General features: G+C 34.1%; 57 protein-coding genes and 1 pseudogene (1 of these 58 only partly in view). 44 read left to right on the top strand and 14 right to left on the bottom strand.

Annotation, left to right across the window (positions count from 1 at the left end):
• Positions 1-306 precede the first annotated feature (306 nt).
• The 3 genes from DOK78_RS10075 to holA all read left to right on the top strand — a co-directional run bounded on the left by DOK78_RS10075 (position 307) and on the right by holA (position 4151).
• Complete coding sequence (locus DOK78_RS10075; RefSeq protein ID WP_207940481.1) at positions 307-825, top strand: ComE operon protein 2; 519 nt, start codon at positions 307-309, stop codon at positions 823-825.
• Positions 826-1009: 184 nt separating this feature from the next.
• Positions 1010-3064 carry a DNA internalization-related competence protein ComEC/Rec2 gene (locus tag DOK78_RS10070; protein ID WP_243430426.1) on the top strand — a complete coding sequence of 685 codons (2055 nt, stop codon included), beginning with the start codon at positions 1010-1012 and terminating at the stop codon, positions 3062-3064.
• Between the two features lie 55 nt (positions 3065-3119).
• Positions 3120-4151 (top strand): DNA polymerase III subunit delta, encoded by a 1032-nt coding sequence (gene holA / locus DOK78_RS10065; protein ID WP_207940483.1) that lies wholly within the window; start codon positions 3120-3122, stop codon positions 4149-4151.
• Positions 4152-4191: 40 nt separating this feature from the next.
• Here holA and rpsT read toward each other — a convergent pair whose 3' ends face one another.
• Complete coding sequence (gene rpsT / locus DOK78_RS10060) at positions 4192-4446, bottom strand: 30S ribosomal protein S20 (protein ID WP_207940484.1); 255 nt, start codon at positions 4444-4446, stop codon at positions 4192-4194.
• Between the two features lie 278 nt (positions 4447-4724).
• On the opposite strand from rpsT, the gene DOK78_RS10055 reads away from it, so the two are divergent.
• Together DOK78_RS10055 and DOK78_RS10050 are read left to right on the top strand one after the other, a co-directional pair.
• Positions 4725-5741 carry an inorganic phosphate transporter gene (locus DOK78_RS10055; protein WP_422389679.1) on the top strand — a complete coding sequence of 339 codons (1017 nt, stop codon included), beginning with the start codon at positions 4725-4727 and terminating at the stop codon, positions 5739-5741.
• A gap of 12 nt (positions 5742-5753) precedes the next feature.
• Positions 5754-6377, top strand: coding sequence for a DUF47 domain-containing protein (locus tag DOK78_RS10050; protein WP_207940485.1), 624 nt, complete (start codon positions 5754-5756; stop codon positions 6375-6377).
• A gap of 39 nt (positions 6378-6416) precedes the next feature.
• Here DOK78_RS10050 and DOK78_RS10045 read toward each other — a convergent pair whose 3' ends face one another.
• From DOK78_RS10045 to DOK78_RS10035, 3 genes are all read right to left on the bottom strand, one after another.
• Positions 6417-7250 (bottom strand): undecaprenyl-diphosphate phosphatase, encoded by an 834-nt coding sequence (locus DOK78_RS10045; RefSeq protein WP_207940486.1) that lies wholly within the window; start codon positions 7248-7250, stop codon positions 6417-6419.
• 147 nt (positions 7251-7397) lie between these two features.
• Positions 7398-8102, bottom strand: coding sequence for a histidine phosphatase family protein (locus DOK78_RS10040; RefSeq protein ID WP_207940487.1), 705 nt, complete (start codon positions 8100-8102; stop codon positions 7398-7400).
• 11 nt (positions 8103-8113) lie between these two features.
• Positions 8114-8725: an MBL fold metallo-hydrolase gene (locus tag DOK78_RS10035; RefSeq protein WP_207940488.1), complete on the bottom strand. Its 612-nt coding sequence runs from the start codon at positions 8723-8725 to the stop codon at positions 8114-8116.
• Between the two features lie 240 nt (positions 8726-8965).
• On the opposite strand from DOK78_RS10035, the gene DOK78_RS10030 reads away from it, so the two are divergent.
• From DOK78_RS10030 to DOK78_RS10020, 3 genes are all read left to right on the top strand, one after another.
• A complete protein-coding gene (locus DOK78_RS10030) occupies positions 8966-9460 on the top strand; it encodes a hypothetical protein (RefSeq protein ID WP_207940489.1) in 495 nt (164 codons plus the stop codon).
• Between the two features lie 85 nt (positions 9461-9545).
• Complete coding sequence (locus tag DOK78_RS10025; RefSeq protein ID WP_207940490.1) at positions 9546-9917, top strand: phage holin family protein; 372 nt, start codon at positions 9546-9548, stop codon at positions 9915-9917.
• Positions 9918-9997: 80 nt separating this feature from the next.
• Positions 9998-12346 carry an ATP-dependent DNA helicase gene (locus DOK78_RS10020; RefSeq protein WP_207940491.1) on the top strand — a complete coding sequence of 783 codons (2349 nt, stop codon included), beginning with the start codon at positions 9998-10000 and terminating at the stop codon, positions 12344-12346.
• Here DOK78_RS10020 and DOK78_RS10015 read toward each other — a convergent pair.
• The gene (locus tag DOK78_RS10015; RefSeq protein ID WP_207940492.1) at positions 12343-12696 is read right to left on the bottom strand and encodes a winged helix-turn-helix transcriptional regulator; all 354 of its coding nucleotides are present in this window, start codon (positions 12694-12696) and stop codon (positions 12343-12345) included. The genes DOK78_RS10020 and DOK78_RS10015 overlap by 4 nt on opposite strands.
• A 101-nt stretch (positions 12697-12797) precedes the next feature.
• Between DOK78_RS10015 and DOK78_RS10010 the strand changes: the two genes are divergently transcribed.
• Positions 12798-13913, top strand: a complete 1116-nt coding sequence (locus DOK78_RS10010; RefSeq protein ID WP_207940493.1) for an S-(hydroxymethyl)glutathione dehydrogenase/class III alcohol dehydrogenase — start codon at positions 12798-12800, stop codon at positions 13911-13913.
• 4 nt (positions 13914-13917) lie between these two features.
• Complete coding sequence (gene fghA / locus DOK78_RS10005; RefSeq protein ID WP_243430429.1) at positions 13918-14754, top strand: S-formylglutathione hydrolase; 837 nt, start codon at positions 13918-13920, stop codon at positions 14752-14754.
• A 139-nt stretch (positions 14755-14893) separates the two neighbouring features.
• Here the strand turns inward: fghA and DOK78_RS10000 are convergent, their stop codons facing one another.
• From DOK78_RS10000 to DOK78_RS09990, 3 genes are all read right to left on the bottom strand, one after another.
• Positions 14894-15385 carry a YajQ family cyclic di-GMP-binding protein gene (locus DOK78_RS10000; RefSeq protein ID WP_207940494.1) on the bottom strand — a complete coding sequence of 164 codons (492 nt, stop codon included), beginning with the start codon at positions 15383-15385 and terminating at the stop codon, positions 14894-14896.
• Between the two features lie 103 nt (positions 15386-15488).
• Complete coding sequence (locus DOK78_RS09995) at positions 15489-15617, bottom strand: hypothetical protein (protein ID WP_279381635.1); 129 nt, start codon at positions 15615-15617, stop codon at positions 15489-15491.
• Positions 15617-16615 (bottom strand): DUF4950 domain-containing protein, encoded by a 999-nt coding sequence (locus DOK78_RS09990; RefSeq protein WP_243430431.1) that lies wholly within the window; start codon positions 16613-16615, stop codon positions 15617-15619. Before DOK78_RS09990 ends, DOK78_RS09995 begins: the two co-directional genes overlap by 1 nt.
• A 151-nt stretch (positions 16616-16766) precedes the next feature.
• On the opposite strand from DOK78_RS09990, the gene DOK78_RS09985 reads away from it, so the two are divergent.
• From DOK78_RS09985 to DOK78_RS09975, 3 genes are all read left to right on the top strand, one after another.
• Positions 16767-17102 carry a metal-sulfur cluster assembly factor gene (locus tag DOK78_RS09985; RefSeq protein ID WP_207940495.1) on the top strand — a complete coding sequence of 112 codons (336 nt, stop codon included), beginning with the start codon at positions 16767-16769 and terminating at the stop codon, positions 17100-17102.
• Between the two features lie 162 nt (positions 17103-17264).
• A complete protein-coding gene (locus DOK78_RS09980) occupies positions 17265-17669 on the top strand; it encodes a phage integrase N-terminal SAM-like domain-containing protein (RefSeq protein WP_207940496.1) in 405 nt (134 codons plus the stop codon).
• Positions 17670-17718: 49 nt separating this feature from the next.
• Positions 17719-18027 carry a hypothetical protein gene (locus tag DOK78_RS09975; protein WP_207940497.1) on the top strand — a complete coding sequence of 103 codons (309 nt, stop codon included), beginning with the start codon at positions 17719-17721 and terminating at the stop codon, positions 18025-18027.
• Between the two features lie 158 nt (positions 18028-18185).
• On the opposite strand, the gene DOK78_RS09970 is transcribed toward DOK78_RS09975, so the two are convergent.
• From DOK78_RS09970 to DOK78_RS09960, 3 genes are all read right to left on the bottom strand, one after another.
• Complete coding sequence (locus DOK78_RS09970) at positions 18186-18803, bottom strand: Type 1 glutamine amidotransferase-like domain-containing protein (protein WP_207940498.1); 618 nt, start codon at positions 18801-18803, stop codon at positions 18186-18188.
• Between the two features lie 66 nt (positions 18804-18869).
• Positions 18870-19331: a GNAT family N-acetyltransferase gene (locus tag DOK78_RS09965; RefSeq protein WP_207940499.1), complete on the bottom strand. Its 462-nt coding sequence runs from the start codon at positions 19329-19331 to the stop codon at positions 18870-18872.
• 357 nt (positions 19332-19688) lie between these two features.
• Positions 19689-20585 (bottom strand): hypothetical protein, encoded by an 897-nt coding sequence (locus tag DOK78_RS09960; RefSeq protein WP_207940500.1) that lies wholly within the window; start codon positions 20583-20585, stop codon positions 19689-19691.
• A gap of 814 nt (positions 20586-21399) precedes the next feature.
• Between DOK78_RS09960 and DOK78_RS09955 the strand changes: the two genes are divergently transcribed.
• The 14 genes and pseudogenes from DOK78_RS09955 (at position 21400) to DOK78_RS09890 (ending at position 34834) form a co-directional block, all read left to right on the top strand.
• Complete coding sequence (locus DOK78_RS09955; RefSeq protein ID WP_243430433.1) at positions 21400-21828, top strand: hypothetical protein; 429 nt, start codon at positions 21400-21402, stop codon at positions 21826-21828.
• Between the two features lie 127 nt (positions 21829-21955).
• Positions 21956-22891 carry a dihydroorotate oxidase gene (locus tag DOK78_RS09950; protein ID WP_207940501.1) on the top strand — a complete coding sequence of 312 codons (936 nt, stop codon included), beginning with the start codon at positions 21956-21958 and terminating at the stop codon, positions 22889-22891.
• An 11-nt stretch (positions 22892-22902) separates the two neighbouring features.
• Positions 22903-23409: a GNAT family N-acetyltransferase gene (locus tag DOK78_RS09945; protein ID WP_207940502.1), complete on the top strand. Its 507-nt coding sequence runs from the start codon at positions 22903-22905 to the stop codon at positions 23407-23409.
• A 139-nt stretch (positions 23410-23548) separates the two neighbouring features.
• Positions 23549-25864 carry a glucosaminidase domain-containing protein gene (locus DOK78_RS09940; RefSeq protein ID WP_207940503.1) on the top strand — a complete coding sequence of 772 codons (2316 nt, stop codon included), beginning with the start codon at positions 23549-23551 and terminating at the stop codon, positions 25862-25864.
• 88 nt (positions 25865-25952) lie between these two features.
• Entirely contained in the window at positions 25953-26138 is a 186-nt protein-coding gene (locus DOK78_RS09935; RefSeq protein ID WP_207940504.1) for a hypothetical protein, read from the top strand.
• A gap of 252 nt (positions 26139-26390) precedes the next feature.
• On the top strand, positions 26391-27263 hold the full coding sequence (locus tag DOK78_RS09930; protein ID WP_207940505.1) for a viral A-type inclusion protein: 873 nt from the start codon (positions 26391-26393) through the stop codon (positions 27261-27263).
• On the top strand, positions 27260-28168 hold the full coding sequence (locus DOK78_RS09925; RefSeq protein ID WP_207940506.1) for a hypothetical protein: 909 nt from the start codon (positions 27260-27262) through the stop codon (positions 28166-28168). The genes DOK78_RS09930 and DOK78_RS09925 overlap by 4 nt, the downstream gene beginning before the upstream one ends.
• 96 nt (positions 28169-28264) lie before the next feature.
• Positions 28265-28972, top strand: a complete 708-nt coding sequence (locus DOK78_RS09920; protein ID WP_207940507.1) for a class I SAM-dependent methyltransferase — start codon at positions 28265-28267, stop codon at positions 28970-28972.
• 14 nt (positions 28973-28986) lie between these two features.
• Entirely contained in the window at positions 28987-29640 is a 654-nt protein-coding gene (locus tag DOK78_RS09915; RefSeq protein ID WP_207940508.1) for a thermonuclease family protein, read from the top strand.
• Positions 29641-29655: 15 nt separating this feature from the next.
• On the top strand, positions 29656-31065 hold the full coding sequence (locus DOK78_RS09910; protein WP_243430435.1) for a helix-turn-helix domain-containing protein: 1410 nt from the start codon (positions 29656-29658) through the stop codon (positions 31063-31065).
• A gap of 23 nt (positions 31066-31088) precedes the next feature.
• Positions 31089-32438, top strand: coding sequence for an FAD-dependent oxidoreductase (locus DOK78_RS09905; RefSeq protein ID WP_339076399.1), 1350 nt, complete (start codon positions 31089-31091; stop codon positions 32436-32438).
• A 72-nt stretch (positions 32439-32510) separates the two neighbouring features.
• Positions 32511-32756: pseudogene (locus DOK78_RS09900) on the top strand (ABC transporter substrate-binding protein); the annotation flags it as partial.
• A gap of 314 nt (positions 32757-33070) precedes the next feature.
• Positions 33071-34027 (top strand): ribosome small subunit-dependent GTPase A, encoded by a 957-nt coding sequence (gene rsgA / locus DOK78_RS09895; protein WP_207940510.1) that lies wholly within the window; start codon positions 33071-33073, stop codon positions 34025-34027.
• 156 nt (positions 34028-34183) lie between these two features.
• Positions 34184-34834, top strand: a complete 651-nt coding sequence (locus DOK78_RS09890; protein WP_207940511.1) for a DNA alkylation repair protein — start codon at positions 34184-34186, stop codon at positions 34832-34834.
• A gap of 72 nt (positions 34835-34906) precedes the next feature.
• Here the strand turns inward: DOK78_RS09890 and DOK78_RS09885 are convergent, their stop codons facing one another.
• Positions 34907-35620 carry an Ltp family lipoprotein gene (locus DOK78_RS09885; protein WP_207940512.1) on the bottom strand — a complete coding sequence of 238 codons (714 nt, stop codon included), beginning with the start codon at positions 35618-35620 and terminating at the stop codon, positions 34907-34909.
• Positions 35621-35939: 319 nt separating this feature from the next.
• Between DOK78_RS09885 and DOK78_RS09880 the strand changes: the two genes are divergently transcribed.
• From DOK78_RS09880 to ahpF, 7 genes are all read left to right on the top strand, one after another.
• Positions 35940-36485: a hypothetical protein gene (locus tag DOK78_RS09880; RefSeq protein WP_207940513.1), complete on the top strand. Its 546-nt coding sequence runs from the start codon at positions 35940-35942 to the stop codon at positions 36483-36485.
• A 78-nt stretch (positions 36486-36563) separates the two neighbouring features.
• Positions 36564-37349, top strand: a complete 786-nt coding sequence (locus DOK78_RS09875; protein ID WP_243430437.1) for a serine hydrolase — start codon at positions 36564-36566, stop codon at positions 37347-37349.
• A 41-nt stretch (positions 37350-37390) separates the two neighbouring features.
• Positions 37391-37759, top strand: a complete 369-nt coding sequence (locus tag DOK78_RS09870; protein WP_207940515.1) for a type II toxin-antitoxin system PemK/MazF family toxin — start codon at positions 37391-37393, stop codon at positions 37757-37759.
• 301 nt (positions 37760-38060) lie between these two features.
• Positions 38061-38405, top strand: coding sequence for a PadR family transcriptional regulator (locus tag DOK78_RS09865; protein WP_207940516.1), 345 nt, complete (start codon positions 38061-38063; stop codon positions 38403-38405).
• Entirely contained in the window at positions 38392-39354 is a 963-nt protein-coding gene (locus DOK78_RS09860) for a permease prefix domain 1-containing protein (RefSeq protein WP_207940517.1), read from the top strand. The genes DOK78_RS09865 and DOK78_RS09860 overlap by 14 nt, the downstream gene beginning before the upstream one ends.
• Before the next feature lie 312 nt (positions 39355-39666).
• Positions 39667-40227, top strand: a complete 561-nt coding sequence (ahpC, locus tag DOK78_RS09855) for an alkyl hydroperoxide reductase subunit C (RefSeq protein WP_207940518.1) — start codon at positions 39667-39669, stop codon at positions 40225-40227.
• A gap of 10 nt (positions 40228-40237) precedes the next feature.
• The gene (gene ahpF, locus DOK78_RS09850; RefSeq protein ID WP_207940519.1) at positions 40238-41770 is read left to right on the top strand and encodes an alkyl hydroperoxide reductase subunit F; all 1533 of its coding nucleotides are present in this window, start codon (positions 40238-40240) and stop codon (positions 41768-41770) included.
• Positions 41771-41791: 21 nt separating this feature from the next.
• Here ahpF and DOK78_RS09845 read toward each other — a convergent pair whose 3' ends face one another.
• Positions 41792-43489, bottom strand: a complete 1698-nt coding sequence (locus DOK78_RS09845; RefSeq protein ID WP_207940520.1) for a hypothetical protein — start codon at positions 43487-43489, stop codon at positions 41792-41794.
• Positions 43490-43684: 195 nt separating this feature from the next.
• On the opposite strand from DOK78_RS09845, the gene DOK78_RS09840 reads away from it, so the two are divergent.
• A complete protein-coding gene (locus DOK78_RS09840; protein ID WP_207940521.1) occupies positions 43685-44710 on the top strand; it encodes a YibE/F family protein in 1026 nt (341 codons plus the stop codon).
• Positions 44707-45468: a YibE/F family protein gene (locus tag DOK78_RS09835; protein WP_207940522.1), complete on the top strand. Its 762-nt coding sequence runs from the start codon at positions 44707-44709 to the stop codon at positions 45466-45468. Before DOK78_RS09840 ends, DOK78_RS09835 begins: the two co-directional genes overlap by 4 nt.
• Before the next feature lie 15 nt (positions 45469-45483).
• On the opposite strand, the gene DOK78_RS09830 is transcribed toward DOK78_RS09835, so the two are convergent.
• On the bottom strand, positions 45484-47130 hold the full coding sequence (locus DOK78_RS09830; RefSeq protein ID WP_207940523.1) for a PucR family transcriptional regulator: 1647 nt from the start codon (positions 47128-47130) through the stop codon (positions 45484-45486).
• Positions 47131-47337: 207 nt separating this feature from the next.
• Here DOK78_RS09830 and fdrA point away from each other — a divergent pair, with 207 nt between their 5' ends.
• The 8 genes from fdrA to DOK78_RS09790 form a co-directional block, all read left to right on the top strand.
• Positions 47338-48879 (top strand): acyl-CoA synthetase FdrA, encoded by a 1542-nt coding sequence (fdrA, locus tag DOK78_RS09825; protein ID WP_207940524.1) that lies wholly within the window; start codon positions 47338-47340, stop codon positions 48877-48879.
• A 1-nt stretch (position 48880) separates the two neighbouring features.
• Positions 48881-50299: a DUF1116 domain-containing protein gene (locus tag DOK78_RS09820; protein ID WP_207940525.1), complete on the top strand. Its 1419-nt coding sequence runs from the start codon at positions 48881-48883 to the stop codon at positions 50297-50299.
• Between the two features lie 15 nt (positions 50300-50314).
• The gene (locus DOK78_RS09815) at positions 50315-51445 is read left to right on the top strand and encodes an ankyrin repeat domain-containing protein (protein ID WP_207940526.1); all 1131 of its coding nucleotides are present in this window, start codon (positions 50315-50317) and stop codon (positions 51443-51445) included.
• Positions 51446-51450: 5 nt separating this feature from the next.
• Positions 51451-52899 (top strand): cytosine permease, encoded by a 1449-nt coding sequence (locus DOK78_RS09810; RefSeq protein ID WP_243430439.1) that lies wholly within the window; start codon positions 51451-51453, stop codon positions 52897-52899.
• Between the two features lie 21 nt (positions 52900-52920).
• Positions 52921-53373 (top strand): nucleoside deaminase, encoded by a 453-nt coding sequence (locus DOK78_RS09805; protein ID WP_207940527.1) that lies wholly within the window; start codon positions 52921-52923, stop codon positions 53371-53373.
• 299 nt (positions 53374-53672) lie between these two features.
• Entirely contained in the window at positions 53673-55553 is a 1881-nt protein-coding gene (locus DOK78_RS09800) for an endonuclease MutS2 (protein WP_207940528.1), read from the top strand.
• 286 nt (positions 55554-55839) lie between these two features.
• Positions 55840-57294 (top strand): ribosomal protection-like ABC-F family protein, encoded by a 1455-nt coding sequence (gene abc-f / locus DOK78_RS09795; RefSeq protein WP_207940529.1) that lies wholly within the window; start codon positions 55840-55842, stop codon positions 57292-57294.
• Positions 57295-57380: 86 nt separating this feature from the next.
• A protein-coding gene (locus DOK78_RS09790) for a hypothetical protein (RefSeq protein ID WP_207940530.1) crosses the window boundary here: on the top strand, positions 57381-57671 show its 5' portion. 378 nt of this gene lie beyond the right edge of the window; only the first 291 of its 669 coding nucleotides appear in the window; the start codon lies at positions 57381-57383; its stop codon lies off the right edge, out of view.

The raw sequence follows: 57671 nt of genomic DNA, 5'->3' as shown, positions 1-57671 counted from the left end.
GAACTTTTTGATCAGAAAACAAAAGAAAATATAATTTGAGATAGCTCTATATGCAAAATTTTCAACAAAACTCGATGCAATTGTGGTAACATTCATTTAAGTATATAGTATCTATTATTGCAATCGCACTTTTATTTTTATAATAGTTAGCGTACACATTTCAAAAGCGGGGTTGTTTCTTTAAAAAATTTGAAACTACCTCTTAAAAGGTAAACAAAAAAGCTATTTAAAGATAAAATTAGTTTAAATTAGAAATATACAATTAAGTGACTGAGTCAATCAATCATTATTTAAAGGAGTTTATAGATGAAAGAAAAAAATAGAAATACAAATAATGATTTAAATAAATCTTACGAACGTATCCCATGGAACCAATATTTTATGGCACAATCGGTTCTGTTATCGCTACGCAGTACTTGTACGCGTTTAGAGGTAGGGGCTACGTTAGTTAAAGATCGACGGATCATTGCTGGTGGCTATAATGGTTCGGTTAGTGGCGATCATCATTGTATTGATGATGGTTGTTATATAGTAGATGGCCATTGTATTCGGACGATTCATGCAGAAATGAATGCATTGTTACAATGTGCTAAATTAGGTATTTCTACAGAAGGTGCTGAAATTTACGTGACGCATTTTCCGTGTTTGCCTTGTACAAAAGCTATTTTGCAAGCTGGGGTAAAAAAAATCTATTATTTAAATGATTATCGCAATAACGAATATGCAATGGAATTAATTAAACATGTTGGGGTCGAAGTCGAACAGGTGCAATTGGAACCGAAATATTTTGAGAAACTTTCTTTTGGTGAATTGCATGACCAATAGTCACAAGTATGTTTGGAAGAACCAATTGATATTTCCTTTAATATGTATGGTTAGCTTTCTGCATGCGTGGTTATTAGATCAACCTCTTTTTTTAATAATAGGGTGCTATTTTCTAGGTATAATTTGCTGTAAAAAACAAGTAACATTAGTGTTACTCGCTGTTTTTTGCAGCTTTTTTGTATTATTGAGAGGACAACAAACAAAATTACCTCCAGTTCCTATTGAAAAAGAGCTAGTGACAGACGTTCAGATTTTTCCAGATACGATTCAGTTAAATGGCGATTTGGTTAACTTTGAAGGGATGACTGATCAAGGGGAAATTAAAGGCCAATATAAAGTTTCTAGCGAACAAGAAAAGGAACAGTGGCAAATTCGAAAAAACTGGTCCAAAATTATGAAAGTTCGAGGGTCTTTTCGAGAAATAGAACGACAACGGAATCAACATGGATTTGATGCACAATGGTTTTATTTCTCTACTAATCAATTAGGTGTTTTCGAAATTGAAGAGATTCTTTCTGAAAAAGAAGCATCAGGTTTTTCAGTCTTGCGTCAGATTCGAGCGAGTTGTATTGATTGGTTAGAAGAAAATTTTCCTGAAAAAGTTTCCACTTATTTTTTAGCATTACTAGTGGGATACAAAAGCCGTGATTTCCATGAAATTCAGGATATTTATAGTAGCAGTGGAATTCTACACTTTTTTACTATTTCCGGTACGCATGTGTATTTATTTTATGGTTGGTTTTTACGGCTCTTACGTCGTAGTCGATTGACATTTAATGAATTTAGCTTTATTAGTTGTTTGGGTATTTTCTTTGGTATTTTTTTATTTGGGCAAGAAGTGAGTGTATTGCGAGCTTCTTTGTTGTACCTGTTGAATTTATTTTTTAAAGAGAAACAATTTTATTTGTCTAGTATGGATCGATTTAGTATGGTGTTATTTTTATTATTGGTATTGGATCCTAAAACGTTATTACAACTTTCAGGCATCTTATCGCTTGGGATGTCATGGTTTATTTTGATTCAAGATGCCAAAGATAATCGCTTCGTTACTCAACTATGGCGATCTCAAGTGATTTCTGTTTTAGCAGCCCCGATTTTTATGTATTTTTTCTTTGAGATACCTTTACTGGGTGGCGTATTAACGACAATTTGTGGGCCGTTTTTTAATTTATTTTTGCCGTTTAGTTTGTTAATTTGTGGACTGGCACTAGTGGGAATACCTGTAGAGGGATTAACGAATCTTTTGCTTATTGTTATTCAGGCATTTGAAAGTTTGTTAAGTTTAACCAAATCTATGGTTTGGGTGACTGGAGAGCCGGCGATAATAAGTGTAATTGTCACTTTATTCGGGAGTTTATTCCTTTATTATCATCGTAAAAAGTGGTTAATTTTTATCCCTATGCTTGTTTTGATAGTCATTCAGTTCGGTTCATTTAAAACGTCTATTTCATTTGTGGATGTGGGGCAAGGGGATAGTACAGTTATTCAAAGCCTATTCAATCAGGAAGTATATGTTATTGATACAGGAGGCAGACTATCCTTTGAACAAGAAGAATGGCAACAACGAACATATCGTGCAGGAGCAGAGTATACCTTATTACCTTTTTTAAAAGGAGAAGGTGTGCGTCAAATAGATGGGTTATTTCTTACACATGGCGATGCAGATCATCTTGGAGACGCTGCAAAGGTTATCGAGAAAATTCCAGTAAAATGGGTGTATATTGGTAAAGGAAGCCTCCAGCATCCCAGTATTCAGCGCTTAGCCAAGCAACTACCCAAGAGGACCAAAATTCGAGAAGTAGAGATGAATGAAGTCATCGGAAAGCGTCTGCCGTTACAAGTATTAGCTCCTAAATACGGTAAAGGTGAAAATGAAGATTCGCTCGTATTAACTACTACGATTCGAGGTATGCGTTTTTTAATGACAGGAGATTTAGGCAAAGATGGGGAACGAAAACTCTTGAAAGACTATCCAAATTTAACTGTCGATGTTATGAAATTAGGTCATCACGGCAGCAAAACATCAACAGATAATCAATTTATTAAAAAAATCCAATTGAAACAGGGGATTATTTCGAGTGGTAAAAATAACCGGTTTAATCATCCACATCCAGAAGTACTGGAGACGTTGGCTGAAAATCAGGTTCGTGTTTTTAGAACGGATCAATCGGGAATGATTCGCTATTTATGGGGAATAAAAGAACAAGAGCCAACGGTGTGGTTAGCGAAAGAATACTAGCATTTAAGATTGCTTCATGGTAGGATAACCAATGAAAGATTGGAGAGGAAAATAGATGAATACCCAACAAGCCCTACAAGAGATTCGCTCACAAAAATTCCAATCACTCTATGTTGTCCTAGGAACGGAAGATTTTTTACAACAACAAATTCGAGATGTTTTTTTAGAGAGTTTGAATGTTGACCAAGATGACTTGAACTTTGCACAATTTGACTTAGAACAAGATTCCTTAGACATGGTATTGGATGAGGCACAATCGACGCCTTTTTTTGGAGACTACCGTTTGATATTTGTTGACAATCCTTTTTTTCTAACTGCAGAAAAAAAGAGCAATGCACCTGAACATAATATTGAAGGTTTATTAGAATATCTTAAAGACCCAAACGACACATCGATTGTTGTCTTTTTTGCCGCCTATGAAAAATTAGATGAGCGTAAAAAAATTACCAAACAGCTAAAAAAAGCAGCAACAGTCATCGATGTTCAACCAATGAAAGAAGCAGAGGTTCGTCGTTATTTGCAACAGACGTTGGATAATGACGAGTTAGTGATGGCACGAGATGCGTTTGAATTGTTTATCCGTTTAACAGATATGCGTTTATCCAAAGCCATGCAAGAGTTAGAGAAACTTCGCTTATATGCAGGAGAACAAAAAAGAATTTCAAAACAAGCTGTGGAACAACTTGTCCCTAAATCCTTAGAAGATAATGTTTTTGACTTAACAAATTATGTATTACAAGGAAAAACCGAAGCGGCTTTACGTTTGTATGATGACTTATATATTCAAGGAGAAGAGACGATTAAAATCAATGCAATTTTAATTAGTCAGATTCGTTTGTTACTGCAAACGGCAATTTTAATGAAAATTGGTTATCAACAAGGAAATATTGCAGAGACCTTAAAAGTGCATCCATATCGGGTAAAACTTGCGATGCAACAAGCAAAAAAACTGAATCAAAAAGATTTAGCACATCTTTATGATGAGCTAATTGAAAATGATTACTTAATAAAAAGTGGACGCATGGAAAAAGAGTTTTTATTCCAATTGTTTGTTTTGAAAACAGCTCATCGCTTACACGGAAAATAAAAAAAGAGGAGAAGCTTTACGCTTACCCTCTTTTTTTTAATTATTTAGCGATTTTTTTGCTTAGACGAGATTTGTCACGGCCAGCTTTGTTTTTATGGATTAATCCTTTTGACTCAGCCATATCGATTGCTTTGACAGCATCTTTAAATAACGCATCTACGTTATCAGCACCGGCTTCAACAGCTTGATCAAATTTTTTGATTGCTGTACGCATTGTGCTCAATTGAGATGAATTTTTAGCGTTAGCAATTTCGCTTGTACGCACACGTTTGATTGCAGATTCAATGTTTGGCATTTGTTTCACCTCCGAATAAAAAGTTATTATACGAAAAACGTATAAATCAACACTAGTCATTATACATAAACAAAGGGAGCAATGCAATAATAAGTTGTAAAGAAATTTTACTTAACACAAAAAATAGTGAATTTTACAAATAATTTACGAAAAAAACAGCTTTTGTTTTCAAAATTTACTTTTTTTATACAAAAGAAACCTTTCTTTAAAAAATTGCTTCCATCTAATGTTAGTTTTATGCTATGATGACAACGAAAAACGAAATGGTGGTGTAAATTTTGAGCATTGCATTAGTTATTACCATTACACTTGTAATGGGTGTAATCTTTGTAAACGGATGGACAGATGCCCCGAATGCAATTGCGACTGCAGTTTCGACACGTGTCTTAAGACCGAATGTGGCGATTGGTATTGCGGTAGTAATGAACTTTTTAGGTGCGTTAGTAATGACATTCTTTAATGCACAAGTAGCAGAAACAATTAGTAATATTGTTTCATTTGACTCTCAAGGAATTCAAGCAGCCCAAGTAGCGCTCGCAGCTTCGCTATTTTCTATTGTCGTTTGGGCAGTTGCTGCGTGGTATTTTGGTATTCCAACTAGTGAATCACATGCATTAATTGCTGGGTTAACTGGTTCAGCTATGGCATTAGGCGGTTTCAATGCTGTCAATGGACAAGAATGGACAAAAGTTCTTATTGGCTTGGTTGTTTCAACTGTCCTAGGATTTGGAGGCGGTTATTTAATCACAAAATTACTTGTGTTGATTTTCCGTGATGTACCAAGAAGAAAAGCGAATAAATTTTTCACGTGGGGCCAAGCAAGTGCAGCAGCGGCAAACGCTTTTTTGCATGGCGCACAAGATGGACAAAAATTTATGGGTGTATTTATGCTAGGATTATTTTATAATAACTTAGCTGAAAAAACAGGGAATGGATTTGTTATCCCTATTTGGGTGATGGCGTTATGTTCAATCACAATGGGAATTGGAACATCAGTAGGTGGTATGCGTATCATTAAATCAGTCGGAATGGACATGGTTAAATTAGAAACATACCAAGGATTTTCTGCGGACTTAAGTGCAGCAATTTGCTTGTTCTTAGCTTCTATTTTTGGAATCCCTGTTTCAACAACACATACAAAAACAACTGCAATTATGGGTGTCGGTGCATCTCGACGTTTATCAAGTGTCGATTGGCGGATCGTCAAAGAAATGGTTTTTGCGTGGGTAATGACTTTCCCAGGATGTGGAGTTATTGCATATGTGATGGCGAAACTGTTTGTTGCAATTTTTTAAGGAGAGAAAAACATGGCAAGAAAAAAACAATACAACTATTTTAATACAATGGAACTTTTAGCAGAAAATTCACACAAAGCAGCAGAAATTTTAGAAGATATTATAAATAATTATTCTGTTAGCACATTTGAGACAAAAGCTGAAGAAATTCATCGCTTGGAAAAAGAAAACGACCGTATGATTGATGAATTAACAAACGAATTATACGATGCGTTTATTACACCGATTGACCGTGAAGATATTTTGATTATTTCTGAATGTTTAGATGACATTATCGATGGTATCAATGGTATGACGTATTTATTTGAAAATTTAGTGATTACAGAAATGCGCCCAGAGACAGAGCATTTTGCTAGCTTAGTGAATAAAGCAGCTCGTGGCGTTCATACAGCGATGTTAGAATTTCCTAAGTTTAAAAATTCTAAAACTCTAAAAAATATGATTGTCGAAGTAAATGATGTTGAATCAGAAGGCGATTTGTTGTTTAGTAATTTGAAAAAACAACTATTTAGTGAAGAGACAAATGTTTTAGAAATCATAAAATGGAAAGAGATTTATGATCGTTTTGAATCTATCTTAAATGCAAGTGAAGAAGCCGTGGATATCATCGATGGTTTGATTATTAAAAATACGTAAAAAAAAGAGATGTCTGCATAAAAGCAGCATCTCTTTTTTTTACATCACAAATGCCCAATAGCCAATTAAGATAATACCAAGAATGATTCGATACCAACCAAATGCAGTAAAATCATTTTTCTTGATGTAGTTCATTAAGAATTTAATGGCAATAATTGAGACGATAAATGATACGACTGTACCAACAAGTAAGATGATAATACCATTCATATCAAATGAATTACCACCAGCGACGAATTTAACGATTTTTAGCAAGCTTGCACCAAACATCGTTGGAATACCTAAGAAAAAGGAGAACTCAGCTGAAACGAAGCGAGAGGCGCCAATTAGGATACCTCCTAAAATGGTTGCCCCTGAACGAGAAGTTCCAGGAATTAATGCAAGAACTTGGAACATACCAATAAGTAAGGCAAATTGATACGTAATTTGTGTTAAATCAGTAATCTTTGGTGTTTTTGATTTATTGCGTTTTTCAACCACAATAAAGGCAATCCCATAAACGATTAACATAATTGCAACTGGTAAAAAGCTATGGAAGTTTTCTTCTAACCAATCATCTAAAGGCAATCCGATAATGACCGATGGAATAATCGCTACAATTACTTTAAACCACAAAGACCAAGTCTCGCGATTCTGTTCAGTTGTCTTAGACGGAGAAAATGGATTGAGTTTATTAAAATAAAGAACGACAACCGCTAAAATTGCTCCTAATTGAATGACCACATTAAACATTGTCATAAAGGCTTCAGAAGCGTTGAGCTTAATAAACTCATCCGCTAAGATTAAATGCCCCGTGCTACTAATTGGCAACCATTCGGTAATTCCTTCGATAATACCCAAAATAATTGCTTTAATAATATTTTCGAAAAACATTTTTTCATTCCTTTCATTTCATAATGACATTGATAAGTATACCGTTTCTAAAAAAGATTACCAACTTTTTTTCAAAAAAAGCAGCAAACAAAAAATGTCTGCTGTTTTTAAAGTTGATTTATCAGTATTTTAAAAAATGAAAATTTCTTAGCTTAATAAATTTTTAGAAATTTCGATGCCTTTTTCAATATACTCTGTGGAACCTATCTCTTCGCAATTAAACGCGCCATTCTCATATACTAGGCGTGTAACAGATCCGTTGTCTAAATCCATTCGAACATTGTTTTCTTCGCGGACTAAATTTAATAAGAAAGCAATGGTTAAGCCGTGAGAAACAACTAACGCTTTGCCACCACCATTTTTTTCAACACGATGCGCAATATCTTCAAAGCCATTTAAGACACGTGTACTTAATTCGTCATAAGTTTCTGCCCAGTTTGCGGTGTCGGCATTGTAGACTGCCTCGCAAATTTCTTTAAAGGTAGTATCACGATCAATCATTTCATCATAATTTTTGAAATTTAAGACACGTGGAATGACGCCCCACATTTCGGCATCATACGCACCTTCTAATGAGCCAAAACACCATTCACGAATCCGTTTATCTACTCGATAGGGCAGTACGGGACCATCAGGATGTTCACTCAAAAGAATACGCATCGTTTCAATTGCACGTCCACTATCACTTGAAACGGCCTCTGAGAAATCGATGTCGCGTAAACCCAGTCCCAAGTACTGAATCCGTTCAACACCTATTTTAGTTAACGGCGTATCGCACCAGCCTTGTACACGTTGGAGGGTATTGAACATTGTTTTTCCATGTCTAACAATATAAAGCTCTGTTTTTGTCATAATTTTCGCTCCTATCTGTTTTTAAAAAATGGATTTGTTTGTTTTTCACGTTCAATTGTTGTAGCATCGCCATGCCCAGGATAAACAGGTAATTCATCTGGTAAAGTAAAGAGTTGCGTAGTAATACTCGTTAATAATTGTTCTAGGTTACCAGTGTATAAATCTGTTCGTCCAATGCTTCCACGAAACAGCGCATCCCCAGAAACGACAAAGTCATCAAAGACAAAGCTAACACTACCAATGGAATGCCCAGGAGTTGCACGAACATTAAAGGTGATTCCACCAATTGTATACTCTTTTAATGCTAGTTCATATTCTGCTGGACGTGCAGTGATATTTTGTCCCCCCGATAAATTTAAAACAGGGTCTTGCAACCAATCTTTTTCTAAAGGATGTACATAAACAGGAATTTGATATAAATCACGTAATTGATCTACCGCACCGATATGATCGTGATGGGTGTGGGTCAATAAAATAGCTACAGGTGTTGCAGCTGTCTTTTTTATTTGCTCCACAATGATCTCTGCATCAGCACCTGGATCGATGATTAAAAGAGTATCTGCTTGCCAAACCAAGTAACAATTTTCTTCAATACGTCCTGTTATAATACGTGTAATTTTCATAAAAGACCTCCTCATCTGAGTGTTATCAGGTATAAGTATAACGTAAATTATGACTTCTAACAAAAAAATATCCTTGTTTTTAGAAGGGAATTTTCTTCAAATCTGAGAAAGCTTCTAGAATCTGATTAAAAGAAAGGAGGTAATTTAAAAATTGAATGAAAAATGATTGGTTTTGAATTTTTTTAAAACGGCTCTTTGTTATACTACATGTAGATATTAATTAAGTGAGGGGGATGACGTTTGAAGAAGCTTCTTTTACTAACATATATGGCGACGCTCTGTTTATTAGGGGCTGCCTGTCAATCATCTCCAGAAGTCATTAATTCAGCAGATACATTAGTTGTTGAAAGTTTACCTGCTTTAGATGAAGAGACACCAAAAAATGTCTTATTAATGCAAGTAGATAACAATGGTTTTCCACAAAATCAAGGAGTATACGATTTTAGTCAAGGTACGTTGACTGTAGTAAAGCAATATGTACCAACGAACGAGGGAACACCAGAAACCGTTCATCATGATTTTGAAAAAACATTTTTACTTACTAATTGGGAAGAGGATCCTTATGAAGTTTATGAGGAGACTTTTAAACAAGTAGAATTATTTGTAAACAAAAAGCAAATTCGTTTACACAATGGCGATTTTGAAAAAAATTTCTATTTTGAACAAGACGATAAAACGTGTGTTCGTGACGAAAATAATGTAATTTATACTGTTCAATATGATATGACGCAATAAATGTAAAAGAAATTTTGTTTTTCGCAAAATTTCTTTTACATTTTTTCTTCTTTTTTCGTTTGTATGATTGAAAGGAGAGAAAAATATGATAGATGAATGGATAAATCAGTTAAAAGAACAACAAATTTTGTATTTGTTATCGATTTTAGCAGGAGCTATGATTGTGGATTTTTTTAGTGGGATTATTGCAGCAAAAATTAAGCAAGAAATCACTTCAAAAATAGGAATTAACGGTATCTTGCGAAAAATAGCTAGCATGATGCTTTTAGTTTTCTTTTTACCAGTGGCATTTTTATTGCCCGGTTTTACAGGAATTGTGATGTTATACGTCCTGTATGTTGGCTATTTGTGGTTAGAATTACAGTCTATTTTAGAAAATTATAAAAAAATGGGAATTGATACGACGCCATTTCGACATTTTTTAGAGTTATTGAAAGATTTTATGAGCAAAAAATAAAAGGTCTTTTTAAAGTTCGTTTTGTTCGCTATACATTTACCAGGAAATCGCTATAATAGTAGGTTGAAGAAGGTGACAAGATGAAACGAGGAAAGATTTCTGTTCGTAAATTGGTTGAATTTATTTTACGAAAAGGAAGCATTGATAATCGTAAAACCAGTAACCATACAGCACAAGAGGGCGCACGAATCCATCGTAAATTGCAAAAAGCAGCAGGAGAGGAATATCAAAAAGAAGTCTTTTTAAAAACTGAAGCTTTAGTGAATGGGGATGAGATTAGTGTCGAAGGTCGGGCTGATGGCATCTTTTTCCAAGAAAATCGTTGGATTGTAGATGAAATCAAAACATCAGAAGTTCAATTTGAAGACTTAAGTGAAGACCAAATTGAACTATTTTTTTATCAAGGAATGGTGTATGCCTATCTCTATAGTTTGCAAGAAGAACTTGATAAGATTTCAGTACAATTAACTTATTTTCAAACAACAGAAGAACTAATTACCCGTCAAAAAAGAGAGTATACTTTTGAGTTTTTAAAAAGTTTTTTTGAAGAGCTGTTGATAGAATACCACAAATGGTTACTTTTCCAAGAAGATTGGCGTCGCTTAAGAACCTCTACGCTTCAAGCGTTAGCATTTCCGTATGATTCGTATCGAAAAGGACAGCGAGAATTAGCCGTTGCTGCATATAAAACCTTACGTAATCAGCAACGCCTGTTTGTAGAAGCACCTACTGGGACAGGAAAGACAATTTCCACTCTTTTTCCAGCATTCAAAGCTTTAGGAGAAGAACGGGCAGACCGAATTTTTTATTTAACTGCTAAAACGATTACTCGTCAAGTTGCTGAAGATGCACTTAAAGCATTAGCTGATGTTGGTGCTGAAACGAAAAGTGTCACATTAACAGCCAAAGATAAAATTTGTTTTTTAGATGAGCGCAAATGTAATCCAGATGATTGTCCGTATGCAGATGGGTATTACAATCGTATTAATGAAGGCTTATGGGATTTATTACATCACGAAAATCAATTTACCCGTCCAGTTATTGAAGAATATGCCAAAAAGCACCGGTTATGTCCCTTTGAATTGTCTTTAGATGTTAGCTTGTTTTGTGATGTGATTGTAGGGGACTATAATTATTTGTTTGATCCAACTGTTTATTTGCGACGTTTTTTTGAGGAACCAGAAGAAAAATATTATTTTTTAGTAGATGAAGCACATAATTTAGTCAGTCGTTCACGTGAGATGTATTCAGCAACGATTACTCGTTCTGCGTTTAAACAAATAAAAGAGCAATTACCAAAAGACTTTAAAAAGATTCGTCGAGTGTTAAATAAAATTGACAAAGAATTTGCCGCTATGGAACAAATTGCCAAAGAAGACAATTGGACATTTCATCATCAAGCACCTCCAGTTGAAAGCTTATTAAATCAACTATTTAAGTTTAGTGAGTTAAGCAAAGAGTGGTTAGCAGCACATTCTGAACATCCAGCACAAGAAAAACTTTTAACAGTTTATTTTGATTGTTTGCATTTTCTAAAAATCAGTGAATTTTATGATGATCATTATGAGACAACCGTTGAAATAAATGCATACGACATGCGTATTCGTCAATTTTGTATTGAACCCGCTCCATTTTTGGAAAAAATGTTAGAAAAGGGAAGTGCGAGTATTTTATTTTCAGCGAGTTTTAGTCCTCTAAACTATTATCAAGAAATGTTAGGAGGAGGAAGCGATGCTTTACGATATCGCTTAACGAGTCCTTTTCCTATTGAGAATCAGAAAATTTGTTTGACAAACTATATTCAAACCACCTATAAGCAACGCCAAAATAGTTTGCCAAACATTGTTGAAGCAATTGCTACAATGGTTCAAGAAAAAACTGGAAATTATCTGGTCTTTTTTCCGTCATATAAATATCTTGATGACACTTACCAACTATTTAAAGAACTTTTTCCAACTGTTCAAACGATGGTCCAAGATACTGAGATGAATGAAGAAGAAAGAGAACAATTTTTAGCAAAGTTTGTTGCTAATCCTGCAGAAACATTGGTTGGCTTTTGTGTTTTAGGAGGAATTTTCTCTGAAGGTATCGATCTAAAAGGAACGCGCCTAATAGGTAGTGCAATTGTTGGGGTTGGATTACCACAAATTAATCATGAGCAAGAACTAATTCGTGAATATTTTGATGAGCACACCGATTCAGGATTTGAATATGCGTATCAATTACCAGGAATGAATAAGGTTTTACAAGCAGCGGGACGTGTTATCCGTGATTTAACAGATGTAGGTGTAGTTTTGTTACTTGACCAACGCTTCAATACACTGCGTTATCGCCAATTATTTCCACCACATTGGCAACCGACTGTGTGTTATCGTCCACAGGATTTAGTAAAGGAACTACGTACATTTTGGCAAAAAACCAGCAATTAATTTTGATTGCTGGTTTTTTCATTGAGCGCTAACCAATATTTATCTCCCCATTTACAAATCTCCTGAACAATTGTTGAAAGTTCGTTCCCAATTTCTGTTAATTCGTAGTCCACTTTTGGTGGGACGACTGGATAAATTGTTCGGTGAATAATTTGATCTCTTTCTAATTCTCGTAGTTGACGAATAATCATTCGTTGATTAATATCTGGTAGGATTTTGGTTAATTCACTAAGTCGTAATGTTCCGTGTTCTAAAAAAGCCCAGACAATGGCTATTTTATATTTTCCTCCTACAGCATACATGGCTAAATCTTTCGTATTATAAAATTCTTTTTCATTATAGTGAAACATCAACGTACTCCTTTTAAGTGACAAATTTGTCAGTATTAACGTCTTGTATTATATGATGTATACTATTAATTGTAAACATTAACTTGAAAGAAGGAATGAAGATGAAAAGTAAAGCAGCTGTTGCGTTTGCACCAGGAAAACCTTTAGAAATAGTTGAAATTGACGTGGAAGAACCAAAAGCTAAGGAAGTGATGGTGAAGATTTTATATACTTCAGTTTGCCACACGGATGCTTTTACCTTATCTGGAGATGATCCAGAAGGCGTTTTTCCAGCCGTTTTAGGACATGAAGGAGCAGGCGTAGTAGTCGCTGTAGGTGATGAAGTAACTTCTGTAAAACCTGGCGATCATGTTATTCCATTATACACAGCTGAATGTGGTGAATGTAAATTCTGTAAGTCAGGTAAAACAAATCTGTGCTCTGCTGTACGTGAAACTCAAGGAAAAGGTCTGATGCCTGATGGGACGACACGTTTTTCATATAATGGCGAACCCATTTATCATTACATGGGAACAAGTACATTCAGTGAATACACTGTTGTAAATGAAATTAATGTGGTAAAAATTGATGAAGAAGCACCTTTAGATAAAGTGGCTTTATTTGGATGTGGTGTCACAACTGGATTAGGCGCTGTTAAAAATACAGCAAAAGTAGAAGAAGGTGCTGTTGCAGCAGTATTTGGATTAGGTGCAATTGGATTAGCTGTTATTCAAGGATTGAAAAAAGCCAATGCTCAACGAATCATTGCGATTGACTTGAATCCCGAAAAATGGGAACTAGCTAAAAAAATGGGCGCGACAGATTTTGTTAATCCCAAAGATTATGACCGTCCGATTCAAGATGTATTGATTGAGATGACTGATGGAGGAGTCGATTATAGCTTTGAATGTATTGGCAATGTTCATGTGATGCGTTCGGCATTGGAAGCATGTCACAAAGGCTGGGGCGAAAGTATTATTATTGGTGTTGCTGGTGCTGGACAGGAAATTAGCACACGTCCATTTCAATTAGTAACCGGTCGTGTTTGGCGTGGCTCTGCATTTGGTGGTGTAAAAGGTCGTAGCGAATTACCAACAATGGTCAAAGAATTTATGAATGGCGAAATTGATTTGGAATCATTTATTTCTGGGCATTTAGATTTCACTGAAATTAATAAAGCATTTGATTTATTACATGAAGGCGAATCAATTCGTACAATTTTAACTTATGGAGAGTGAGTCTATGACGATTCAAACAGTGGAAACACATAAGACTTTTAATGGAAATCAAACGAAATACCGCCACTTCTCAAATAGATTGAATTGCGAAATGGTCTTTAGTGTATTTTTACCTCAAGTAACTGATAATCAGCAAATTCCAATTGTTTGGTGGTTATCTGGTTTAACCTGTACCGATGATAATTTTAGTCAAAAAGGACAATTTCAACAATATGCAGATCAATACAAGATTGCAGTGGTTATTCCAGACACTTCGCCTCGAGGGGAAACTGTTGCAGACGATGATAACTGGGATTTAGGACAAGGAGCGAGTTTCTATCTCAATGCTACGCAAAAACCTTGGCAGACGCATTATCAAATGTATGACTATTTAACCAAAGAATTACCATCAATTGTTTATGACTTAGTACCGAATTTTTCTGGACGTGAAAGTATTATGGGACATTCAATGGGAGGTCATGGAGCTTTAATCCTTGGATTGAAGAATCCCCAACGCTTTGCTGCGATTTCAGCATTTGCACCGATTAGCAATCCGCTAAATACACCATGGGGTAACAAAGCTTTTACAGCGTATTTAGGTACCGATAAAAAAGAATGGGAGAATTGGGACGCAACGGCATTAATCGCTAACGGCGATGTTGTGCCACCTATTTATATTACTCAAGGAACTGCAGATAATTTTTACGAAGAACAATTAAATGAGCAAGCTTTTTTAGAAGCAACAGAAAAGAGAAAAGTGAATGTTCGTTATCAAAAAGTTGATGGATACGACCATAGTTACTTTACGATTGCGACATTTATTGGTGAGCATTTTGCTTTTCATCAAAAACACTTAAAGTAATCTAATAGCTAACACAGGTCTTTGACATAAGGCAGTATACAAGTAAAATATCCGAACTAGAAGGTGATTGCTGAAGTAGCATTTCTCACTTTCTATGGTTCGGATATTTTTGCTTTGACTGCTATCGTAGTCTAAATGTTTATCTGTAATTGGTAAATTGAAGCTCAATTGGTAAATCTAATTTGCGTAATAATTGAATAACTTCTTGCAAATCGTCACGACTTTTTCCGGTAACACGAATTTGATCGTCTTGAATTTGAGCTTTTACTTTTAATTTCGCATTTTTAATTGCTGTAGTTACTTTTTTGGCATTTTCTTTATCAATCCCACTAATTAGTTCAGCATGTTGACGTGATTTTGCTCCTAGTGCGTGTTCTGTTTCTGAAAAGTGGATATTTTTAATAGGTACGCCACGTTTGACTAACTTTCCTAACAAAACATCTTTAATTTGTTCTAGCTTAAAATCATCGTCGCCTACGATAGTCAATTTTTGATTATCAAACGTAATATCTACAGTTGCCCCTTTAAAATCAAAGCGATTTTTCAATTCTTTCAATGTCATTTGAATCGCATTTTTAACTTCTTCCATATTCATTTCTGAGACTACATCAAAACTAGCATCTTTTGCCATTATTTTCCTCCTTATAAACTGGATTAATAGTTCATAACTATTATCTATAATTATATCAATTTTTTGGTAATTCTGTAATAGATGTTTAGATTTTTATAGTTGTTTATTGCCAACTACATTCGCCAGTATCAGCATATACTGTAATCACGCCAATTGCCATGGAATTCATTCCATTCCAACCATTTTGTCTGACACGAATTGAATAATAAGGTCTGCCCGAAGCATCGGCCATTACTCCTGCATCGTCACTAAATGTGTAATTATCAAATTGTGAACTATCACCGCCATCAGCCATAAAACTTTTGGCGCTTTCGATTGCTTCAAAAGAATTAGCGGTGCATCAGAGGAAGTAACATTTTCTGAATGTACGTGTTCTTGTTCCTCTATAAGAGCTTGATCTTCAGCTGCTTTTTTAGCTCGGAATTCGTCTAGAGTGTAGTTGCCTAGGTGGATATATGTTGCTCCTTCAATTGTTAGGGTGCCATCGGTTTCTAAAATTAGATCTGTTGTATTTTCCTTTTCATGGATGAGACTCATCATGGATTTACCATCTGGTGTAGTACTAAAAGAATAGCTTGGGTAAGAAGGAGTATCCCCATCAATCCCGCCAGTAGTAAAGGAACCGTCAGCGGCAATAAAAAATAAAGTGTCTGATTGAGGCAGTCCCCAACCACCAATGAAATCAGCTAATGTGACTTGAACAGAACGTGTTTCTTCTGTGAGTTCCGATTCAGTTGAGAAAGAAGTAGAGCGACTAGCAGACGAAATAGAGCTGGACTCCATGGTACTCTTTTCGGTTTTTGCATAAGGTTTGAGTAGTAAAGTTTCAGAGCTAGCGTCTTTTTTAGGTGTAAATACAATATTCTTATCTTCTCTGGTTACTGTAAATTCCGTATTATTGCTCTCATCTTCAATATCTTGTATAGTCATGACATTATTTTTTAAGGTATATTCTAATTTGAAGTCCAAATTATCTATTAAATTTTTTGCAAATTCCTCACCCAAAGCTTCCCATTCATTTTCCGTATTGGATGCTAGACCACCACTGTCTATTTTTATAGTCATCACATGATTAGAAAAAGACGCAATCATATTGGGTTCCTCTTGATTCGCTGATTCCACGAGCCAATCATTCGCTTTTAAATCTGCTGTTGTTACTTTTTTAGTACAACCTACTAAAAAGACTAGTAATATTGCTACCAACAAATTACTTTTAACTACTTTTTTCATTTTTAGACTCCATTCTTGAAATAATATTTTAGTATTACAATGTTTATTGTATCATCATTTAATATTGAATTCCCTCAAGGATAAGTTCATTTATTTACAAATGCCAAGAAACACGGTATTATTTCTATAGAATCAACAGGGGGGATGTAAGATGAGCGAACTAAGAACAGAGCAAGAAATTGAAGAAATTAAAGACCGCATTCTAACTGCCTTAGAAACAGTTATTGACCCAGAATTAGGAATCGATATTGTCAATTTAGGCTTAATATATGAAATCGAATTTGATGGTGAAACTGGCGAAGCTATTATCAAAATGACTTTAACAACCATGGGCTGCCCATTAGCAGACGTATTGACTGAGAATATTCATGACGCATTAGAAGATGTACCTGAAGTGCAAAAAATCGAAGTCAAATTGGTTTGGTATCCAGCATGGACGACTGATAAAATGAGTCGTTATGCACGGATTGCTTTGGGGATTCGTTAGGGTTGGTATAATAGGGTTTATGGATGATTTGGAGCCGAAAACTTTTAAGAAAATATCACATTCTATCAGTAATCCTAATGAATTAAAATAACATTGTTTAATAAGATTCTTTTATAAATCACAACTTTAAATTTATTGGTTTATAAGGGGGTCTTATTTGTTTTGTACAAAATTGATATTTTTACAGCTTTAAAGGAGCTAGAACTATCTGAAAAATCAAGAGGACTGACACAAGGGACAATTAAAAGAAATCAAGGTTTTGTAGGGCGATTTTTAAAACATACTTATAGCAACTTTAACATTAATTATGTAGATGAAATCCAGCTGAATCATGTTAAAAGCTTCCTTGTCTATGTTTTTGAACAAGGAAATAAAGCGGCATATGTCAATACTTACAGAAAGGCAATCAGCGCCTATTTTAACTATATTGAAGGAGAAGAATACATCCAATATTACAAAAACCCTATGTTAAGAGTTCCCAAAATGAAAGAACCAGAAGTATTAGTTTTTGCATGGTCGGATGACGATATCAAAAAAATAAAATCAAAGCAACTCGCTGGAATATGAGCAAAACGAGAGGAAAAGAAAACTATTTGTTGATGAAGGTATTCTTTTGATGATTATGCTTTTAGCTGATACGGGTATCCGCTTGGCGGAGTTACGGAATTTACGAGATGATAATTTTAGCAAAAACTCTATTTTATCAAAAACGGTAAGGGCGGAAAGGACAGAGTTGTTTTTTGTATCCCCTATTATTTTAAAACAAAAATTAAAATACGACAGAGCAAAAAGTAATTATTTTGAAGAATGGAATGAATATCAACAAAGCAATTTTGTTTTCCTTGGACAAAGGGGCAAGAAACTAAGCGCTGATATGGTGGTGCAACGGGATACAAGGCGACTATGGAAACTACGCAAGCAATGAACCGAATACGATACGGTTGTCCTGTTGTTCTATCAAACAACTTGAATCTGAAAAAATTTTTTCTACGGCTATTTTTGATTCTATTATAGTTCCAACTGAACAATTAAATGATACCCTTATTGAATGAGTACCATTTAGTTGTTCAGTTACCTTTTTAATTAAACTGTTTTAACAATTCGCTTATGATTGCCTTCAACAATAATCCCTTCATTGTTCTTAATAAAGCAGAAGTTTAATTGTTCTTTATATTGTTTTTCTATGTCTATAGTCACTTCACTAAATGGAATATCTTTGTAGTGTGGTAGTGTATAAAAATCAACTACATTTAGCCCCGAAAAAGAATTTAGACTTGAGGCCTTTTTAGGATCATCCATTGTTCTTACATATTCAATTGTTTCAGAAAGAACAATTGCTCCAGCAGATTCACCAATATAAATCTTTCCTTTTTGTATTTCTTCAATGATAACTTGATCCGCACCAGATTTCTTTAATTCCTGTAGTAGAAAGAAACTATTCCCACCTGTGACATAAATACAATCGTTTTCTTGTAACTTCTTCTTGATTTCTCCTAGTTTGGCAGTAGATACGTCTAGGTGATCCACTATTAATCCCATCTTTTCTAAAGCTTTTTGACCAGATTCAACATAAAAGGTTACCTTTTCTACGTTGCTAGCTGTAGGAATAAACGTAACTGTCTTTTCTACCAAATCTCTATTAAATGAACGTAACTCGGTAGAAACTTCTTCAAATGAGGATACTAAAAATAAATTTTTCATAAATACTTCCTTTCTTTTTTTATTCTTCTATAGCCTAGCATTCAAAGGTGCCAATTCATGACACCTTTAAGACAAATCTTTACTTAAACAAACTGAATCTGCCATGTCAGTATATGGAAGAAAGTTATCAATCTCTCGATAGTTCATTGATTTATACATGTTCACTGCTGCTCGATTGTTTTTACCAGTCTCTAAAATAAGTCGGTTAAATCCATCTTTTCTCACTTGCTTCTCAAGTTCGAACAACATAATTTTCGATAAGCCTTTCCCACGATATTCTTCACTAACAAAAACTCTCTTCACTTCAACTGTATTCGCTGCATATTTTTTAAATGCAGCGCATCCAATGGCAATTTCTTTATCATACAATACAAAGGCTTTAGTTATATTTGATAGTTCATTAAATGAGGCATACTTATTTCTTTCTTCTTCCGGTCGATCAGCGCTAATCCCATTTAAATTTTCATCCAGCACTTTAGTTAGTTTGATAAAATCCAAATTCGCTGCATCTGTAATTAATATTTCCATTTGAGTACCTCCAAAATTATAAATAGTTTTGTGACACCAACTATCTCTATATTTGATTCTATAAAGCAGTCATAAACTAATATTTGTTCAAAAATAATACAAAAAAACTAAACCGCAAGTTCTGTTATTATTAAACGTTGTTCTAATAAAAGTTTATGAATCAAGTTTTCGCCATGATTATTATTATCTAATGTTCTAGCATATTCTTTTAACATATTAGTTACAAGTTCAGATTGTTGCAATTGTAATTTTTCACTGGTCATTCTTTCATAAGGCTTGTAGTAGAAAATTAAAGTCACAGAGGAAGAATATATACCATAATAATCAAAAATAGATTGAAAATATGAATAATCCAAACTACTCAAGGAATTTAATACAATCTATTTTATCTTTGTTAGGCAATATCGTCTCTTTCCTATTTTTATGATTATTAGAAATCATTTGCCTAAAAGTTTTGGTGTACTTATATGCATAATCATTAAAATCAATATTTTTTTGATCAATTCCAAAAATTATATCGTGATTTTTTAAACTACCATGAACATTTTCAATTCTTTGATTTTTGTCATTTACAGGAATAGACGTATAATTAAAAGTGAGAATGCTTGCTTGTTTATTATTAACTGAATGATTCTCATTAATGATATTGCGTAATAAGTTCACTTGTTTATCAATATATGAAGTTCCGTTACTAATAACATTGTTATCTAAATATACATTGAAATCTTTTTCAAGCTGTTTTAATTCATTTAAAAGAAATTCTTCATTAGTTTTATCAGCGTATCTTTCTTTTGGAAAATATTTCTTTGCAATAGCCATAGCAAGTTTTATCATTCCTGCAGCTGTTATCTCGTTCATGTGAGTAGTCGATGATAGTTTAGTTAATCTAAAATTAGTATGGTCAGAACTCATCATAGTTATAATTGAATCTACATTATCTAAAGGAACCAGAAAATCATGTATTCGCTGTTCTATTAAATGCCATTCGCTTGCATTGGTTAATTTAGAATAGAAAAATACTATATTCCAAAAAGTTAAGTCACTTATATTATTATCAAGTATAGAGGTAGCTTTAAAAATAGAATTTAGATCAAAGGAATTTTCTACTAGAGTACAAGGACTATTAATATACAATGAATTATGGCTATATAAATGTTCAAATGTACGTCGTATAGAATCAAGTGATTGCTCAGTTATTAAATCAATTCTATCTGAATAAAAATCTCCATAACTAGATTTCAGATCACATGACAAATCAAAACCATTTCCTAAAATAATTAAATCTTCTTTAATGCATTAAGACACTTCCTAACTAATTATTTAGTATTACAACTATGATATGCATAAACCATAAAAAATACTAGTTTTTCTTTGTTATTTTTTAGGGTTCAGATTAAAGAAAATAATCGTATTATCAGTATTATGTGTTGGTTTAAAAACGATCAAATAGTATACTTATGATGTTAAAATGTTGATTTATAGAAGTTTCTAAAATGTAAAATAACAAAAAATAATTCCCTTCAACCTGGACAACCGATAAGATGAGCCGTTATGCACGGATTGCGTTGGGGATTCGTTAGGGTTGGTATAAATGATTTTTTATAATTAGAATATCAATGAAGTTGTTATTAAAAGTGTACGACAATTAAAGAACCGTTTTCTTTGGATTAAGCCATAAAATCTAAAGGAGGGGGTTCTTTTTCTATGCTTAAAAGACTTTTATGTAAATTGGAACCATAGAATGATACTCATAAATATGATAGTTAAGAAAATACATATAGATTTTTATACAATACATGAGATATGTCTAAATTATAAATGTAATAGATTTTCTTAACTTATGGGAAAGTATATACTGTATACACCATCAAAAACAGATATATGAGAAAGGAAATATTAGTTGGGTTCTAGGCAGAAGAAAATCAGAGGTTGGAAAAGAAAGAAACGAGCCGTTGTATATTGGAAAAACAGAAATTTACATTTAGTAGATAAAGAAACCCTGTAACTTGATGCTAGGGATTATGTTAAAGTCTGGATTTATCCTTTTTATTCTGTCAATCAGTATTCTTTGCCAAGTTGGTATAAAAAATTAATCATCGATTGTTTAATACAGATATATGATTGTTGGCAGAAAGAACTAGACTCATTAAATAAACATTATTACTTGAAAATTTGGGTATTTGAAAAAGAATTTATGCAGTCACAAGTTGTTGTTGCGGTGGATCAATTTGTCCATTCTTATGATAATTCTTTTGAAGGATTAAGCAAGATTGAAAAACTACCATTCAAGTTACAGACTGAAAAGAGTAAAGAATTTGAATGGAAACAAGGTTTTATGGTATCTACTTTTACCGAAAAAGAGCTGAGGAACTGTTTGAAAGAAAATAGTTATTCTCAAAAAGAAATCAATGAAATTAAAAAAAATGCGTATCTAATAAAAGAAGATCATAATGACAAAATCTATTTTATAAAAAGTGAAACTGTTTGGATAAATTAAAAATAAATCTATAATTTTTTTCGTATATTATTATGAAAAAATAAAATGGGATTACTCACTAGCTATTGCTTTTGTACCAACAAAAAGCTACACTAATGAGAGAAAAAGAAAGGGGAATAAATATACGATGTTACAAACAAACTTTGTTGATTATAATTTTGAAAATCCGTTGATGAATGCGTCAGGTATTCATTGTATGACAGTTGAAGAATTGGATGAATTAGCTCATTCTACTGCGGGTGCTTTTATTACTAAAAGTTCAACACTACAATTACGCGAAGGAAATCCTTCTCCACGTTATTATGATGTTCCATTAGGCAGTATCAATTCTATGGGGTTGCCTAATTTAGGCTTACAATATTATTTAGACTACGCAATAGATCGTCAAGATAGATTTGATACACCAATATTCTTTTCAATTGCTGGAATGAGTGTTGCTGAAAATATTGAGATGTTAGAAATCATCCAAGCAAGTGATTTTAATGGCATAACAGAATTGAACCTCTCTTGTCCAAATGTACCAGGCAAACCACAAGTAGCATACGATTTCCCATTAACAGAAGAAATTTTAACAAAAGTTTTTTCTTTCTTCACAAAACCTTTAGGGGTAAAATTACCGCCATATTTTGATTTGGCCCATTTTGATGAAATGGCGACAATTTTAAATAAGTTTCCTCTAACTTATGTTAATTCAATTAATTCTATTGGAAATGGTTTATATATAGATACAGAAAATGAATCAGTAGTGATTAAACCTAAAGATGGTTTTGGAGGAATTGGTGGAGAGTATGTTAAACCAACTGCTTTAGCAAATGTGCGTGCTTTTTATACACGCTTAAATCCAAGTATTAAAATTATTGGTACTGGTGGGATTCGTACAGGTCAAGATGCATTTGAACATTTGTTGTGTGGTGCAACAATGTTACAAATTGGTACTGAATTGCATAAAGAAGGAACAGCAATTTTTGATCGAATTACTAAAGAACTAGAAGAAATTATGCAAGCAAAAGGATATACAACCATCGATGAATTTCGAGGTAAGTTAAAATCTATTACTGACTAAGAGGCAAATGAATGAAATTTAGACAGGCAACGTTAGAAGATCTTCCTGCGTTAATGGAAATTGTTCAAGATGCCATCCAAATTCTTTGCCAGCAAGGCTCTCCTCAATGGCAAAATGGCTATGGACCCAATGAAGAAAAATTGCGCAATGATATTGAAGCAAAGGTAATGTTTGTTTTAGAAGACGTATCTATTTTAGCCATGGGAGCTTTAATTCCAGGTGTTGATCCAGTTTACACTGCGATTCAAGATGGTCAGTGGGAAGGCCATGCTTCTTACCTCTCCATCCATCGTATCGCTGTAGCTAAACAGTCATCCGGAAAAGGCTTAGCAAAGTCATTGCTGATCCACTTAGTCAATGAGGGACATAAGCAAGGAGTTCGTGATGTGCGAATTGACACACATGAGTTGAACATTGGCATGCAGAGAGCAATTTTAGCAACTGGTTTTCATTATCGAGGAATTGTTTATTTCCCTATTCCAGATGGAAAAAGATACGCATATCAAAAATTGGGATAAAAAAGATAGGAAAATCCCTGATTGGGGATATTTCCTTTTCTTTTTACGTACTTATTAGTGAAACGCTTTAAAAAACGGGGGATTTATTTTATAATAAATTTAATATAATAAAAAAATAAACATTACGAAAGGAACGCTTATGAAAAATAATTTGAAATTAAAACGTGCTTTAGCTGCGTTCAGTATTGCGCTTCTTTTGATGTCTAACACTGCGCCAGTTTTGTCTGACGTCACAGCAACAATCAGCAGTAGTGAGCAACCTTCTAGTACTGAGACAAGCTCAATGGAAGAAATAAACGATACAAGTATAGAAGAAACTACTAATATATTAGAATCTTCAGAATCAATAGTTGAATCTGAAGAGACAACTAGTTCTAGTTCTTTTGAAGGATCGACCTCTGAGGAAAGTACAACAACAGAAGAATCCACAACTGAAACAAGTTCTGAAAATGAGATAGAACAACCTGAAACTACGGAATCATCTATACCTGAAGTTCCAGAAGAAACAACAACACCAACTCAAGAATCAAAAGAACCTGATTCAAGTAGCCAAACAACTTCTTCAGAAACAACAGAGTCAAGTACATCAGAATCAAGTTCTAACAGCAATAATAGCGGAAATAGTAGTAAAGAAAATAGCGGAAATAAAAAACCTAAAGTACCAACAAGCGATAAGAAGCAACCGAATAGACAAAAAACACAACAACAAAATAACCAACAACCAAAAGAATCAACACCAACTACGCAAGAACAAAAAAATCAGGTGACAAATAATGTTGTCCAATCTAATCCAGTTACACCTAATACGCCATTATTTATTGGACCAAGTACTTCTGGTTCTGAAACTTCTTTAGATAATCGATTAGTAACAACAGACATTTCGTCTTCTGATTTAAATGGTTATGAGTTACCGTTATTAGATTCATTCAAAGATCAACGTTCTGCCGCTCTAGTTGTTGAAGCGTTATCACAATTACAAGCAGAATATAAGCAGGATGCAAAAGGACCAGATGCTTTTGACAATCTTCATTTACCAATTTATATTTATGATAAAGTATTCGGTCAAAAATTAGGAAATAGCTACGAAGATATTCGTCATTCAGGAACCGAAATTGCTGTTAAGGACGCGGTACCAGGTGATATTTTCTTGTGGGAAACAAATAAAAAAGTCACTCAAGTAGCGATTTATCTTGGTCAAGACCGTTTTATTATGGCTGATGAAGAGTTCAGTAAGAAACAAATAGCCTTACATTCTGATGAGGATGCAAAAGAGGAAAAAACTGAAAAAGATGCCAACGATAAAAAAGAAGAGAAAAAAGCTGAAAAAGAAATTATTCCAGGCGTAGGAGTCTTTAAACTCCAAACAGAAGAAGAAAAGGAATCAGCGACTGTTGGCCAATCTGCTAATATTTATAAAGAACAACCAACAACAGCAATTCATTTTTCTGAAAATAATCGGCTAACTGACCATGGAAAAGAGTTGATTAAAGGTTACGCGGCTTCTTTTGACTTTAGAGCAAATGCAGCAACGCAACGTTTTATTGAATCAATTGGTGAATCAGCTCGAGAATTGGGATTGAAATACGATGTGTTTGCTTCAGTTATGATTGCCCAAGCAATTTTAGAAAGTGGTTCAGGAACAAGTGGTTTATCAACGAGCCCTTATTATAATTTATTTGGAGTCAAAGGTAGCCACAATGGTTCATCAGTTACTCTTGCAACAAATGAAGATAACGGTAGTGGTCAATTATACCAAATCAATTCGGCATTCCGTGTGTATCCGAGCTATAAAGAATCCTTGGAAGATTACGTACAGTTGCTTCGAGGTGGAATTAGTGGGAACACTTCTTTCTACAAAAAAGTTTGGCGTTCGGAAGCCAAAAATTATTTACAAGCGACAACTGAATTAACAGGAAAATATGCGACAGATACATTTTATAATAATAAATTAAATTCAATTATTGCTGTGTATAATTTAACCCAATACGATGAAGCAAAAACATCGATGGATTTAAACTTTAGTAATGCGACTATTCAAGATTTTTCTGGCATACCAGAATCTTATCGTCATTTAGTAAAATATCCTAAGTATAATGGAGTCAATTACAATACATCGGGTTCATACGGCTCTGATCAATGTACTTGGTACGCCTTTAATCGTGTACATCAATTAGGTGGGACTGTCGGCGATTATATGGGAAATGGTGCTGATTGGGGAACTACTGGACAAAGAACAGGATACAAGGTTTCTTCAACACCAAAAGCTGGTGATGTAATTAGCTTTAAACAAGGAGTGGCAGGGTATCATCCATTATATGGACATGTTGCCTTCGTAGAAGCGGTTGGAGAAGATAGTATTTTAATTTCTGAAGGAGACATTTCGTACTTAAATTATCGTATCATTCCAAATGAAATTGCACTATCTAGTGGTGTAAGTTATATTACGCCTAAATAGTTCATTATTTTTAGATGAAAATTAGCGATAATGCTTGTCACGTAAAACAAGACTTGATAAGATATGTACGAAAAGGACGGTGTCGTTTATGAAAAAACGTTTAAAAAAAAAGCAAGCTTACAAACAATACATTAAAGATATTTTTGAAGGCTATGAATCAATGCTAGAAAATCCAGAGTTAGAAGAATTAAAATTCAATTATTTAAAAGAAGAAACGATTTTAAAAAGAGACGAGAATCGTCAAATTCGCTTTAAAACCCATGATATTATCTAAATAAACGATGAATGTTTACCATCAAAGACATCGAAATTACTCGATGTCTTTTTTGTTTACTTAATATTAGGTATTAAGTGAGCGTTAAGCTTAGTAAGTTAAATTAATTATATACTGAGCCAAAAAGAGTTTTTAATCCTAAGAAATTTACGAAAAAAATTTAAATAAAAAACAAAAAGAGAGGTTTTCATCCCCATTTTTCTAGTAAAAATGATAAACTATAATAGAGAAAATTTAGAGGAGGGCATTGTTATGTCTGAGGAAGTACTAGAAGAAACAGATCATCGAGAAACTTCTAATAAGTACCAAGACTTTAATAAAGTTAAAAAAGTTGCTTCGAAGAATATTGTTTCTATGCTAAAAGATTTACATGATTTTGAAGCAGCGATTGAGACTGAAAATATTCCTGAGATTTATCGGATTTATAAAGGGAAATTGCATAAAGAATTAAAAGAAACTTCAAATCAAAATCACGAAATTGATGAACTTTTATCTACGAAGCTACATGATAAGTTTGTTGAGCGTTTTCCATTTATGGAATATGTTGAAAAGATTTCGCCGACTATTTATTATTATAAAATCGGGACGTACTACCGTGAACGAGCAACAATTGGTTTTGATGCGAGTATTCCAGAAATTTTTGTGTTACCAAAAATTGATGATGAGTGGCAACATTATCGTCCCGACAATCGAGAATTATTAGAAGTGATTGAAAAACAAATTGATAACTTGGATGCTAAGATTATTGCAGCGGAAGAAGAGCTTAAAAATTTAGAAAAAGAAGCGCAAGATTTATCTGCTAAAAAAGAAGAACTTTCTAACAGTAAAAGCTTTTTCAATCGTGCAAAAACCGAAGAAGAAGTGGAACAGTTAAACAAACAAATTGCCGAAATTAATAAGAAAAAAACGGAATGGCTACCATTTATTCAAAATAAAAATAAATCCAATCAACAAAAAGAACAACTAATGCGTACTTACGAGGAAACTCGCTTAAAACGCGCAGTTGTGACTAAAGAGTATCGTTTTATTAATCAGTATTTTGGTTCAATGAAAGAAATGAATGAGCAAATTCAGCAATTTCTTGCCGATTATTTATCACCTAAGAAAGGAGAGCTAGATAAATGAGTAAATCAAAGAAAAAAGTTACACGAAACTCTCCAACTGCTGATAAATCACCCAAAAAAGATAATTATTATAGCTTGAAGGAAAAAGATCACCAAGCAATTATGCAACTCATTTCAGAACGAGAAGATGAGCTTGCCGATTTATACATGCGTAAGGCATTACTGGAAAGTAGCTTTGTAGAATTATTGGATGCTTATTGCCAATTTATTATGCCAAAGGTGCCGATTTCTAAAACTGCAAAAACAAACTTACTAGCTTATTTTTCTTATGAATTGCTAAAACCGTTAAAAACTATTGGCTTAACGCAAACAGATCGAGAAAATGTTTGGAAAAGCAAGCATTTTGACGTGGCATATGAACTAGATAAAAATAATGACTTAGAATTAAGCTTTAAGATGGAAACAGTAGATACTCGTTTTGAAGCTGCCTATATGCCACTTATTCTGATTCATCCCAAAGATATGACGGTCGAAGTGGATGAAAAACAAGTATTAAAGCTTATTCATTTGTGGCATAAAGACAAAATTTTCTCGCATAATCAATTATCATTAATTAACTATGATTTAAATCAACTGTTAGCATGGTTTAAAGAACTTGGTTTTGATGTTGCACCAAGCTTATTAGATAACACACGTGCATTAAAACGAGAATTTACCAGTGATTTGGTAGTAGATACTAAAGTTTTAGATGATATTTTCATCATTAGCATGGAATCTACTGAATATGATTTTGATAAATTCGATGATTACCATTACCAAGTAAAACTAAATCAAAGCCAAACAGTGGATATTTTTTCTGAGAAAGGTAAAACGCGATTGTTTATTGATTCGAATAATCGTCGACGCTCAATTTTGGATTTCTTTACCAATTATCCATTCTTAGTGCCTTTAATTGTCCGTAGTTAACTAGATATCCGTACTATAGAGAGGCGGTTCTTGTGATTTAACAAGTATTCTAATCATATATAGTTCGGATATTTTTATTTTTATAAAGGAGTCACGATGAGAAATTTAGAAGAGGCGCGTCTATTTTGGGATGATTTTGCAGAAGAATACGCTGAGATTCAAGAGGAATCGCAAGTGAGCATTCAAAGAGATGTGTCGAGTTTTTTATTAGCCAAAAAAATATTGCCTACGCATACTTTTTTGGATTTGGCGGGTGGGGTAGGCAAATATATTCCAGAAATAATTGAACATGTGGAGCAATATACACTAGTAGACTTTTCTGAAAAAATGCTAGAAATTACAAAAAGTAAATACAACTATCCTAATCTATGTCTTCTTCATGATGATCAAGAATCATTTTTGAAGCAAACCCCAAAACAGAGTTATGATCTTGTCTTTTCTGCAATGAATCCGGCTCTTACCACGCCAAATGAACTTAAAGAAATGATACGTATAGCAAATAAGTATGTTTGTCTTCTACGCGTGATTGAAGAAAAGGATACTATGTTTTCTTTATTGGAAACTCCTGATGAAGAATGGCAATGGATGGAAATGTACAAAACTTGGTTAAGTAAACCACATTGTACCCAGACGTTCACTTATACGTCGAAAGAAAAAATTTCGAAAGAATTTTTTGTAGATTACTTTTCTATTGATTTTCCAATTGCAAAAATTCAAACCTTAGCCGATGACTTATTTAAAGAAACAACAGAAAAAATCAATGAGACAACAATTACTTTTGAGTTGTTGATAATCGAAATATAAAGGAAGTTGCAACAATGAAGAAAAAAATAACCAGCTTTTTAACCGTACTCATTGTAGTAATTGTCGGAGTATGGCAATGGTTAAATCCAAGTGAATTTTTGGAAACAAACGAGCCCAAACAAGAACAAACAACCACAACTACTACAATTGCTGAAGAAACTGTTCAGGCGATTGACGAGATTGATTTAGAAAACCCACCACGATTTGAAAAAATCAGTGTGTCATCTTTACGTAGTGTGGATGGGGATACTTTTGCTTTTTATACAAAAGATGGTGTGGAACACAAATTACGCTTATTAATGGTTGATACACCTGAAAGTGTCAAAAAAGATACAGCGGTGCAACCTTATGGCAAGGAAGCAAGTGAGTTTACTAAAGAACAATTAGTAAATAACGATATTTCTCTTGTTTTTGACAAGGGAGAAGTCGTGGATAATTATGGACGATTTTTAGCTTATGTATATGTCGGAGAAAATTCATTGCAAGAGCTTTTATTAGAAAATGGACTAGGGATTGTTCGTTATGTTAATGCAGGTGGCGATAGTTTCGTAAATGAATTGTTATCAGCTCAGCAAAAAGCACAAGAAGAAAAACGAGGTGTTTGGAGCAAAGAGAATTATGTGGCGCAAATGAAAAACGGTTACTATCGTTACAATGAAGTTGAATAGAGTTGAGGTGATTCAATGAAATTAACTGAGTTGATGGATAAACATCAACAAGTACAAATGACAATTTTTCAACGGATAATAAAAAGTGATGGTGCAGTACGAATCAAGGATTTAGAACAAGAATTAGACGTTTCTGTGCCAACATTACAAAAAGAAATTCGATCACTAGAAACAGCCTTAGAATTATTCGATGAAGAATCGAAACTCGTGAGATTAGATAATGAATATTTAAGTGTGCAATTAGCCAATGAATTTTCTGTAAAAAAATTCGTTTATTCTTATTTAGAACAAGCTTTAGATTATCAAATTCTATTATTTGTTTTTCAACATAAAAAAGTGTCTATCACTAAAATGGCACTTGATTTACAAGTAAGTGAAGCTTCTTTATTTCGAAGGTTGAAATCAATCAATCAGCAGTTAGAGGAGTTTGAGATTCAATTTCGTAATAAGAAAATGGTTGGCGATGAGCTTCAAATTCGTGTGTTTTATTATTACTTTTTTTGGTCGAGTATACCTTTTACGCAATTGCAAAAAAAGTTTCGTAATCCTACCATCCAGAATTTGATACAAGTTATTGAAAAGCATTTCCATTTGGCTTTCACAAAAGAGCAATATTGGAAATTGTTGGTATGGCTAGGAATTATGCATAGTCGCTTTGATTATCGTGGAGAACAGAAGCACCGCTTAGATAAGGAAACTATTCATGCGATTGAACAAGATGTGTTTTATCAAGAATTAAAAAATATCTTAGCTCGTTATTTGAGTCGTTTTGCCTTCCAGGGATCAGATGAAGAATCAATCTATTTGTATTTTTTCATTTTATCAGAAGATTTACTGCCTTCAGATAAAAAATGGTTAACACAATCACCATTTATTGCTAAATTTTTAGCATTAAATAAAAAAATCTATCAAGAAATAGTTGAAGATAGCGATGTGTCTTCCTTTGATGTCTTTTTACTTGAGCTGCATGTTAAGATAGCTTTTTCAAAAGGATGGATCGACACTGAAGAAAACGATTTATTATTATTATCTGATTATGATGCAACCAAAATGTCTGCCTGTATGTCGATTATTGAGGACGAATTATCAAAAGATATTTCAAATTCGCAGTGGCGCATGTTAGATCAAGCATATGGATTGGTAGTAGACATTTATCAGAGAAGACAACAAAAAGAATTACTTGTTGGTATTGCTGTGGATGATTCATTACAATCAGAAGAAATCTATCAATTTATTCAACAGCATTTAGCAAGTGTACCCTCTGTAAGAGTGAAAAAAGCGAAACAGCGCGTATATTCGTTACTGATTGCTTCAGAGTATACGGACGTCTCACAATATACGTATGAAGAACTGTACCTTTTTAGTGGACGAGTTTCTTTATTTGAAGTTAATCGATTAAAACAAGCGATTCAAGAATTGCTATGAACAGGAGTGGAGAAGTTTTGCGAGTGGTAATTATTGGCGGTTCGCATGCAGGAATTGCTGCAGCGAGACACTTGAAAAAAATTGATGAAACGGTTGAAGTGGTTATTATCGAGCGTTCCAATGTGTTAGGGTACATTGGCAGTAGTCTAAACCTTTATTTAGAAGGATTTATTGATAAGCTAGAAGATGCACGGACAGTTACGCCAAGTCAATTATTGGTAGAACAAATTAACGTATTAATTAATAGTCGCGTGGTTGCTATTGATGAAAAAAACAAATCAGTCGATTTTACGACAGATAATGGCAATATTCATTTAACGGATACAGTAACTTATGATTATTTGGTTTTAGCGATGGGCTCTAGTCAATATCATACCGATTTTTCATCGGAAACAGAAGCAACAATGACGAATTTTAAGACATTAATGCAATCAAAAACAGCCTTAGACACCTTAATGGATGCTAAAAAAGTTGCGATTATTGGTGCAGGGTTAATCGGGTTTGAATTGGCTGAATCATTAAGTAAATACAATAAAGAAATTTATTTAATTGATCGGATGGATAGCGTATTATTTCGCTATTTTGATGAAGAAATTACGCATGAATTATTGCAGAAACTTCCTGAAAATGTTCATATTTTATTAAATAGTGATGTTCGGGAAATTACAATGACAGAAGATCAAGCGGTCACTGGAGTCATCTTAGCAAATGGACAAACAGTTGATGTTGAAGCAGCAGTTTATGCGATTAATCCTCGTCCAAATGTTGAATTAGTAACAGATATTTTAGATATTAATATGGATGGTACGATAGACACCAATGAATTTTTAGAAACATCTGATCCTTTCATCTATGCAGTCGGCGATTTAGTTTCGGTTTACTTCAATCATTCAGCTATGCCTATTTATATCCCGTTAGTTACGAATGCTTATCGTACAGGGATGATTGCAGCATCAAATATTTTATTAGAAGAAAAAATTCCTTTTCCAAAAGTACAACGAACGATTGTCAGTCAATTATTTGATACGTATTTGGCAAGTTGTGGCATTAATGAAGAAGAAGCACCTTATTATGGACTAGATGTTGCGTCAGTTACGAAAACATTCACTAAGGAAGCTTTATTTCAACTAGATGACTGTTTTGAATTAACGATTAAACTTGTCTATGACGTGGAAACAAAACAATTAATGGGCGGACAATTGATGACAAACTCTAAACGAACATTAGAAATTATTAATACCTTGTCAACCTTAGTTACGATGGAAACAACATTGAATCAGTTGGTAACGATGGACTTTTATTTTAATCCCAAACTATCGACACCATTACATTTTCTAAATGATTTAGCTTTAGAAGGAGTCATAAAACGTTAAAGAAATAAAAGAATTGTTGTTTCAGCAATTCTTTTATTTTTAAATTTTTAATAAACTAATTCAGGAGAATGAGAATCGTTCTCAACGGAATATGTATTAGAGAAAAATCCAGATGTTATTTTTGTTGTTGAACATACAAAAGCAATCGGTGGCGATACTTCTCAAAATAACGTAGCCGATAATGACTTGGTTAAAGAAACGAATGCTTGTAAAAATGGCAAAGTTATCGCGTTGGACCCACAAGTATGGTATTTATCAGGTTCTGGTTTAGAGTCTGTACAAATCATGTTGGATGACGTGAAAAAAGCTTTAGAATAAAATAATAAAAAGACTTCTAGATTCTTTGATTAAAAAGAACTAGAAGTCTTTTTATAGTTGTTCTGTTGAAAACGCTCTAAAAACAATTGAGAATAAGTAAGAGTTGTGTTACTCTTATCCTATTAATTAGAGAGAGAGAAGGTGCGTGCAATGTTAAATACACATAATCAACCGAAGCTAAATTGCAAACACTTTTTCTTAAACCGATAATTTGTCAGTTATTCTACGTTTAAAAATAAGTACTCTATGATTTTGCAATTAGCGGGTCATAGAGTTTTTTATTTGCAATTAAACAAAGAATAGGTGGAAAAAGAATGGAAACTAACATACAACGTGGTCGCGTAATAGCTGTCTATGGCAATTATTATCGATTACTTACAGAAAAAGAAGAAGTGTTGGCACAACTGTCAGGGAAATTGTTTGCACAAACAAAAGATGGAATAGGTTTACCAGCAGTCGGTGATTGGGTTGAATTTCAATTGCTAGATTATCAAAAAGGAATGATTCAGCAAATAGAACCACGAAAATCAAAATTTTCTAGAAAGATTGCGGGGAGTCAATCTGATGAGCAACTAATCGCAAGTAATATTGATTATTTATTTGTTGTGACCAGCTTGAATGATGAGTTTAATTTACGACGATTAGAACGTTATTTCGCAGCTAAACAAACGAATGTTGAAATAGTTGTCGTATTAACGAAAGCCGATTGTTGTTCTAATTTGGATTATTATTTAGTTCCATTGTATGAACTAACAACAAATATTATCGTTACGGGATTTGGTACGAATGAAGGGATTAAAAAGATTGCGGATTACCTAAAGTTTGGAAAAACTGGAGCGTTTGTTGGTTCATCTGGTGTTGGAAAATCAACTTTAGTGAATCGACTACTGCAGACAGAAAAAATGCTTGTTGCAGATATTCGATTAGAGGATAGTAAAGGACGACATACTACCACACATCGAGAATTAATTTCTTTACCAACGGGTGGTTATATCATCGATACTCCTGGAATGAGAGAATTCCAATTGTTTGAAAACAGTGAATTAGATAGCACCTTTCAAGATATTATTGAACTTTCGGCTACTTGTCGATTTAATGATTGTCGTCACGAATCAGAAAATGGCTGTGCCGTAAAAGCTGCGATTCAATCTGGGGAATTAGCAGAATCTCGGTTGTTGAATTATGTAAAATTACAACGCGAACTTGCATTTCAAGAAAGACGTCGGAAACAAAAAGAACGATTAAAAAATAAACGAAAAAATACCCGCTAATGGGGAATTAGCGGGAGGAGAAAAATGAAAAAGTGTTAGGGTTGTTTTAGTATGTATTAAATATAACCAGAAAATATGAAGAATTTACGATAAAAATTAGGATAGTTGCAGAATTTTTTACTAAGAAAATTTTTACTAAGAAAAGATGGTGGCGTAATGTTTGAAAAAATAGCAGAACAATTATTAGAAGTCGCTGATTCTAAAAAAGCTGAGAAAATGGCTGCATATATGCGTAATCAATTTACTTTTTTAGGGATTTCGGCGACCAATCGTAAATTAATTTGCAAAGATTTTTATAAGGCAACCAAAGGACAAGCTATTGACTGGAAGTTTGTTTTTGACTGCTGGGCCTGTCCTTATCGCGAATTGCAGTATGTTGCGATTGGTTATTTGACTGTTCTCAAGAAAAAGTTAACTCCAGCAGATATTTCGTCAATTCAACAATTAGCTCAAACTAAATCTTGGTGGGATACGATTGATGGCTTAGATAAATTAATGGGAGAAATAGCAAGCAACTATCCAGAAACCAAAGCAATTTTAATTCAATGGAGTATATCTGAAGATTTTTGGTTAAGAAGAATAGCCATTGATCATCAGTTGTTACGAAAACATGAAACAGATACAGAATTGTTGCAACTGATTTTGGAAAATAACTTGAATCAATCTGAATTTTTTATCAACAAAGCTATTGGTTGGAGTTTGCGAGATTATTCAAAAGTAAATCCTGAATGGGTGAAAAAATTCATCAACGAGCATCGTGAAGGATTATCTGCGTTAAGTATCCGAGAAGCAAGTAAATATCTTTAAAAACTATTATTGCATACGAGATATAAAAAAACGATACACATGACCATATTTTTTCTGATCATGCGTATCGTTTTATTCAGATAAATTTTTTAAGGCATAATCAGCTTGTTCTTCAGTAAAACCAGAAAAAATTAATTGATCGTATAATGCTTGATTGGAAAGTGGGGTAAAGGATTGTAATTGTCTGGCAGATTGAAGGGCTTGTTCTTCCCAGTTTACTTCAATATTTTCTAAAGCATAACGTATTTCATCTTCAGTATATTTATCAAACGTTAATTGTGATGATAAACTTTCTTGAGAAAAAGCAGAATAAGTAAGGTAGTTATTAGCGGAGCCTATTGCATGTTCTTTCCAATCAGCTTGAATGGTTTCTGTTGCATATTTTGCTGCTTCTTCTGGGTATTTATCAAAAATTAATTGGTTGTATAATCCTTCTTTTGATAAATTAGTAAATTTTAAATAATTTTTAGCACTCTCTAACGCATTTGTAAATTCTCTAGAAACATTATTATCAGATGTTGGTTCACTACTTACTGGTTCATTATAAGTTGATTCAGAAAAAGAAAAAGTCGTACTTTCTTGAGAAAATGTTGTCCTCGAATTTTTCTCTTTTTCCTCGTAAGTGTTCATCAAGGCACCACCTGACAACATAATTAGAAAACTACCTATAAAAATAAGAATCCCCGGTTTTTTCGGTGTTTTTTTGAAAAACGATCGAATGAACAACACAATTCCATAGATGCAACCCAATAACCCTAATAAAATTAATACATCTTCTAATTTCATAGTTTTCCTCCTTGTTTATTTCTTTAAAAATAGTATAGAGGTTTGAAGAAAAGGAAGCAAATTTATTTTTCACGGATAATCAGTTTTAATTTGCTTTATAAAAAGTAAGTCATTAATAAATATGAATTCGAATTAAATGCTATTCCATTATAATTGTTAAAATTATTTGATATACTTATTATAGACTTTATTTATAGGCTTTTTTTTGCTATAAATTATATAAAACCTAGGTATTTTTTATTATTTCCAACTATTATTGCATTTTAAATAATAATCTAAATAATTTTAAAACAGTTCAATCAAGAGGAGAGCAACTATCATGACCCTAAATTTAAAAAAAGACAATTATAATAAAATAATTGAGAGTGTATTAATTAATCCATTATTAGAAAATGAGCTAAATGATTCGATTTTAGTGGCACGAGGTATGGGAAGCCATCAATTAGTACAAATGACTTCGTGGAAGCAGAACCATGTTTATTATATGCAAGTTGAAGTTCATGTAACTGATCATGTTGCTGGAAGAATGGGATTACAAGCAAATGGACGCTTTGTAAGTAGCAATGCAATTAACTTGAGCATAGATAGAAATACAGTTGGTTGGGAGTGTTTATATACCAGTTTCAAAGCAACAAAAAACTATACTTTAGGTGTGTATTATGGCTCAATTAATGCGGCTAATTTAACTGGTTACGCTAAAAAGGCATATCTAATTGATTTAACGGAGATTTACGGAGAAGGGAATGAACCATCTGCAGCTGATTTTTATAATTTAAAACTACCCTTAATGAATAATGGAATTACAATGAGCAATACAGAGATATTAAAGAGGTTCGATAAAAAAATAAATACTATTACTAATTAACGGATAATTACCGCTACTGACGTTCAAGCTGAACAAGTGTTTATTCAAGAAATGAATAAAAAATGCAAATTGTGGAAGATGAATGATACAGTTTTTCAAAATGCTAGTGGTTTATCTAGAAAAGGACAATTATCTAATGCCCAAGATATGCTACGTTTGACATTACAAGCAGTTGGATCAGAACAAATAGTGAAAATTTGGGGAGCTAAGAAATATAGCGTTACTATAAAAGGAGAAACTCCTCGAACTATTAAGGTAAAGACCACTGTAACTAACCCAGCATTAGAAAACGCGTATTTATTATTAGGAGGAAAGTCAGGTACATTAGGTGCTGCTGTTAACAATGCAAGTATCTTAGCCCAAGTTAAGGACGGTACTTTTACATTTGTATCTATTGTCATGAAATCTAGTACTACGACTTCGAGATATGAGGATACAAAAAAATTGCTAGATGTCATCCTTAAAAAAATGGAGAATCCTCATTATATCCCGACAGAAACATTCACAGCAGTTTCGTTAGCAGGTGTGTTACTTCCTAATAATCCATTATTTTGGACTAATCTTGATAAGCTGCCCACATATAGTTATTACGGATTGAATGAAAGTCAGTTATTACAACAAGCCTCGTTAACTAAATTAATGACTAGTTTAATTATATTGGAAAATATATCAAATATATATGAAACATTTACCATTCAATCATCAGACTTAGTTGGCGGAAGTGGACCAAAAATGTATGATGGAGATCAAATTAATTTTATAGATGCATTATATTTCATGTTATTGCCATCATCTAATATTACAGCAAAAGCCATAGGGCGTGTTATTGGCCATAAAATCATACAGGCACGAGGCTATATTTAGAAATACTAGCTAATAAGCGATCAAATGTAAGGAGAAATTAAATGAATAAAACAATTAGAAGAGGAGAAATTTACTATATTGATTTGAAAGAAAGAATGATACCTGGAGAACAAAATGGTATTCGACCAGTAATCATATTGCAAAATGATATTGGAAACATACACTCTGGGACCACTATTGTAGCCTTTCTTACGACTAAAAATAAACCACTGCCAACACATGTTAAAATTAATTCCGTAAATTCAGGTTTGAGAAAAACGAGTTATGTTATGCTTGAGCAGATTCGTACAGTGAATAAGGATTTATTGAAATGGAAAATTGGGAAAATAAGCGAGGAAGAAACGAATTTAATTGAAAAAGCATTAAATATAAGCTTACACATCAATACAATAAAAGAAACGCATAGCTAATATATAAACGAATTTTAGAAAAAGAAGAGTGTGATAAAAAAGTCACAACTCTTTTTTTTTATGTCACTTGTAAACTTGAATAAATTTATGCACAACTATTATCGCATTTTAAATAATAAAAAAACTCAATAAACACATACAAGGAATAACTAACACCCCACTAGTAAAAACGAACAAGGACTGCCTAATCTATCTACGACTCTAGACCGATATTTCTGCAACTTGCTACTTTTACTTTACCTGTCGTAGTAATTAGAGGTATAATTACTATGACAGATGAAGTAATGCAAGGAGGGATGAAATGATTACAAGCGATGGTATTCGTGGATACAATGACGTGATCATTTTATCCATTCTAAAAGAAGGAGATTCCTACGGTTATGCGATTTCTAAACAGATTCGTGCAAGAAGCAATGATTTATATGTCATTAAAGAAACGACATTGTATTCTGCGTTCACACGTTTGGGAAAACAAGCATTTATTGAGGCTTATCCTGGTGAATTAACACATGGAAAAAAAAGAACCTATTATCGTATTACCGAAAAAGGAAAAAATTTTTTAGATTTGAAACAGCAAGAGTGGGAGCAAACGAAATTCGTAGTAGACGAGTTTTTAGAAGGGGGAACTGAAAATGAAAATTATTAAGGAATATTTAGATAGCTTATTCTTAACAGTACCGATTACACCAGAAACAAAAAAAGCCAAAGAAGATTTGTTGGCAATTATGGAAGATCACTATCATGAATTAATCGCAGAAGGAAAAAGTGAACATGAAGCAATTGGCGCAGTCATTAGTGAATTCGGCTCAATTGATGAAATTCTAGCAGAATTAGAATTGGAACAAGAAGAAGAGTATGAGAGCTATGATGATGTGGAGTCAGTGACTTTAGATGAAGCATTTGATTTTTGGGCGGTTACGAGAAGATTCGCTTTTGAATTATCATTAGGTATTTTATTATTAGCGCTGTCGATGGCGTCAATTATGTTTATAGGTTTTTCAGAAATTTTTGCATTTCTAGGTCTCTTCGGCTTTGCTATTTTGGTAGCAGTTGGGATTGGTTTTATTATTTCGGGGTCAATGAAATACGTTCGGGAAAAACGAAAATTGGATGATCGACCCTTAGCAAGAGATGTGCATAAAGAAGCGTTTTTCCAATTAGAGAATTATGATAAAAGTTTTCGAATGGGCTTATCATTAGGAATTGGTTTATGCGTGTTATCAATCCCAACTCTTTTCTTTTTTGCAAGCATCGTTTACTCAGCAGAATTGGGGGTTAGTACTTTCTTTGCTACAGGAGGCGTAGGAGCTTTCTTAATCATTTATACTAGTATTGTCAGAAACGGCTTTAAAAAAATGACCAATGGACAATATTTTGTGTCTGATGAAGACCATCCTGGCCCTCGTGCAACAAAACATTCTTATGGTGCGGCTGCTCCGTTGATGATTACTATGAGAAAGTTTTATTGGCCACTGGTCTTCTTGTTCTATCTATTTTGGTCTAACCTTACTGGCTGGGAGAGTAGTTGGATTATCTTTGTAGTTGCTGGGATTTTTTATAGCCTGGTTAGCGAAACATTTAAAAGACATAAATAATAAAAAACTGGAAATCATGAAGATTTCCAGTTTTTATTTGATTCTTAGCTAATTGAGAATGTATAAAGTTAATTGAGAATAATAAATGCTGCTAGTATTTAGTTGTACAATTGTTATCAATAAGAAATTTTATGAAAAACAGCATGAAAACTAAGTATAATAAGGATGATAAATGAGTATTATCAAACACTTTTTATTAGATTAGAATTATTCAAAATAATTTAAGCAAAAGCATTGACCTTATTTCTGACTTTCTATATAGTTATTAATAGAGAGTATTCTCAAATAATTATTCTAATTGGAGGACGTATCATGTCATTAATCGGAAAAGAGATTGTAGAATTTAACGCAAATGCTTATCATAAAGGTGAATTCATCGAAGTTTCATCAGAAGATTTTAAAGGGAAATGGAATATTGTCTGTTTTTATCCAGCAGACTTCACGTTTGTATGCCCAACTGAATTAGAAGATTTACAAGAACAATATGCAACTTTACAAAGCTTAGATGTAGAAGTTTATTCTGTTTCAACAGATACACACTTTACTCATAAAGCTTGGCATGATCATTCAGATGCGATTGGTAAAATCGAATATATTATGATTGGTGATCCATCACATGTTATTTCTAAAGGATTTGATGTATTGGATGAGCAAGGTTTAGCTCAACGTGGTACATTCTTGATTGACCCAGATGGTGTTGTTCAAGCCGTAGAAATCAACGCAGATGGCATTGGCCGTGACGCAAGTAGCTTAATTGATAAAGTTCGTGCAGCGCAATATGTTCGGACACATCCAGGCGAAGTTTGTCCTGCGAAATGGAAAGAAGGAGCAGAAACGCTGAAACCTAGCCTAGATTTAGTAGGTAAAATTTAAGGAGGGTATTATGGCATTAGATAACGAAATTAAAGGACAACTTGCGCAATATTTAGAACTATTGGAATCAGATATTGTTTTTAAAGCAAGTCTAGGCGACGATGAAAATTCAACAAAAGTTAAAGAATTTTTAGAAGAAATCGCTGATATGTCTCCTAAATTATCCATTGAAGCAGTGACGCTTTCACGTACGCCTAGTTTTGCTTTAGCCCAACCAGGACAAGAAAGCCGTGTGGAGTTTGCTGGTTTGCCGCTAGGGCATGAATTTACCTCGTTTATCCTTGCTTTATTACAAGTAGCTGGCCGTGCACCAAAAGTGGATGATACGATTGCGAAACGTATTCGAGCAATTGATAAAAAATTACACTTTGAAACATATGTCAGCTTAACTTGTCATAACTGTCCGGATGTGGTTCAAGCATTGAATATCATGTCTGTATTGAATCCAAATATTTCTCATACGATGATTGAAGGTGGCATGTTCCAAGAGGAAGTTGAAGAGAAAAAAATCATGGCAGTTCCAACTGTTCTTTTAGATGATGTGGAATTTGCTAGTGGTCGTATGACAATTGAACAATTAGTGGAATTAGCTGCTGGGCCAACAAGTGCGGATGAATTCGCAGATAAGGACGTATTTGATGTTTTAGTGGTCGGTGGTGGTCCTGCTGGAAACAGTTCAGCAATTTATGCTGCTCGTAAAGGTATTAATACAGGAATGATCGTTGAAACTTATGGTGGACAAGTCATGGATACCGTTGGGATTGAAAATATGATTGGTACACCTTATACAGAAGGTCCTCGCTTAATGGCTCAAGTTGAAGAACATGTGAATCAATACAATGTTGACATCATGAAAAATCAACGTGCCAAATCAATCCGTAAAAACGATTTGATTGAAGTTGAACTAGAAAATGGTGCGGTTCTTAAAGCAAAATCTGCCATCTTATCTGTTGGTGCTGCTTGGAGAAATGTAAATGTACCAGGAGAAGAAGAATTCCGTACAAAAGGTGTAACTAATTGCCCGCACTGTGATGGTCCTTTATTTACAGGAAAAGATGTTGCTGTAATTGGCGGTGGGAATTCCGGTATTGAAGCAGCAATTGACTTAGCTGGTTTAGCAAAACACGTGTATGTTTTAGAATTTTTACCAGAATTAAAAGCCGATCAAGTCTTGCAAGATCGTGTAAATTCTTTACCAAACGTGACTGTTGTTAAAAACGTAGCAACGAAAGAAATTACAGGTACCGACCAAGTCAATGGTATTTCATATGTTGATCGTGATACGAATGAAGAACACCATATTGCTTTAGAAGGTGTATTTGTCCAAATTGGATTAGTTCCGAATACTGCATGGTTACGTGATTCTGAGGTAGCTTTAAATGAACGTGGCGAAATTATTGTTGACAACCATGGAATGACAAGTTTAGAAGGTGTATTTGCTGCAGGAGACTGTACAGATAGTATCTATAAACAAATTATTATTTCAATGGGTGCTGGAGCAACTGCAGCTTTAGGCGCGTTTGATTACTTGATTCGCCAATAATAAAAAATAGGTGGGAAATCATTATGATTTCCCACCTATTTTTGTTTTAAAAAGAATATACAGAGCAATAATCCAGGAAAACATCGAAAGAGCAATTGGAAAGATAATTTGCTGACTACCTCTAAATGTGATGGACAAACTATTTTTTCCTACTTGCTGTTTGACTGTGATAGACCCAATTTTAGTTAAGACGATATCTTTATCGGTTAATTTTTTGCCATTTAAAGTAAGTTCCGTTCGTGCATATTTAACAATAGGAACTTTTACCTTTGCAGCTTGATTGGCGTTCCACTCGACATAAAGCTTATGATTCTTCACATATTTTTTAAACTGGTGATTAATTGCTAGGATATGCTGTTCATATTGGCGATAATTATTTTTATGATTTTGCTGATAAATTGGTAAATAATCAGGTGTTGATTTTTCTACCAATGTCAAAAGCGTCGTAAAGTCTGAAGAATGAACAGCTTTTTTTAATTCTTTTTTGTCCGTTGTTTGAATAAATAAATGTTTTCTTCCAGTTTGCACCATGCGTTTTTCAGTATTCCATTCATTCATTGGCTCTTGAGTTTTTAACATCACTTGTCCAAGACTGAAAGCTAAAATAGCAGTAAGGATAGCCATGCTAAATAAATTTTTCTTTCCATAACATTGAAAAGTATAGCACGCTAACAAGAGTAGAAAGATGGTAACTGGAACGAAAAAACGAAATGGAAACTGAATTAAATCAACTATCAGCAACTCTTTTCCTTGTAATTGATTCCAAGGAACGATATTAGTGGATAAGATGAGAAAAAATAACATCGTTCCACTGCATAATCGAATGAATGGTGGATATTTTTTCCATAATAAGACACTAGTAAGTAATTGTCCAAATAATAATACAACTAAAAAGATGGGAGTTGTTAGCCAATAGCGCCCATTGCTAGTAATCGCACTACGGTCCATATGCTGATTAATAAATGGATCAGCAATAGTATTCGTACTATAAATCATATAAAAGCTAACCCAAATAGCTAAGGTCAACAAGAAGAACAAACCAATCGAACAAGCCAATTTTTTTAGTAGCTGGCTTTTTTTCGGATTTTTAATAAAGGCATAGCAGAAAAATGGAAGATAAATTAAGATTAAAATTAGACTTGTAAAAACATGTGTTTGAAACATAAGGGCTGTCAAAATACCTAATTCTAACCAATTAAACTCTTTTTTTTCAGCCATATCGACTATTGGTACTAAACATAGTGGTAAAATGGCGGCGCCCCAACTAGAAAAGCCTTGGCGCATTGTCCAATATTGAATCGAAAATGTTGTTAAATAAAAAATAGCCCCAGCGCAGCTCAGTGAAGAGCGAATATGAGCTTTATTCAAAAAAGTGTACATAGAAATGCCTGAAAGTACAAAAATCATGAATCGAGAGACCACTTGATAGCCAAACCATGAAGGGCTAATTAAGACTAACAACCCTTGGATGTAAGCAATTAAGGGACCGTATAGTGCATTAACGATACGACCGGATTGTTGAAATCCATACATTGAGATAAAATGTTGGAAATTTCCTTCTTTCATTTGCATTGCAGCATCATAAAAACGATTATAATGAAACACTGCATCTGAGCCTAAAACCATACCTTTTGTAATCAATTGTGGGAGAATAAGAATCAAGGAGACTAGAAAAATAACAAGAATAGCTAGTCCATGTGTGTGAATCACTTTTTTCATATGAAAACCTTCAACTTTCTAATTATTTTTTTGTAAGTATAGCATGAAAATTTTTTGGGAACGAATGAAATAGGAATCGACAACGTGTTTTCTAGATAAATTCTACGACTATTATAATGAAAATTTAAAAAATTGAATGGTTGTTCAAATCCATATTTTGTTTTATGCTTAAAAAATGGGGAGAAGGAGGTCGACATGAAGCGAAAAATAACTTTAGGAATAATAACTACGCTGATCTGCATTTTTGGTAGTTTATTCATTCAAAACTACAGTGGAAATTGGTATCAGCAACCCTTAGCAAAAATACAAAAAATAGAAATTAAAGATAATCAACAGCTTATTCAAGCAATCGTCGTGAATGGCGCAGCAAAGGGGAAGGAAATAGCACTAGTTGCTCCTTATCAAGAAAATGAAATTGAAAGTGTGCATTTAAAAAAAGGCAATCAAGTTTTTTATCAAGGTAATGAAGTAATGGAAAAAAAGCGAGATGGTTTTGTTTTCTTTATGGTTAGCTTATTGTTATTAACTTTATTATTTGTAGGGGGTAAGACTGGTTTAACAACGTTTATTAGTGCATTGTTAAATAGTAGTGCTCTTTTTTTCACGATTTGGTTCTATCGAGAGCACGCATCGCTTTCGTTGATTCCTATGACAATGGTTTACATGTTTTTTTCGGTAGCGATTACCTTATTTCTCATTGATGGGATTCAAAAAAATAGTCTACAAAAATTTGTAGCGACGATTGTCACTATTTTAACGGCATTCGGTATTTGTTATTTTACAATGGCGATATTACAAGATAAAGGCCTACGTTTTGAAGATATGGGTGTATTGACAAGACCATATCGTCCAATCTACTTAGCAAGTTTATTAATTGGCGCAATCGGTGCATCCTTGGATACGGTAGTCACTGTTATTTCAACGTTAGAGGAAATTGAATTACGCAATAATAAAGTGACCCTCAAACAATTAATACAATCGGGAAAAACCGTTGGAAATGATATTAGTGGCACAATGATTAATGTATTGATTTGTTCTTATTTCAGTAGTGCGATTCCGGTCATTTTATTGTATTTATTTAACGGCTGGTCATTTGGCCAAACAATCAACATGTTGTTATCGTTAGAAGCAGTACGCGTATTATGTGGTGGTTTTGGTATTCTATTATCTATTCCGATTTCATTATTCTTCTTTGCAATTGGAAGGAGGAGAATTCAATGAGCGTTTTAGGTGTTTTATTGATTTTATTTATCCTGTGTATGGGAGTTATTATAGGGAAATCTTCTTTTTATGTATTAAGTGGCTTATTTATGAATTTACTATTATTTTTATTGCTGATTTTCTTTTTAAATCAAGGATTTTCGGTTTATCTTATAAGCTTATTATATATTTTAGGCAATAGTTTGATTACATTAGCGTATGTCAATGGTTGGAATGAAAAAACGAAAGCTGCTTTTTATAGTATGTTACTATTTTTGGTGGTATTAGGCATTGTTTTTATTCCGTTGATCCAAAGCTTAGCTGTTCATGGCTTTCCTGCACAAGAAATGGAAGAATTAGCAGTGATGAATTTGGAGATTCCAATTCGTTTTTCTGAATTAAGTGTCTCCGTTTTATTTATTGGTGTTTCTGGTGCGTTAATAGATGGAAGCATGGCAATTGCTAGTGCGACAACAGAGCTTTATCATCGACGTGAAGGCACCATCGATTTCTCCCGTTTATTTCAATCAAGCATGGCTGTCGTGAAAAGTATTTTGAATTCGACAATTAACACCTTACTTTTTGCTTTTATTAGTAGTAGTTTAGCATTGATTTTTTGGTATCAAGATTTAAAAATTCCTTGGCAAGAAATGATTCATTCAAAAGCATTTGTTGATGAACTCGCAATTATTTTATTGTCGGGAGTGGGTGTTGCAGTAATATTACCTTTTACAAGTGTGGTAACTTGTTGGTATTTATTGAAACGAAAAACGAGGTGACTACACCTCGTTTTTTTATGCTTTGGGATACTGTTTGTACAATTTTAAAGCAAACGTTAGATTGAACGCTGTTGCTGGTGTAGTCAGTGAACATCCCAATAAATTTTCGATTTTTTCGATACGATAAAGCAGCGTATTCCGATGAATGAACAATAAACGAGACGTTGCAGCTAAATTTTGCTGTTGCTGCAAATAGACATCCAATGTCTCAATTAAATGACTATCTGTTTCACAATCATAGGTAAGTAATGGAGATAAATAATGTTCAATTAAATTGTTAGCATCAGGCTGATTAATATGTCGATAAAGAAAATTCTCTAAATAAAATTCTTTAGCAAAATATAACCGATTCTGAGTGTGTGTTTGATACGCAATCATTTGTTTGGCTTCTTGATAACTTTGATTTAATTCAGCAAGTTTTTGCACAGAGCCAATAAAGATAGTTACATGGGCATCGTTGGCTAAAAAAGAGAGCAAATACTGATGAAATTCAGTGAAAAATTTATGTTGTTGAGTTTCATTTGACATTACTTCATCGCGATGCCCTACTAAACCAATGACTTGTTGTCCCTGTTTAAACACATGTAAATCAAAATGGGAGGTTGTTTGATAGTGATTTACAGCATTTAAAATGGTTCGCATCAGCAAGTCTTCGTCGTATTTTTGCTGTAACAAATCATTGCTTTTGCTTGGCGTTTCAATGGACAGGATGAAGACAACATATGCAAGATCATAGTCGAATTCAATGTCAAACGAACGTAATTCTTCAATTGTTTTCGTACCAAATAATAATTCTCGATAAAAATCACGTAGCACTTTATTATTGATGCGTTCTTTTTCAGCTTGATGAACGATTTTTAATGCGATTGCAATCGAAGCATTTTCTAAAACGATATAATCTTTTTGCGAAAGGGGGCGCTGGTTAGGTAAGACAATAATATAGCCATAAGTCACTTCGTTGAAAAATATCGGTAATAAAACGCCGTTGACACCATCTTTAAAAACAAAATGTGTTGGATGTTTTAATTGAGATACATTTGTTGGAATACTTGAAAGCAAAGTTTGGTTAAAAAAAGCCGTCGATTTTTGCTGTCTAAGATAGGGATAAAAGGCACTGGCTGGTTTATTTGCTAAAAGGCTCCAATCTGCATTGGTGATAATAAGCGGGTTCCCTAAAAAACTTTCTAATTTCTGTTTCAGATAATCAATACCTTCACCTTGCAACCCGTATTCCATAAATTTTGAATTAATATCCAATGCCATTTGGGCAGTCTCACTCGCTGAATCAGCAAGTAAATTCATTACTGTGTGCATGATTTTTGAAAAAGCAACACCATAAGGAATTTCAATTAACGGAATGGCTAATTCATCGCATAATTCGATTAATTTTTTTGGAAGAGGATTTAAATAAATTTTTGGTTTGATACAGACTGCTGCGATATTCAAACGACTAAAGCTTTTTAAAAAATGTACTAAAGCTTCGGGACTTTCTTTAAAAAAATAACCAGAAGTCACAATTAATTCACCTGGAGACAACCAATCTGTCGCTTTAGGATTATCTAAAATATTTACACCAGTAATTTTATTAGTGATTCCTGATTCACCAGCTAAAAGTTTAAAATCTTCAAACATCGGTAGTTTTAGAAAAGCAGTGATATCCATAATTTATAATACCTCCAAAAAATTTAGTTGTATATTGTGTACAAATGAATGAAGGTATTTTCAATCAAATAGTACATATTAAAGCGATTACATTATCGTTATTATATAGATATAAGTTCATAAAATAAAGTGTTTTTAGTTAAAAAGGCCTATTTTATGATAATTGTATAAAATAAACAGTTAGCTATAAAAGTGAGGAGAACCTAAATGAAGAACTTAGTAGTAAAAGTATTAAAAAATCGCTACATTGATTCTGTTTCATTGATGGCATTGTCTACCAAAGCTAATCAAATCGAACATGTTTCACAGGCAATCGTTGCAATGGCGACGGATATGAACAAAGAAGTAATGCGGAATGCAGACTTAACCAATGAGGTGGTAGAACAAGCACAGGCGAGTGATTTAGTGATTACGATGAAAATTACCGATGAAGGGGAAGCACAAGCTGTTTTAGCTAAAGTTGAAGAACTGTTGACTAAAAAAGAAAAAGTCACAACGACCAACGTCAAACGTGTATATCATACGATTCAAGAAACTGTTCAAAATGAAAAAGCCCATCTAGCTTTAATTTCTGTGAACGGCCATTATGCGACCAGAGAAGCCTTGCAAGCTTTAAACAATAACCTAAATGTCATGATGTTCAGCGATAATGTGTCAGTTGCCGACGAAAAAATGTTAAAAGACTTAGCGAACGAAAAAGGACTTTTAATGATGGGTCCTGATTGTGGAACAGCAATTATTAATAATATTGGCTTAGGTTTTGCAAATAATGTACGAAGAGGAAATATTGGAATTATTGGAGCTTCTGGTACAGGTTCACAAGAAATTTCTGTACGTATTCATGAATTTGGTGGCGGTATTTCACAATTGTTGGGAACAGGTGGACGTGATTTAACTGCTGAAATTGGTGGGAAAATGATGTTAGCAGGTATCGATTTATTGGCACAAGATCCGGATACGGAAGTGATTGTTTTGATTTCCAAACCACCTGCAAAAAAGGTACAAGAAAAAATTATTGCTAAAGTCAAAACAATTAATAAACCAGTCGTCGTTTGGTTTGTGGGTGAAATGGAACAACGAGTAGATGGAAACATTTATTTTGAATCGATGTCCAAAAATACTGCCTTGAAAGCAGTTGAGTTAGCGGGTATTTCTACATCTAATTTAGATTTACATCCTTTAAACATTCCTTTGATTGAAGAAGTCAGACAGAAATTAGCACCTGAACAAAAATATATTCGTGGATTATTTACAGGTGGAACTTTAGCAGCGGAAGCTTATTATATTACGAAACAAAAATATGCAAATGTGTATAGCAACATTGCAAAAAATCCAGAAAACCAAGTAAATGAAAACTCAAGTGATGGACATATTTATATTGATTTTGGTGCTGATGAATATACAGATGGCAAACCGCATCCAATGATTGATCCGAGTAATCGTATCAATCAATTTAGAAAAGAAGCTCAAAATCCAAAAGTAGGTGTGATTTTACTCGATTTTGTTTTAGGTTATGGCGCACATCAAGATCCAGTTGGCGTCATGGTAGAAGAAATCATTCAAGCGAAGCAACAGGCTGAAAAAGATGGTCGTCATTTAGAGGTAATTGGCTATATATTAGGAACAGATTACGATACGCAAAATATTGAAGAACAATTAGCAAAACTGGAACGTACAGGGGCAATTTATGCAAGTAGTATGCAAAACGCCGCATTATTGGCCCGCGAATTTGTTGGAAAGGACGAATGAAATGAATCCATTATTTACCGAAGAATTAACTGTTGTTAATGTTGGTTTAGAAAAATTTACTGAAGATATTCAAACTCAGGGAGGAACAAGTATTCAATTAGATTGGGCGCCACCTGGATTAGGAAATGAAGCAGTTTTACAAGCGTTGACAATCCTTGAGAAGCCTGAAAATCTAGAAAAAATTCAGCAAGCTAACCAACGAGTGTTTGAAATCATTACTTCATCAAGTATTTATTTAACTGGATACGCCAAAGCAATTGATGTTGTTCCTGGGATGAAGAAAAATATGATTTTGCATGCGGGACCCCCGATTACTTGGGAGAAAATGAATGGTCCTATGCAAGGAGCAGTTTTAGGAGCGATTGTATTTGAAGGTTTTGCTGAAAATTTAGAAGAAGCCCAAAAAGTGGCACAATCAGGACAAATTGAATTTAGTCCGTGTCACGAACATAATACTGTAGGTTCAATGGCAGGTGTTACTTCCGCATCAATGTATGTGCATATAGTTGAAAATAAAACGTATGGCAACGTTGCATATACTAATTTGAGTGAACAATTATCTAAAATTTTAAGAATGGGTGCCAATGACGATTCGGTGATTGAACGTTTGATTTGGATGCGTGATGTATTCGGTCCTATCTTGGCAGAGGCTATGACGTGTTTAGAAGGAGGGATTGATTTACGCTTACTGGTTTCACAAGCATTGCATATGGGCGATGAGTTACACAATCGAAATGTTGCAGGCACAACGCTACTCATTCAAGCGTTAACTCCAGGTATTATTCAGACTGATTTTTCAGTAGCGGATCAAAAAGATGTGTTTGACTTTGTCGCAAGCAGTGATTATTTCTCTGGGCCAACATGGATGGCATTTTGTAAGGCAGCTTTAGATGCGGCTGTGGGTGTTGAAGAGTATAGCTCAGTTGTGACAACAATGGCGCGAAATGGAACAGAGTTTGGGATTCGCCTAGCAAGTACTGATCCTAAAGAATGGTTTGTCGGTCCGTCTCAAAAAGTTATCGGGCCAATGTTTGCTGGGTATACAGAAGAAGATTCCGGCTTAGACATCGGCGATAGTGCAATCACTGAAACATTTGGTTTAGGTGGTTTTTCAATGGCGGCAGCACCGGCAATTGTGGCATTAGTGGGCGGTACGGTAGCAGATGCAACAAATTATTCCTTATCAATGGAAGCTATTACAACAGGAGAAAATCCCAATGTTACCATTCCAGCACTTAACTTTATGGGAATTCCAACAGGGATTGATATTCTAAAAGTGATGCAAACCAATACTTTACCCGTAATTAATACAGCGATTGCTCATAAGGAAGCGGGAATTGGGATGATTGGTGCCGGTATTACCTATCCACCGGTAGAAGCCTTTCAAAAGGCCATTGTTAAGTTAAGCGAAAAATTTTAAGTGTGGTGGAATCAGATGACAAAAACAATTTTTGATAGCATTAAACAAAAGCAACTAGATGCCGTGTTGGATGAATTATCAACACACGCCATTGATGTACACTCTGTAAATGAAGAGGGACAAACTCCTCTTCATTTAGCAGTAGCAACTAACCAAGTAGCAATTGCTGCGGTTTTATTAAACAAGGGGTTTAGTCCTAATACAAAAGATCATACAATGCTGTCACCTTTTATTGCAGCAGCAGCTAATGGTTTTTCTGAAATGTTTCAGCTACTTCTGTGCTATTCACCAGATTTAACTCAAGTAAATCGTTTTGGAGGTTCAGCTTTGTTACCATCTAGTGAGAAGGGGTTTATTCGTGTCGTTCAGCAAGCCCTAGATGCTGGAGTGCCAGTCAATCATGTCAATCGTCTTGGTTGGACTGCACTTTTAGAAGCTGTTGTATTAGGCGATGATGGCTTTCTTTATCGAGATATCGTCGAAGAATTAGTTACTTCTCAAGCGGATATCTCGATTAAAGATTTCGATCAAAAAGATGCTTGTGAGTATGCGACAGAATTCAAAAAAGAAACGATTGAGTGTTTATTAAATGCAGCGTATCCCACAAGTCCCTTTACTGAAATTAAAACACTCATTCGCGCAAATAACTGTTATCAAAGTATCCAAAAATTGCTTAAAATGGATGAATCTTTAGAGCAATTGTATTATTTAGGTTTGAGCTATGAATGTTTGAATCAATTGGATGCTGCTCGGTATTATTATGCGAAAGGTTTTCAACAAGATACCCAATTTGCTTATTATTTAGCAAATCTTTATAAAAAAATAGGTGATCAAAAACAAGTAATCGCTTTCTTTGATAAAGGAGCACAAAAAGGCAATCGATCCTTTTTTATCTATCATAAATCAAATTACTTAAGAGAAATTGGTCGCCATCAAGAGGCAATTCTAATGATGGACGAATTGCTGAAACAAGCACCCAATCGAGTAGATTATTTGTTCCATAAAGCAAATAGTCTTCGTAGTTTAGGTAAACATCATGCAGCGTATGAGATAATGATTGAAGCAGACAAGCTTCAACCAGCGAATTCATTATTTAGTGAACATGCTGCACAATCACAAAAATTGATAGAAAAAAATGGAGGATAACCACAATGGCTGAAAATATTACGATGAACAACCAAGATCCATTTATTGAAGAATCAGTTGATTTTACTACTGTAGCAGAAGAGTTACGCCCAAAAAATCAAGAAGAGCGTGATTGGGGAATTATGCAGTTCACGACATTATGGATGGGCTCTGTTCACAACATTTTGTCTTATATGACTGTTGCCGGATTTTTTATGCTTGGTTTAAACTCCAAACAAGTTCTTGCTGCGGTGATGACTTCAGCAGTGATTGTTTCGTTCTTTTATGTCATTAACGGGATTGCTTCGGCGAAATATGGGATTCCGTTTACCATGGTTTTACGGTCCGTCTTTGGAGTGAAGGGGTCCATTATTCCAGCTTTAGCAAGAGGATTAATTGCTGGTGTTGTCTTTTTTGGAACGCAAAGCTTTGTTACTGCTCGGGCGATGGATGTCATATTTAATCGGATTTTTCCAGGTTATACATCCATTGGTGGAGAAGCTACATTCCTAGGGTTACCCATTTATACTGCGATTAGTTTTGTCCTTGTATGGGTGATAACAGTTGGTTTATTTATGGGTGGAACAAAAGTTATTGATAAATTAGGCACATATGCGTCTCCGATAGTGTATCTATTTATTATTGGTGCTGCTGTATGGGCGATTAATATTGCGGGTGGTATGGAGAACGTCATGAATTATGCACCTGCAAATGCGCAATTCAACACTGCTTTATTTATCGCTTGTGTGAGTGCATTAGTCTCTAACTGGGCGGGTCCGATTGTTAATATTGGAGACTTTACACAACGAGCAAAAGATTTAAAGTCAATGATTATTGGTTTACCCTTAGGCTTTATTTTTTCTTACATTTTATTTGCCATCACTTGTGTAAGTTTATTTGCAGGTACAGCAATTGCTTTTCCGGAAATGCAAAATTTTGATATCGTCATGGCTATTGATCAAATGGACAGCTCACTTGCGGTAATTGTCTTAATTATGGCGTTGAATTTAGGGGCAACTGCTTTTGTCGTATTTGGTAATTTGTTCCCAGCAGGTTTACAATTAACCTCTTTAGCACCTAACTTATTCAATGTCAAAACAGGTGGGATTGTAACTGGTATCATTGGTGTTTTAATCCTTCCTTGGAAAATTATTAATAACTTATTCTTATTTTATAGTTTCATTGGGTCAATGTTTGGACCGATTGCAGGTATTATGTTGTCAGATTTCTTTATCAATAAAAAAGGGCAGTTGAATTTGCAAGAGATTTATGCAGCTGAAAACAGTCCACTAAGTATGAAATACAATCGCCGTGCCGTAATTGTCTTAGCAATTAGTTTTACTCTTTCGATGGTAGGAGCCTTTTTCCCTAATGTTAGTTTATTAAAAATGATTAATGATTTTGCATTCTTTTCAGGATTAATTAGTTCGTTTGTTTTATATACACTGTTAACTTTTATCGATAAAAATAAATAAAATATCTAAGGAGCGAGAAAAATGAATAAATACTTTCAATTAGCAACCAAAGCGACACTTGAAGGAATGAAGCGTGGCGACGGAGGACCGTTTGGGGCAACGATTGTTCGCAATGGAGAAATTGTAGTAGCGGTTGGCAATACGATGATGCGCGATACCGATCCATCTGCGCATGCCGAAATGGTCGCCGTGCGAGAAGCATGTAAAAAATTAAATACGATGGATTTATCAGATTGTGAAGTTTATGCGACCTGTGAACCTTGTCCAATGTGTGTAGGCGTCATGATGTGGGCCAATATCAAAAAAGTATATTACAGTAACACGCGCGAGGATGCTGCAAAATACGGGTTCTCTGATATGCATCTGCGAAATTATTTAGATGGTAGTGATAAAACAGCTTTTGAGATGGAAGAAATTGGTCACCGCGAAGACTGCGATCATTTATGGCAGGCATTTCAAGAATTAAACCCTTAAAAACTTTACAGAGTTTAAAGGACTTGTTATAATTCAACTTGTAAAAACTCGTTTTCTGAAAGAGGGACTTTTTGTGAGTGTGCAAGGTATCTAATTAAGCAATTGAATACAAATAAACCAAAAATATGCTAGGTTTATTTGTTATGCCTAAAGATACCTATTGAATCAACGAATGATACGATAAGGTAATAGGGCTTCCTATTGCCTTTTTTATGCTTTTTGCATAACGAATATTTGAAAACGAGTAGATCACTCTGTTTTTTTCAAGGTATCTTTTGATAGTAGAAAGGAATACTCACATGAATAAAACCTTATTTCAAGCAACCGAATTTAATTTAATCAAAGAACAGATTATTCAGCGTTGTATTAGTGACTATGCAAAAGAATTATTAGCTGGCAAAGAACCGGCGACCAATTATCAAACCGTTCAAAAACGTTTAACAGAAACGAATGAAGCGATGTTAATTTTGGCATCCGGCCAACATGTACCATTTATGGGATTGAGTCAAATTAAACATTTGACGACTAAAATTGAAAAAGGTGCTATTTTAGAAGCCAGTGAATTAACAGAATACGGGGATTTTTTACGATCGTTTCGTCTGATTGCACGCTTTTTTGAGAAAAATCAGTACCAAACACCATTATTAAGAAGCTATACGAAAGACTTAACGGATTTTCATCACATCATTGATGCTATTTACGAAGCTATTGCCGGTAATCGGGTGAAATCCGAAGCCTCGCGTGAGTTAAAAAAGATTCGTGGAAAAATCATGAAACTAGAAAATGAACTTGAGAAAAAATGTGACAAAATCTTAAAACACGCATTAACTAACGGTTGGTTGCAAGATCGTTTAGTTGTAAAAAAAGAAGACCGTTATACCTTACCAATTAAAACAACTTTTCAGTCTAAAATTGCTGGTGAGATTATTGAACGGTCCAATCGTGGGACAACCGTATTTATTGAACCCGAAAGTTTGCGAAAATTAAATGACCAATTGATTTTCGCGAAAAGTGAAGAAACGGCAATTGTCTATCAGGTACTCGCATCTTTAACCGGGATGCTAGCTGAAGAAGCTGATGTAATTAGCTACTGTATGGATATTATCGTTGAATTGGACAGTATTTTTGCAAAAGCAAAATACAGTCAAAGTATTGGCGGAAAACGAGTAACGATTAATGAAGAAGAGACACTGCATTTTGATGGTGTCAAACATCCATTATTGACAAATCCAGTACCTTTAAGTTTAGAAATTGGAACAATGCGCGGTTTAATTATTACTGGTCCTAATGCTGGTGGGAAAACCGTAGTCTTAAAAACCATTGCGTTGGTGTGTTTGCTGACTTATTTTGGTGTTTGTGTCAATCATAATGGCAGTTCATCAATTGGACTGTTTAAAAAGATTTTTATCGATATTGGCGACCAACAAAGTCTCGAAAATTCGTTAAGTACGTTTTCAGGACATATGAAAAATATTAGCGAAATTCTACGTCACACGTCTAGGCAAACGTTGATTTTACTTGATGAGATTGGCAGTGGCACAGAACCGAATGAAGGAGCGGCCTTAGCAATTGCAGCAATGGAGTCCATGTATCAGCAAGGTGGAACAATTGTAGCAACGACGCATTATGGTGAAATAAAAGATTTTGCGTTACAACATGAAGATTTCCAAACGGCAGCGATGGCATTCGATTCAGAAACATTGACTCCGCAATATCGTTTATTACTTAATCAAGTCGGAGAGAGTAACGCCTTTTGGATTGCTCAAAAAATGGCGATTGATTCTAAAGTGCTAACACAAGCAAAAAAATATCTGCACAATAAGGATTATGCGACCAAAAAAATCGTGTATCAACGAAAAGCAACCGAAACAAGTAGTACGCAAATAGAGTTTCATAAAGGCGATCGTGTCTGGAGCAATGAGCATGAGCAGTACGGATTGTTTTATGAGTACCAAGATGAATATTCTGCTAAAATACTTATTGAAAAACAGCTGATTTCTGTTTCGCTTAAACGCTTGAAACTAGCTGTCCCAGCAAGCGAATTATACCCACAAGGTTATGATTTGGAACAATTATTTGTTGAGTATCATGAGCGGAAATTTAATCGAGATATTGATCGTGGCTCAAAAAAAGCACAAAAACAATTACGCAGACAAGCCGAACAAAGACAAAAGCATTGATAAGAATAAAAAAGCATGGTATTCTACTTTTATCAACCAAGTAAAGGGGAATGAAAGGTGACTACATCTATGAGATTACGTTTTTTACTTTTGAATCGTTAATTTAATACAAATTCAAAAGTCTTGTAACGAAATTCATGGGTGAAGTGTGCACTTTTTAAGTAGATACACATAGATAAAATGAACGTAGGGATAGTATAAGACTATCCCTTTTTTGTGTCCATTTTTTAATTAAATAGAAAAGTTACATGGAATCCCTGTTCGTTACAACAGGAAGGATCAAACCATGGAAGAACAAACTATTCAAATCAAAGACTTAGAGTTAATTTATTCAGGAAAAGAGATTGTAATCGTTCCTGAATTAAACGTTTATATGAATGAAAAAATTGGTATTATCGGAGAAAATGGTTCTGGGAAAACAAGTTTAATGAAATTAATTGCGCATCAATTGACTCCTACCAAAGGAACAATTCAGACAAGTATCGATTTTCAGTACTATGCTCAAATGGATGATGTGGTAGAAGAATCAATAACTGATTTAGACGGTGCATTATTAAGTCGCTTTACAGTGCCCACGACGGATGTCCAAAATTTAAGTGGGGGTGAGATGACGAAATATCGTTTAACGCAATTGCTTTCAACTTATCAATCAGGGATGTTATTGGATGAGCCAACAACTCATTTGGATCAGCGTGGAAAACAGCAATTAATTGAAGAATTGCGTTATTATTACGGTACGTTGTTGTTTATTAGTCATGACCGTTTCTTTTTAAATGAATTGGCTGAAAAAATTTGGGAAATAAAAGATGGCAAAATTACAGAATACAAAGGGAACTACGATGCCTATCTGCAACAAAAAGAACATGAAAAAAACAGTCAAGAACGTGCACACCAAGAGTATCAAAAAGAAATGCAACGATTAACAAAAGGTATTCAAGAGAAAAAACAAAAAGCAGAACAAGCCGGAAAAATTTCAGATAAAAAGAAAAAACAAAATGTTCGACCAGATCGACTGTCTTCTTCAAAACAAAAAGATACCGTTCAAAAAAATCTTTATAAACAAGCCAAAACCATGACAGCCCGCTTGGAACAATTAAAAGAAGTTCAAGGCTTGGAGCGAGAGACAAGCATTAAGTTCCCAAAACACGAGACAGCTGAAATTCATAATCCATATCCGCTACGCATTGAGAAACTAACAGTAACTTATGATCAAAAACGTATTTTAGATGAAGTGGACTTTCAATTGCCTTTAGGGAAAAAAGTAGCTATTGTGGGGTCAAATGGTGCCGGCAAGTCCACTTTATTTCAAGCAATTTTAGATGGTCATTCAAGTATTGTTTTATCACCAAAAGTAAAAATAGAGACGTATCGTCAAATGGACTATCAATTGTCTAGTCAACGGTCGTTATTACTTGAATTAATGACAGAAACAGATTGGCCAGAAAGTACTGTCCGTTCATTGCTACATCATTTAGGTTTTTCACAAGATGAAGTATTAAAACCATTATCCGTATTAAGTGGCGGCGAAGCGACACGTGTTGCGATTGCTCAATTATTTACACGACCATCCAATCTATTAATATTGGATGAACCTACAAATTTTATTGACTTAACAACCATTCAAGCACTAGAGACGTTCCTGAAAGAATACACAGGGACTGTGCTCTTCACATCGCACGATCCACATTTTATTGAATTAGCGGATGAAGTGTGGGAACTCAAAGATGGAAAGCTAGTGTAATAAAAGCCGAGATATCTTTAAGTTTCACTTGCAAAAAGTGAACGTATGTTCTATTCTGTAATTAACATAAAATAAGGAGAACGATTATGAAGACACCCTTAACCATTCAAATGGAAGAAAGTTTGTATTATTCCTGTCGAGAAAATGGCGATATTGTTATTGAAGAGGTCACAATGCCTGATGATCAAGGGATTGTCGATACACTAAGTTGCCGTTTAGATATCGCCAATCAGTTTGAATGGCGTTGTTATGAGCTAAAAGTTAGTAAAGCAGATTTTCGTTCAAAAGCAAAGTTATCGTTTGTCGGTCATTATAATTATTTTGTGTTACCTGAAAAATTGTATTTAGCAGTCCAAGATGAAATCCCCAGTCAGATT

It is taken from the genome of Enterococcus sp. DIV2402 (assembly GCF_017426705.2).
Taxonomy (GTDB): Bacteria; Bacillota; Bacilli; order Lactobacillales; family Enterococcaceae; genus Enterococcus_F; species Enterococcus_F lowellii.
Note: the sequence above shows the minus strand (reverse complement) of the source record. Positions and strands in the feature narration are given on the sequence as shown.

What these genes read in the sequence shown, in the direction of transcription:
- rpsT (WP_207940484.1), bottom strand. Translation starts at nt 4,446, where the DNA reads ATGCCAAACATTGAATCTGCAATCAAACGTGTGCGTACAAGCGAAATT.
- DOK78_RS10000 (WP_207940494.1), bottom strand. Translation starts at nt 15,385, where the DNA reads ATGGCAAAAGATGCTAGTTTTGATGTAGTCTCAGAAATGAATATGGAA.
- DOK78_RS10050 (WP_207940485.1), top strand. Translation starts at nt 5,754, where the DNA reads ATGGCAAGAAAAAAACAATACAACTATTTTAATACAATGGAACTTTTA.
- DOK78_RS09990 (WP_243430431.1), bottom strand. Translation starts at nt 16,615, where the DNA reads ATGAAAAAAGTAGTTAAAAGTAATTTGTTGGTAGCAATATTACTAGTC.
- DOK78_RS09945 (WP_207940502.1), top strand. Translation starts at nt 22,903, where the DNA reads ATGAAATTTAGACAGGCAACGTTAGAAGATCTTCCTGCGTTAATGGAA.
- DOK78_RS09940 (WP_207940503.1), top strand. Translation starts at nt 23,549, where the DNA reads ATGAAAAATAATTTGAAATTAAAACGTGCTTTAGCTGCGTTCAGTATT.
- abc-f (WP_207940529.1), top strand. Translation starts at nt 55,840, where the DNA reads ATGGAAGAACAAACTATTCAAATCAAAGACTTAGAGTTAATTTATTCA.
- DOK78_RS09845 (WP_207940520.1), bottom strand. Translation starts at nt 43,489, where the DNA reads ATGAAAAAAGTGATTCACACACATGGACTAGCTATTCTTGTTATTTTT.
- DOK78_RS10045 (WP_207940486.1), bottom strand. Translation starts at nt 7,250, where the DNA reads ATGTTTTTCGAAAATATTATTAAAGCAATTATTTTGGGTATTATCGAA.
- DOK78_RS10015 (WP_207940492.1), bottom strand. Translation starts at nt 12,696, where the DNA reads ATGTTTCACTATAATGAAAAAGAATTTTATAATACGAAAGATTTAGCC.
- DOK78_RS09890 (WP_207940511.1), top strand. Translation starts at nt 34,184, where the DNA reads ATGTTTGAAAAAATAGCAGAACAATTATTAGAAGTCGCTGATTCTAAA.
- DOK78_RS09950 (WP_207940501.1), top strand. Translation starts at nt 21,956, where the DNA reads ATGTTACAAACAAACTTTGTTGATTATAATTTTGAAAATCCGTTGATG.
- fdrA (WP_207940524.1), top strand. Translation starts at nt 47,338, where the DNA reads ATGAAGAACTTAGTAGTAAAAGTATTAAAAAATCGCTACATTGATTCT.
- DOK78_RS09970 (WP_207940498.1), bottom strand. Translation starts at nt 18,803, where the DNA reads ATGAAAAATTTATTTTTAGTATCCTCATTTGAAGAAGTTTCTACCGAG.
- DOK78_RS09880 (WP_207940513.1), top strand. Translation starts at nt 35,940, where the DNA reads ATGACCCTAAATTTAAAAAAAGACAATTATAATAAAATAATTGAGAGT.
- DOK78_RS09965 (WP_207940499.1), bottom strand. Translation starts at nt 19,331, where the DNA reads ATGGAAATATTAATTACAGATGCAGCGAATTTGGATTTTATCAAACTA.
- DOK78_RS09815 (WP_207940526.1), top strand. Translation starts at nt 50,315, where the DNA reads ATGACAAAAACAATTTTTGATAGCATTAAACAAAAGCAACTAGATGCC.
- DOK78_RS09800 (WP_207940528.1), top strand. Translation starts at nt 53,673, where the DNA reads ATGAATAAAACCTTATTTCAAGCAACCGAATTTAATTTAATCAAAGAA.
- DOK78_RS09820 (WP_207940525.1), top strand. Translation starts at nt 48,881, where the DNA reads ATGAATCCATTATTTACCGAAGAATTAACTGTTGTTAATGTTGGTTTA.
- DOK78_RS09885 (WP_207940512.1), bottom strand. Translation starts at nt 35,620, where the DNA reads ATGAAATTAGAAGATGTATTAATTTTATTAGGGTTATTGGGTTGCATC.
- DOK78_RS10025 (WP_207940490.1), top strand. Translation starts at nt 9,546, where the DNA reads ATGATAGATGAATGGATAAATCAGTTAAAAGAACAACAAATTTTGTAT.
- rsgA (WP_207940510.1), top strand. Translation starts at nt 33,071, where the DNA reads ATGGAAACTAACATACAACGTGGTCGCGTAATAGCTGTCTATGGCAAT.
- holA (WP_207940483.1), top strand. Translation starts at nt 3,120, where the DNA reads ATGAATACCCAACAAGCCCTACAAGAGATTCGCTCACAAAAATTCCAA.
- DOK78_RS09915 (WP_207940508.1), top strand. Translation starts at nt 28,987, where the DNA reads ATGAAGAAAAAAATAACCAGCTTTTTAACCGTACTCATTGTAGTAATT.
- DOK78_RS10075 (WP_207940481.1), top strand. Translation starts at nt 307, where the DNA reads ATGAAAGAAAAAAATAGAAATACAAATAATGATTTAAATAAATCTTAC.
- DOK78_RS09920 (WP_207940507.1), top strand. Translation starts at nt 28,265, where the DNA reads ATGAGAAATTTAGAAGAGGCGCGTCTATTTTGGGATGATTTTGCAGAA.
- DOK78_RS09975 (WP_207940497.1), top strand. Translation starts at nt 17,719, where the DNA reads ATGATTATGCTTTTAGCTGATACGGGTATCCGCTTGGCGGAGTTACGG.
- DOK78_RS09840 (WP_207940521.1), top strand. Translation starts at nt 43,685, where the DNA reads ATGAAGCGAAAAATAACTTTAGGAATAATAACTACGCTGATCTGCATT.
- DOK78_RS10040 (WP_207940487.1), bottom strand. Translation starts at nt 8,102, where the DNA reads ATGACAAAAACAGAGCTTTATATTGTTAGACATGGAAAAACAATGTTC.
- DOK78_RS09865 (WP_207940516.1), top strand. Translation starts at nt 38,061, where the DNA reads ATGATTACAAGCGATGGTATTCGTGGATACAATGACGTGATCATTTTA.
- DOK78_RS09925 (WP_207940506.1), top strand. Translation starts at nt 27,260, where the DNA reads ATGAGTAAATCAAAGAAAAAAGTTACACGAAACTCTCCAACTGCTGAT.
- DOK78_RS09985 (WP_207940495.1), top strand. Translation starts at nt 16,767, where the DNA reads ATGAGCGAACTAAGAACAGAGCAAGAAATTGAAGAAATTAAAGACCGC.
- DOK78_RS10020 (WP_207940491.1), top strand. Translation starts at nt 9,998, where the DNA reads ATGAAACGAGGAAAGATTTCTGTTCGTAAATTGGTTGAATTTATTTTA.
- DOK78_RS09910 (WP_243430435.1), top strand. Translation starts at nt 29,656, where the DNA reads ATGAAATTAACTGAGTTGATGGATAAACATCAACAAGTACAAATGACA.
- ahpC (WP_207940518.1), top strand. Translation starts at nt 39,667, where the DNA reads ATGTCATTAATCGGAAAAGAGATTGTAGAATTTAACGCAAATGCTTAT.
- DOK78_RS10010 (WP_207940493.1), top strand. Translation starts at nt 12,798, where the DNA reads ATGAAAAGTAAAGCAGCTGTTGCGTTTGCACCAGGAAAACCTTTAGAA.
- DOK78_RS09810 (WP_243430439.1), top strand. Translation starts at nt 51,451, where the DNA reads ATGGCTGAAAATATTACGATGAACAACCAAGATCCATTTATTGAAGAA.
- DOK78_RS09870 (WP_207940515.1), top strand. Translation starts at nt 37,391, where the DNA reads ATGAATAAAACAATTAGAAGAGGAGAAATTTACTATATTGATTTGAAA.
- fghA (WP_243430429.1), top strand. Translation starts at nt 13,918, where the DNA reads ATGACGATTCAAACAGTGGAAACACATAAGACTTTTAATGGAAATCAA.
- ahpF (WP_207940519.1), top strand. Translation starts at nt 40,238, where the DNA reads ATGGCATTAGATAACGAAATTAAAGGACAACTTGCGCAATATTTAGAA.
- DOK78_RS09835 (WP_207940522.1), top strand. Translation starts at nt 44,707, where the DNA reads ATGAGCGTTTTAGGTGTTTTATTGATTTTATTTATCCTGTGTATGGGA.
- DOK78_RS09995 (WP_279381635.1), bottom strand. Translation starts at nt 15,617, where the DNA reads ATGGCCGATGCTTCGGGCAGACCTTATTATTCAATTCGTGTCAGACAA.
- DOK78_RS10035 (WP_207940488.1), bottom strand. Translation starts at nt 8,725, where the DNA reads ATGAAAATTACACGTATTATAACAGGACGTATTGAAGAAAATTGTTAC.
- DOK78_RS09930 (WP_207940505.1), top strand. Translation starts at nt 26,391, where the DNA reads ATGTCTGAGGAAGTACTAGAAGAAACAGATCATCGAGAAACTTCTAAT.
- DOK78_RS09935 (WP_207940504.1), top strand. Translation starts at nt 25,953, where the DNA reads ATGAAAAAACGTTTAAAAAAAAAGCAAGCTTACAAACAATACATTAAA.
- DOK78_RS09875 (WP_243430437.1), top strand. Translation starts at nt 36,564, where the DNA reads ATGAATGATACAGTTTTTCAAAATGCTAGTGGTTTATCTAGAAAAGGA.
- DOK78_RS09860 (WP_207940517.1), top strand. Translation starts at nt 38,392, where the DNA reads ATGAAAATTATTAAGGAATATTTAGATAGCTTATTCTTAACAGTACCG.
- DOK78_RS09805 (WP_207940527.1), top strand. Translation starts at nt 52,921, where the DNA reads ATGAATAAATACTTTCAATTAGCAACCAAAGCGACACTTGAAGGAATG.
- DOK78_RS09830 (WP_207940523.1), bottom strand. Translation starts at nt 47,130, where the DNA reads ATGGATATCACTGCTTTTCTAAAACTACCGATGTTTGAAGATTTTAAA.